The organism is Lysinibacillus sp. C5.1, from assembly GCF_016350185.1.
Lineage (GTDB): Bacteria > Bacillota > Bacilli > Bacillales_A > Planococcaceae > Lysinibacillus > Lysinibacillus sphaericus.
Genome location: NZ_CP066226.1, coordinates 3,985,919 through 4,043,589, shown reverse-complemented (window position 1 = coordinate 4,043,589; position 57,671 = coordinate 3,985,919). Strand labels below are relative to the sequence as shown.

Genomic DNA, 57,671 nt, shown 5'->3' with positions numbered 1-57,671 from the left:
TACAGAAGGGTTACGTGCGCTTGCTTTCGTCAATAATATCGATCAATTATTAATGAAAGAAACGAAGTTACAATATCGTTCAGCGCCAATTGTTACTTTACATTCTGACATGAAAAAAGAAGAGCGTAAAAAAGCATTAGATGCATTTCGTAAAGGAGAAGCGCGTATTTTAATCGCCACTGATATAGCTGCACGTGGTTTAGATATTGCCGGTTTAACACATGTTATTCATGTCGATGTACCACGTACAATTGAACAGTATTTGCATCGTTCAGGCCGTACTGGTCGAGCAGGAGCAGATGGTGAAGTCCTTACGTTGTTATCATACAACGATGAAAAAACATATAAAAAGTGGACGCGTGAAGTTCCTGGCAAACCTGTGCAAAAAATATGGCACGATGGCAAGCTAGTAGAAGGTAATTCAAAAACAATTGGACAAAAGCGAGGGAAATAATATGACATTTGAAGAAAAATTACAAGCATATGCCGAACTTGCGGTGAAGGTTGGTGTTAATATTCAACCTGGGCAATACTTATTAGTTAATACTTCGGTGGAAGCACTAGACTTTGCGCGTTTAGTAGTGAAAGAGGCATACAAGGCTGGAGCTGGTCGTGTTCATGTGAATTTTTCAGATGATGAAATGGATCGCGCTTATTTCGAGCATGCGTCTGATGAAGAATTTAATCGTTTCCCCGAATGGGTTGTTAAAATGCGTGATGAGTTAATCGAACGCAAAGGGGCATTATTATGGATTGATGCTGCAGATCCAGACAAATTAACGGGTATTTCAGCTGAGCGATTAGCCACACACCAAAAAGTATCAGGTGCTGCATTGAAAAACTATCGCAATGCCGTGATGAAGGATTTAATCGCTTGGTCGATTGTAGCTGTACCTTCAGCCAAATGGGCAGGAAAAGTATTCCCGAGTTTAGACGTGGAAAAACAAGTACCAGCGCTATGGGAAGCAATCTTTAAAACGGTGCATATTGGTGAAGGCAATGCGGTTGAAAACTGGCGTACACATGTTGCAAACTTAGAATCACGAGCTGCATTATTAAATAATAAAAAATATGCAAAACTACATTATACTGCACCAGGCACAGATTTAACGATTGCTTTAGCACCACAGCATAAGTGGTTAACGGGTGGGAGCAGAACACCTGAAGGTACTGTATTTATCGCTAATATGCCGACGGAAGAAGTGTATACCTTACCAATGAAACAAGGTGTCGAGGGGTATGTAAGCAATACCAAGCCATTAGTATACCAAGGCAATATTATTGATGGCTTTAAGCTTACCTTTGAAGAAGGAAAAATTATTGATGCACAAGCGCAAGTTGGGCATGATTTATTGCAAGAGTTAATCGCTGTCGATGAAGGATCTTGTTATTTAGGAGAAGTTGCACTTGTCCCACATGAATCCCCAATTTCAGCTTCAGAGATCTTATATTTTAATACATTATTTGATGAAAATGCATCCAACCATTTAGCGATTGGTGAAGCGTATCCAACTTGTTTAGAAGGTGGAAGAGATTTAGAAAATGGTCAACTTGAAGCATTAGGTGCCAATATTTCAGTAACACATGAGGACTTTATGATTGGTAGCGGCGACATGGATATTGACGGTATTTTACCAGATGGCACTGTGGAGCCAATTTTCCGTAAAGGTAGCTGGGCTTTTTAATAGATTAACGACATTTATTGTGAGGTGAGCAGATGAAACGACTAGTAAGCCTAGTAAGTATAACTGTACTTTCGTTAACACTTGGTGTTTCATCTGTCTTTGCACGTGGTGAAAATTATGTAGCACTTGGAGATTCCTTAGCGGCTGGTCAAACACCGTATCAGGAAATTGATGCAGGTTATAGCGATTTGGTTGCGATGCGATTAGGAATGATTGGGCAATTGAATCACTATACAAAGCAGCTCGCTTTTCCTGGTTTCACAACGGCAGATGTTTTAGAGCGTGTTAAGTCTGAAGAAGCAAGCGCGCTACTAGCCAATGCAACGCTAATTACTATTTCCGCAGGTGCCAATGATTTACTACGTCTTGTGCAGGTTAACCCATCAGCTGGTACGTTAACATTTTCACAGCTTCAAGTAGATTTTGCGTTAAATAGTGCGCGAAAAAATATGGCGGATTTATTAGCTGAGTTGAAATTACGTGCACCCAATGCAAAAGTCTATGTCATGGGCTATTATTTTGCCTATCCCACTGTACATGCAACACAAAAAGAGGGAACGAATGCACAACTCTTAAAGTTAAATACGATTTTAGAACAACAAGCTGAGCAGGCAGGGATGACTTATGTTAATGTCTACGATGCTTTTGGCTTGCAAGCTACTCACTACTTGCCAAATATAGCAGATGTCCACCCTAATTTTGAAGGATATCGTCAAATGGCAAATGCCTTTTTAAAATCGTATAGAGGTAGTGATGGCTTAGCTATTTCTACTACAGAGTTGCCTAAGCCGAACCCCATGACATTTCAGGAAATAATGGAGAAACAAGCAGAGTCCAACGAAAAACCTGTAGTGGAACAACAAGAGAAAGTCGCAACCGTCAGAAGCATCCAAGGTTTTATTGGCTATGCTACTTTTATAGAAAAGGTCAAAGCCAATCAATCCATACAGCCACAACGAATTTAAGTGGAAAAACACCAAGAACAAAAGTATGCTAAGTACATAAATTGCCACCTATTAGGAGCAATTTAAACAACTTAGCATACTTTTTTAGTGCCACTGTTTGAGTGCCAGTCACCCAAACAATTCTGAATTTAACGGGTGTCTGGCACCGAAACAATTCTGAATTTAACGAGTGCCAGTCACCCAAAAAGGAATATAGTTGCATGCATGATAAAATAAAAGAAAAGCAAAACAAAACAGGAGGTGCATAGACAATGAAAATATTCCATACAGCCGATTGGCATTTAGGAAAACTTGTACAAGGTATCTATATGACCGAGGATCAGCGTTATATTTTACAGCAATTTTTGCAAGCGATTGAAGAAGAACAACCTGATGCAATTATTGTAGCAGGCGATTTATATGATCGTTCAATGCCACCTGTAGAGGCCGTTAACTTATTAAACGATGTTTTCGCAGAAATTGTACTTGAAAAGAAAATTCCGGTGTTAGCAGTTGCCGGAAATCATGACAGTGCAGGACGATTAAATTTTGGTAGTCGTCTTATGAGAGATAGTGGGTTACATATCGTAGGGCAATTCACAAAAGAACATTCACCAATCGTACTAACAGATGAATTCGGTGAGGTGCATTTCCACCTAGTGCCATATGCAGAACCAGCCTCCGTACGCACGATTTTAGAAGATGATACGATTCAGTCACATCAAGATGCAATGCAAAAAATCATCGCCCATATTAAGCAAACGATGGATACAACAAAGCGGCATATTTTTATTGGACATGCTTTTGTGACGAAATATGGCTTTGAAGAAGATAATACAAGTGATTCGGAACGACCGCTATCCATCGGTGGGTCAGATTGCGTGGACGCTGCCTTATTTGAACATTTCAACTATACGGCACTCGGCCATTTGCATAAAGCTCACTTTGTACTGAATAACACAATCCGTTATGCAGGTTCACCGTTGAAATATTCGTTGTCGGAACATTTGCATGAGAAAGGCTTTTTAATTGTAGAGCTAGATGCTAATGGACATGTAGAGGTTAACAAACGTAAGCTTGTGCCAAGACGTGATCTACGAGTGGTGGAAGGCTTTATGGATGATTTATTACAACTACCACCATGTGATGATTATGTCTTTGTACGATTAACAGACACGACACCTGTAGCCTCACCGATGGAGCGAATCCGTACTGTTTTTCCACATGCAATGCATATTGAACGTAAAGCATCACGAATACAAGTAGCCCAAGAAATACAAGCTGTTGAAACGGAAAAAGTAGAGGATATTGATTTGTTTCGTGGATTTTATGCAGATGTTTTGGGCGATCAACCTGATCCAGAAACCGAGCGTTTGTTTTTAGAGATGCTACAAGAATTATTAGATGAGGAACGGGAGGCAGTGCGATGAAACCACTCAAGTTAACGATTACTGCTTTCGGTCCATATAAACATACAGAAGTGATTGATTTCCAACAGCTTGGAGAGTACCGTTTATTTGCTATTTCAGGCAAAACAGGCGCTGGGAAAACGACGATTTTTGATGCGATTTGTTATGCGTTGTATGGTGCAGGAAGTGGTGAAGATCGTCAGGATACAGCTATGCTTCGGAGTGGCTTTGCTGCGGATGATGTTTACACCGCAGTAGAATTGGTATTTGAAATGCGCGGTAAAGTGTATCACATTTTACGCCAACCAGGTCATATTAAAGCAAAAAATAAAAGTGTCACTGGAAGAAAAGTTGAATTAGCAGAAATAAAGGATGGTAAATTTGACTTTAGTATAGTGGAGAAGCAGCAAACAAATGAAGTAGATAAAAAACTGCTTGAAATTATAGGGCTAACAAAAGATCAGTTTAGTCAAATTGTGATGTTGCCCCAGGGGGAATTTCGCAAATTATTAACTTCTGATTCCTCCAATAAAGAAGTTATTTTACGTAAAATTTTTAAAACAGATCGTTTTAATGCAATGACCAAAAAACTAGATATCAAAAGAAAAGAAGCCGAAAAGGATGTCGAGCGTGCCCAGCAATTGAAAGAACATTTACTTGGACAAATTGCAGGTGCATTACCACAACGGTCATCAACACTATTTACTTGTATAAGCAATAATACGGATAATATGCATCAACTAAAAAATGCCCTTGAAGAAGAGCAATTCTTTTATAATGCTAGTATCCAAACGGAACAGCTCCGCTATGAAGAAGCCTATGCGCATCATCAAAAGGAACAAGAATATTACAGTATGGCGAAAGCGCTGAACGAGCAGTTCGAACAACAGGAGCAACGACAAGCCCGTTTGCAAATGCTGTTACAACAACAACATTTATATACAGCGAAGGAACAGGAAATACAATTAGCTGAACAAGCGGAGCGTCTTCTTACTTTTGAACAACAGTGTGTAGAATTACGGACAGAGCAAAATCATAAGGAACAACTTTATCAGCAAGCGACAATAAATCATCAAAACGCTTTAGCACAACTAGCAATAGCCCAGCAATTATTTTCAGAGGAAGAAGCGAAAGAACCAGCGCGTCAGCAAATATTGCAACAAGAAATGCAGCTATTAGCGCTGTTACCAAAGTTTGAGGCATTTGAGCATAATCAGCAACAACTAGAAATAACGCAACAACTTGTTGATAATGCTAAACGTGCAGTAGCAGATAATCTAAACATTTTAGAAAAAGAGCAAACCCAACTTCAAGAGTTAACAACAACCATTGAGCAATATGAAAAACAAATGGAGCCCTATGCGGGTTATTTAGAACAACTTCCTAAGCTTAAAGAACAAGTCACATTATTAGCTCAATTGGAAAAATATGAGCAAGCGAGTGAGCTAGCTGAGCAAGCGTTTCAAAGGGCGCAACAGCTCTATCAAGAAAGTAATAAAGCGCAACAGACTAAGGAACAACAATGGATTACCAGTCAGGCAAGTATTTTAGCAGCCAAGTTAAAAGATGGCGATGCTTGTCCAGTTTGTGGCAGTACAACACACCAATTAACACATAGTGAGCCACTAGCAGTCGTGGATGAAGTGGAGCTGGAAACAATCCGCGCGACAGCTCATGCAAATGAGAGAAATTATTACGAAAAAGAAGCAACAGTCAAAACAACAAAGCAATTGCTTCAAGAGGTGGCTGAACAGGTAGAAGCTAGCCATATATCACTAGCTGATCGAGTAGATCTTACAACTTCATTACAATTCATTGAGCAACAAGTTACTGTTTTAAAAATCGTTAACGATCAACTATCTATCGCACGGACTAAGCTAAAAGAGCAACTGGCAAGAAATGAACAATTACAACACAAACAAGTCCAGTTAGAGCACTATTTTGCCGAGCAGTCGAAAGAATTAATTAAACAGCAAGCAATTGTAGAAGAACAACAAAAGTACATTCCTGAACATGTAAAGTCATTGCAACAATTAAAGCAAACAATGGAAGATATAAAATCGCAAAAGAATGCATTACAAGCAGCATGGAACGCGAGCCAGCATAATCTACAAGCAACAAAAGAAGCGTCACATAAAGCAGCTATAGCAGAAGAACTGGCAAAAAAAGCCTATGAGGAATTGCAAAACAAACTGAATGAAAAACGAGAACAATTTGTCACAAGCATGAACAATGTAGGTTTTACAACATATGAAGCATATGCGGCGGCAAAGCGAAGTGTTGTACAAATCGAGGAATTACGTAAAGCGTGCCGGGATTACGCTTTACAACAGCACTCTTTACAGCAACAAATCTTAGATGGAGCACAACATCTTGAAGGAAAAGAGAAGCAAAATTTAACGATATTAGAAGACAAGCTTGAGATGCTGCGAGCTACATCTGAAGAAGCATTTAAAATATTGCAACAGACGAAAAATTATGCAACAGCATGTGCTGACTTTATTGTTAAAGTTGATGAAACGGCGAGGGAAATACGGATACTCGAAAAAGAAGCAGGCCGTGTAAAAGAACTTTACACCGTGTTGAATGGTCAAAATCCTAAAAAACTGTCATTTGAGCGTTATATTCAAATCAATTATTTAGATAAGATTACAGCAGCAGCCAATCTTCGTTTATTCCATTTATCAAATGGACAGTTTGAATTGCGGCGCTCTGATCGCTTGGAGAAGCATGCCAAGCAAAGTGGGTTAGGGTTAGATGTGTATGATGCTTATACGGACCAATTAAGAGATGTAAAAACATTATCTGGTGGGGAGAAGTTTAATGCATCATTAAGTCTTGCATTAGGTATGGCAGATGTTATTCAAAGCTTCCAAGGAAATATTCAGATTGAAACGATGTTTATCGACGAGGGCTTTGGTTCTTTAGATGAGGAAGCGTTAAATAAAGCAATTGATACGTTAATTGATTTACAAGATTCAGGAAGAATGATTGGTGTTATTTCACATGTAGCCGAGTTAAAAGCCGCAATGCCAGCCGTTTTACATGTTGAAAAAACGTTAAGTGGGCATAGTACAACACACTTTGAAGTAAAGTAGTGCCAGTCACCCAAACAATTCTAAATAAAACCCACTTGCACTGTGTGGTGTAAGTGGGTTTTGTGTGCCAGTCACTCAAACAATTAAAAGAAGTCAGTGCACCTATTTTCTGCGTGTTGATACGTAAGGTGTTGTCCCTTTTTTTGCAGCAACTACTTTTTTGACAATAGGAATGACAATAGGTGCAAATTTTATAGCGGTTTTCACTACTTTTGATACTTTCATGAATACGACATCTCCTTAGTACTAAATTTTAACGTATAACTCGTACAGCTTGCACAATATTCCAAATAACAATACCTAATGATACGAGTAAATAAATTGCAAATGAAGCAAACCAAATGATAATGAATGTATTCCCATTTGAAGAAGGATCAAACGTGTTCAATGACATTGATGAAAATATAGAGATAGCAAAGAAAATGATACCCAAGACTAATGGAATCAAGTGAGAAATAAGTGCTCGAATGGAATGTCTTTTGACTTCACTATCTTTTGAAACAAAGTAAACGACTAATGGAACGACAAATGGTGCAATAAAAACACTGAGATAACTAAACGCAGATAAAACTTTTTGATTCTCCATAATTGTTCCTCCCTTTTTAATATTTACGCATAGAAAGCGTAAAAGTTTCAAAAAAATAATTGAGGAAAAGGTTGTAATACCAAAGGTGTTTGCGTACAATGAGGGTGTTCAATAAAAATGAGATGTAACGACCACAAGGGGAGCTGATGATGTCAGCTGAGACTGGGCACGTAATGCCTTTACTCTTTGAACCTGTAAGTTAACACTTGCGTAGGGATGTGGATAGAAACCGACACTTTTACGATGTGAGGCTCTGTCCTGGCATCGTTTTTTATGCCGGATTGAGGTGCACATCCAAATAATTGTTTTCTATTCCTGCTCTTGTATCCTACATCGGAACAAAGGAGAGAATAATAGTATGGACAAAAAAAGATTACTCATGCTGGTGGAGATTGCAATTTTTGCAGCGGTAGGGCTTGTGCTCGATCAAGTTTCTTTTAAAGTATGGGCACAAGGTGGCTCGGTAAGCTTAGTCATGATACCAATTATTTTAATGGCATTTCGTTGGGGGCTTTTGTCAGGGCTCACAACAGGTCTATTAATTGGTGTGTTACAAACAATGTTTGGTGCTTATATTGTGCATTGGCTTCAAGGATTACTAGATTATGGGGCAGCCTTTACTGTAGTAGGTTTAGCGGCAATCGTTCGTGAACCTGTATTAAAAGCCGCAACAGCACTCAACAAAAAGAAAATGGCTCTGTACATAGTGATGGGAACAGTGTTAGCTGGTTTTTTACGCTATCTTGCACACACGATTGCAGGTGCAGTATTCTTTGCGGAGTATGCGGGCGATCAAAATGCATGGATTTATTCAATTATTTATAATGGAACATATATGCTACCAGCAACTATTTTAACAGCGATTGTCGGTGTTCTATTATTTACAGCAGCGCCACAATTAATGCAACGAAAATTATAAATGAATGGAAATAGTATGCTAAGAATCACTTAGTATACTATTTTTTTTATATCGAGAACAATCAGTTTAAATGAACTGTAGAGAAAGGCTGTTTTAATGTCTAAAGACTTTTAAAATCGTCTGTTTTTTCTATGAGTAGCACTTATGAAATTCTATTGGCATAGAATAATTAAAGCTTTTGGCGTTATGCACATAAAAAGTTATGTTATATTAAAGAGTAGATATTAGATGAAAGGGACGTTAAAAATGATTGTAAAAACCCAAGAAGAAATTGAAGCCTTTAAAAAAATTGGTCGCATTTGTGCGGAAATTCGTGAGGCGATGAAAGCAGCTACAAAGCCTGGTGTGACAACACTTGAATTAGATGAAATTGCAGGACGCATGTTTGCTGAAGCAGGAGCTATTTCAGGTCCTAAGGGAGAGTATGATTTCCCAGGTTACACTTGTATTAGTGTCAATGAAGAAGTTGCCCATGGTATTCCAGGACAACGTATTATTAAAGAGGGAGATATTGTTAATATTGATGTATCTGGCTCTTTAAATGGTTACTTTGCAGATACAGGTATTTCTTTTGTAGTAGGGGAAGGTTATGAGGATAAAGAAAAACTTTGCCGCGTAGCAAAAAGCGCTTTTGATCGTGCAATGACAAAAGTAAAAGCTGGTTCGAAATTAAACCAAATTGGGAAAGCGGTAGAGCGTGAGGCTTATGCCAATGACTTAACAGTTATTATGAACTTAACGGGTCATGGATTAGGTCGTTCATTGCATGATGAACCAAACCACATTTTAAACTATTACGATGCGTGGGATTCAACAATTATGAAAGAAGGCATGGTGTTAGCTGTAGAGCCATTTATTTCAGCAAAAGCAGAGCATATCGTTGAAGCTGGTGATGGCTGGACATTTATCACGCCTGATAAATCTTTAGTTGCCCAAATTGAGCATTCGATTATTGTAACAAAAGACAAACCAATCATTTTAACTTCATTAGATGAGCAATAAGACGAAATAAAAAACCTGCTTACCGATTTATTTTTGGTAAGCAGGTTTTTTTTTGACGAATAGAATACCAACAACAAGTACCCCACATAAAAATAAGGCTGCTGTCGTCACAAGCAACTCGTCAAGATGATTATGAAATGCAATGCCAACGAATGCCCAAATGAAAACGCTAGGATAGACAATATCAAAATGATGATAACGTATATGTAAGGCAATCACGACACCAATTGTCAGTAAAATAACTGCCCAAAGTGGATTGCTAAGACCAAAGCCATTCCATTCATAAGAAGTTAACGTAAAACTCGTATTTGTCATCAATAAAAATGTAGACCAAGCAAAGTAAAGTGAAATCGGTAGGCGGCCAGATAATGCATTATTGGAATGTGAGTACGTATTGTAAAGGAAAAATAAGTATAGTACTAACATTACTGTACAGATGAAAAATACTATGAATAATTCATAATGCCAAAATAAAATAGAAATCGCTTGTAAAATACATACATTGCTAAAGAGAACAGTCTGTTTTATAGTTGTCTTTTTAAAATTCATAACTAACCAATAAGCGAGCAAAATGTAAATGACTATCCATATCATATAACTAATATTAATAGGTGCAAACATTACGGGAAAACGATTTGAGATTTCTAACGAAGATTGACCATTTATTTTTATAAAATAGGATGAAAAGGTTAGGATGAGTGAGACAATATACGTTATTGTCATTAAAATAAACTTAGGCAAGGTTTCCTCTCCCTTCGTGTTAAATTGTATAGGGAAAAGACAAATAAGTATAGGACTGTCACAGAATATCTATTTTATTATAGCGGAAAATCCTTACAATGTATCAAGTGAATTTGTTGAAATTATCTACAATTTACCATTTGGATATGCATCCAAATACTTCTTTAGTACAATAGAAATATCCAATTTGAAGGAGTGGAATTTTAATGGCCCAAAATCTAAAAAATCTTGACCTATCGATTGAACTAGATAAAAAAATGTATAAAAAGAAATTAAAAGTACTCCAATATGAAATGTTAAATGCACAGCAATTTTTACTAAATAATAAAATCGGACTTATTCTAGTATTTGAAGGAATGGATGCTGCTGGTAAGGGAGGCGCCATTAAACGTCTTATTGAACGGGTAGACCCTAGGGGTTACGTTGTTCATCCAATTTCAGCACCACAGCCTCACGAATTACGCTATAACTACTTGCAACGTTTTTGGAGAAAATTACCTCAGCATGGTCAGATTGCCATTTTCGACCGCTCTTGGTATGGACGAGTGCTAGTAGAGCGTATCGAAGGATTTGCAAATAAGGAAGAATGGTCTCGCGCGTATGAGGAGATTAACAACTTTGAGAAGATTTTAACGGCTGGAGACTACATTGTTATAAAATTCTGGTTACATGTGTCAGATGAGGAGCAATTGAAGCGCTTTAATGAGCGTGCGCAAGATCCATATAAATCATGGAAGTTAACAGATGAGGACTGGAGAAATCGCGAAAAAACACCAGAATATATCGCAGCAGCGAATGATATGTTTGAAAAAACAGACAAGAAAAATGCGCCATGGGTTTTGGTAGCAGGAAACGATAAAAAACATGCACGTGTACAAGTGCTACAAGAAACGCTTGCACATATTGAACGCGAGGCGCAAAAGCGAGGTTTACATTTAACAAATGTTTTAGACAAGTCCCAATTAGAGGATGCAGAATCATCTAGTATGGAACTGTTAGAAATCCAATCAAAAGAACAAGTGAAAAATAAATAAATAATATGATTGATGCTGTGATAACAAGACAGGAGCTGTTTTGGTTGTAGCAGCATCTTTTTTTACATACAATGAACATGTACTGACAATTATCGGAAGGCTAGTGGAGAGAAATGGTGCTAAAAATTTGGAATTTATTAAGGAAAAAGGGTGGAAATGTGGTCTCGATTCAGGGGGAGAAATGCTACGTTCGCACATTCCAAGAAAAAGATGCACAAAGTTTAACGGGTCTTGTAAGTCGAAACAAATATTTTTGGTCTACATATGAACCGTTACAGCGACCTGAATACTATACAGTTGATGCACAGTATAAAAAAATTCAAGAAAGTTTATATTTAATGAGCTCAAAGAGAGAATTTACTTTCGGCATATATGAGCAAGGTACAAATAATTTAATAGGTCACATCGCGTTGTATGCTATCAAACGTTTACCGTATTCAAGTGCCTTTGTTGGTTATGCGATGGATGAAATCTATATAGGAAAAGGAATTGTAACAGAAGCAGTAGAATTGGTTGTACAATTTGCCTTTGAACAAATAGGGCTACATCGTGTGGAGGCGTATGTATCGACTGAAAATAACGCTTCGATTCGGGTGTTGGAGAAATCAGGATTTCAACGAGAAGGCTTATTAAGAAAATTATTGTATATCAATGGACAATGGGTAGATCATTATATGTATGCTCGCCTAGAGCCATCATCATGAATACACAACGAGTTATAATAAAGTGCAAAAAGTGTTAGATGACTGCTATCAATCTAACACTTTTTTGCTGCGCCATTGTTGTCCGCTTCGGCTGTGCTTTCCGCTCAGCACAGTAACCCACAACCCTCTGCTTGCGCGCAGAATGCCCGCGTCTTACGCTGTGTGCGTTCTGAGCAGGAGTCACCGCCTATGCTACCAACAATTAATGCTCACTTCTAATTAAAGAATGAATAGCTAAGGTTTCGTTAATTGTACTAACACCTTTGCTACATTTTCATTTTTTAGAACCTAAACTAGCAAAATCATTTAACAGCTTCAAAGGTGATGGTTTGATTTCGGTCTGTAGGATATTGCTTATAACAATAATCCGATGAAATAACGATATCTTTAAAGCCAATTTGCATTAAAAGCCTTTTAAATTCTTGAATTCCATACCATTTTAAGGTAAAAATTTCAAATTCGCTTTCGATACATTTGCCTTCTTTCCATTTATCATAACGATGGTGGGTAGTTGTCGTTTGTTCAATATAATTGATTGCAGATTGTGTTATTTGCAATGTAATCAATTCATCTTGCTTATTTGTAAACGTTCGATATTGAGAGCTACCTTCATGAAAATCTGGTTGCAAAAATATATCGACTATCAATCTTCCATTTGGTTCTAAATGATGATAAAAATTAGATAGACTAGTCATAGCTTTTTCATCATCAGTAATTAATAAAAATGTTCCAGTAGGGATAATGATTGCTTCATAAAGTTGATCTGATTGGAATGTCTCCATATTTGCTTGATAAATAGTTGCTTCTTTCTGTGCCTTTTTTAGATTGCCTCGACAGTAGTCTAACATTTCCTCGGATAAATCAAAGCCTTCAATAGCAAAACCTTGTTCAAGTAAAGGAATTAAAATACGTCCTGTTCCAACAGCTGGTTCTAATATTTTTCCTTTGACATGCTGAAGTCTGTCGCTATAATATTCGACATCACCGAATGATGTGCCGATTGGTTTATCTAGGTTATAAACTTCTGCTGAAATCGAATGATAAGTATACATATTGTCCTCCAATTGTTGTTTACTTTTTATAGTATTATTACATAAATTTACCTAATTATTGTGTGAAACGCAAGATATGTTCAATAAAAGGAATGTCTACTACATTATTTACAGCGATATAATTTGCGAAAGCATTAAAAAATGTGTCTATCATTCGATTATTCGATACGATAGACACATTTTTAATTATATAGAAAGCTTTTCTGCCAAAAACGATGCCTTTGGCGTTAAGGTTTTATTTACTACCGTCGTCAATTAAATCAAGGCGACCAGTATTTGGATCAATAACTAAACCGTGAACAGGCACACTATCAACCATTAACGGGTGATTACGAATTGTATCGACACTTTTCTTCACGCTAGTCGCGACATCACCGAAACCGCGTAAGAAATCTTTTAAATCAATACCAGAGTACTCCATCATCTTAATGGTTTCTTCTTTAATACCTCGGTCTACCATTTGGTTAAGCATTGCATCTGGATCAACTGCGCTCATACCACAGTCATAATGCCCAACTACATACACCTCATCAGCTTGCAGTCCATAAACCGCAACGAGTAAACTACGCATTACTGCACCGAATGGGTGACTTACTAAAGCACCAGCACTTTTTACAATTTTTACATCGCCGTTTCTTAAGTTCATCGCTTTAGGTAATAGCTCTACAAGGCGAGTGTCCATACAAGATAAGACAACGATGCGCTTATCTGGGTACTTCGTTGTAATAAAAGGCTCATATTTTTTTTCTTGAACGAAATCTTCATTAAACTGTAAAATATCTTTTAACATTGTCATGAAAGTCTGCTCCCTTCCCTAATGAAATATTTTAGAGCAAAAATGTAAATATGCAAATAATAATGACAATATTCGCGCAATTTTTATGAAAAAAAAAGAAGTTTGGTAAATTATTTAGCGAATCTACTATGACATATTTATAAACGAAAAAAAAACAGCTACATAAAGTAGCTGTTTTTATATGATTAATATTTTTCTTTTGGTTGTGGATCTACAGTTACAGAAGATTTGCTATCTAAACCAACTTGTAGATAGTGGATAAAGAATCCCATAGAAATTAATAGTACGGCTGAAAAGCCAAGTACAGTTGTAATGAACATTATAAAAGCTCCTCTCTACTTAAATAATCTACTATATGAACTACTCTAATTATACAATAGGTTGCTAGGAAAATGTAAGGATAATTTATGACATCCATAAGATACCTAGCCTAGAATAATAGTAATAGGACTGACTATTTACTTAAAAGGCCCAGTTGCCATTGCGGAAAATTGGTTCGATTTGACCATCAGCAGCAATGCCGTCAATATCCATATTAGCACAGCCAATCATAAAGTCAACATGCGTTAAACTTTGATTTAGACCGTGAGACAGCAATTCTTTTGCTGACATTTCTTTACCACCTTCAATACAAAAGGAATAGGCATTGCCTATAGCTAAATGATTAGAGGCATTTTCATCGAATAATGTATTGTAAAATAATAATCCGGATTGTGAGATAGGCGATTGGTGGGGAACAAGTGCTATTTCCCCAAGATACTGTGCACCTTCGTCTGTTGCAACAAGGGATGCTAATATATCTTGTCCTTGCTGTGCTTGTATATCGACAATACGACCATCTTTAAATGTTAATGTAAACTGATCGATAATATTTCCACTATAGCTTAAAGGTTTTGTACTTGAGACAAAGCCATTGACACCTGTTTTGAGTGGGGCTGTAAAAACTTCTTCTGTTGGCATATTTGCCATAAATGCATTGCCATATATATTGACACTACTGCCACCTGTCCAAATATGCTTCTTTGGTAACTCAATCGTTAAATCTGTTCCGGGAGCTTGATAGCGCAAGAACTTGAATTGTTTCTTATTTAGATAGTCGGCTTTGTTATGTAACTGTTCGTTGTGAGTTTTCCAAGCATTAACCGGTTCATCTTGATCTGTGCGTGTAGCAGCAAAGATTGCTTCCCATAATGCTTCTACTTGCTGTTCTTCTGGTAGTTGAGGGAATACTTTGGCTGCCCATTGTTTAGAAGGAGCAGCAATAACTGTCCAGCTAAATTTATCTGCTCGCATCATAGTATAGTAGTTAGCGAGTGCTTGACCTGAGGCTTTTTGGAAAGTCATAATTTTTTCATGATCGATATCCTTTAAAAGGTCTGGGCTTTGTGAAACGATGCTTAAAAAGGCAGCACCTTGTTCTGCAAGCCATTCACGCTCTTGAATTTTCCATGGAGGATAAAAATCAAATGAGTCTTTTGGAGCTTTTTCATAACGTGTGCGCACAAGTCGATCATCTGATAAATCAACAAAAACCTGTTTTGCACCATTTTCATAAGCAATTTTAGTAATTATTTCAGCTAATTTTAAGTTATCGGTCGAACAACTCACATAAAGGAATTGATTTTTCTGGATATTTACTCCTATTTTCACGGCTAATTCGGCATATCTTAGTAATTTTGTGTCAAATGATAATAACAAATTCTTAACTCCTTTCGATAAAAGACAATTTCGTGTATTATTCTTAATTCAATATAATCAAATATGGTCGAAATGTGAATAAAAAGCATTTATTTCATCGAAAAATTAGTGAAATACATTTATACTATATAATATGTTTATTTAAAATATGGAAAATAGGACGAAAATAAGTAAGTATAGAAGATTTGGAGGTTCTAATATGGATTTATCGTCAGTAGTAGGGATAATTTTAGCGCTAGTTGCACTATTAACAGGGATGGTGTTAAAGGGAGTAAGTTTAAGTGCCTTTTACAATCCAGCGGCGATTTTAATTATCATCTTCGGTACAATATCTGCTGTAACAATTGCCTTTCCTATGAAGGAACTAAAGCGGGTACCAAAGCTATTTAAAATTCTTTTTAAAGAAACAAAACTAGCAGATGATATTGAAATTATTAAGATGTTTTCACAATGGGCCGATTTAGCACGTCGTGAAGGATTGTTAGCCTTAGAAAGTAAGGCTTCAGAAATTGAAGATCCATTTTTAAAAAATGGTCTTACATTAGCAATTGATGGTCAAAACGCAGATTATATCCGTGATGTATTAACGGAAGAAGTAGAAGCGATGGAAGAACGACATATAAGTGGTTCGGCTATTTTTACACAAGCAGGTACATATGCCCCGACATTAGGGGTACTCGGTGCGGTAGTAGGGTTAATCGCAGCATTAGGAAATATGAATGATATTGATAAGTTAGGTCATGCTATATCAGGTGCATTTATGGCAACATTATTAGGTATTTTTACAGGTTACGTGTTATGGCATCCATTTGCCAACAAGTTAAAACGTAAATCAGCAGTTGAAGTAAAGCAAAAACGTATAATGATTGAAGGCATTCTTTCTGTATTAGAAGGGGAAGCGCCACGTGTTATTGAACAAAAATTATCTTCTTATTTAACGATGGAAGAGCGTCGTCAAATTACGGGTGAAAGCGGGGCGGGCGGCCTTGGCAAAGAAAGCTAAGAAAAAAAAGCATGAAGATCATGTTGATGAGTCTTGGTTAGTACCATATGCTGATATTTTAACGTTATTACTGGCGTTATTTATCGTACTTTTTGCATCTAGTTCAGTTGACCAAGAAAAATTAGAGCGTATGTCGGCAGTGTTTAATCAAATATTTGATGGTGGGTCGAGCTTTTTAGAACAACCATCTCCAATGCAAACACCAGATGCAAAGAATGATGAAACACCACAACAGCCACAGCAAAACTCAGCGTATTTAAAGGATCAACAGGATTTAGCTGAAATTAAAGATAGTGTCGATAATTTTATTGCAGTCAATGAGATGGAAGGTCAATTCGCAACGGAAATGACAGATGAAGGTTTACTTGTTACTATTCGCGATAGCATTTTGTTTGATCCAGGACGAGCTACTATTAAACCTGAGTATAATAAAATTGCTAGTGAACTTGCAGGCGTATTAGTGTCTGACCCAGCACGTAGTATTGTCATTACTGGTCATACAGATAACGTACCGCAAACAGGTCCTGAGTTTGCTTCGAACTGGGAATTATCGGTAATGCGAGCAGTGAACTTTTTAAAAATTTTAGTGGATAGTAATTCAAAACTTGATCCGGTTTATTTTAGTGCAAAAGGGTATGGGGAATATAAAGCCATTGCACCGAATAATACGGCTGAAGGGCGCGCGAAAAATCGTCGTGTGGAAGTATTAATTCAACCACTTGTTGCTGAAGATGGCTCTGCTGCGAAAAATACGCAGTAGTCAAAAGAAAAAGCTATTAGCAAATGACTTAAAGGTCCTTGCTAATAGCTTTTTTAATGTAGAGAGGTAAGGTTATAGGGCATTGCTATTATTTGCGTAAAGAGCCCAATTCAGCAACGATAGCCTGCATTTCACTAGGGCTAAATGTGTCACGTTTCATAACCATTTCGTATAGATAGACTAAATCTTCATAATTTGCTTCATCAAAATTCTCTGATTTCATGGCATCTACATTGACCATGCGAAGCTTATCTTTCATTTGATCGACCATATAAATAACGTTTTCTTTTGACGATATAGATAAATCCATTCAATTAACCTACCTTTCATAATCCTAGCCAATATCATTTCATTGAATAAAAAAAATGTCAACACTGTAATTGGGCGTTGCTTTAAAAATAGACTGTAATTGGGTAGAATAAGGGCAGTAAGCTGTTTAATTATAAGAAAATAGGGAATAAACATTACACAAGCAGGGGGTATATAAAATATGGGACAAAGTAAATTATTAGCATCCATCGTCGTAGGTGCTGCTGTAGGTGCTGCATTAAGCATGTTTGATCGTACTACACGAGAGAAAACGGTCGCTACTACTAAAAAAATGAAGGAAGCAGTATCCTATTACGCATCGCATCGTAATGAACTACAAGATTTAATTGAGGAAAAGGTAATCGCAGCTAAAGTACTTTGTGATAGCGTATCAGAAAATGTCAATACAATAGCTGAGAAAGTCGATGAATTTAAAGAATTACCTTCCACTATTCAAGGCATGATTAGCGATACAAAAACAGCCTTTACCTCACCAGAAAAAGAATAGGCTGTAGTTCAAGGAGGGAATTAAATGGAAAAGAAAAAGGCATCCATACGTTCTTCATTTGCGGAAGTAAAAGCATTTTTTTCGCCAAATGAAGATATGGTAGATGTAATGACATCGAAAGGCTTTATCCAAGATTTAATGCTTCGCATACAACGCGTTGAAATATCGGCGCTTGGGGCGCAACTTGCTTATTTCTTTTTGCTATCTTTCTTCCCCCTACTCATTTTCCTTGTAACGCTATTGCCGTATTTAAATTTAGAAACAACGCAAGTGTATTCGTTTTTAGTTAATTTAATGCCTGATGAAGTATACAGGTTGATTGAAAGTACATTAAATGAAGTGCTAACGAACCGTAATAGCAGCCTATTATCAATTGGGGTACTTGGAACGATTTGGTCTGCGTCAAAAGGAATTAATGCGTTATTAAGAGCTTTAAATAAAGCGTACGATACCGAAAATAGGGTGAGCTTTATAGATCGAGGGCTCTCTCTTGTATTTACTTTAGCTTTAGTAATTGTAATAGCAGTGGCACTTTTATTACCTGTTTTTGGACAGCAAATTGGTCATTTTTTATTTTCAATCGTTAGTATTGAAGATGAGTTTGAATCCCTTTGGCGCAATATTCGCTGGTCGATGCCACCGTTGCTTATTTTTGTAGTGTTGATGGCAATTTACTGGTTAGTACCGAATACGACACCTCGATTGAAATTAATGGGTGTTTGGCCAGGCGCAATGTTTTCGACGCTCGCATGGTTGCTTGTGACATATGGTTTTTCTTTCTATATTAGTAATTTTGGAAACTATTCTGCTACATATGGTAGTATTGGTGGCGTTATTATATTAATGTTGTGGCTGTATTTTACAGGGATGATTTTAATTTTTGGTGGTGTCTTAAATGCCACGATGCAAAAGAGAGCATTGCTTAAAGCGGAAGGTGCTATTAAATAACTGTAAAAGTAGCTCAAAAGAGAAAAAGTGTTAGATTGACTGCAATCAATCTAACACTTTTTGCTATGCGTGGATATAGCTACAGTGGATGCTTCCGTGGGCACACCGTTGATTTCCGTTCCAGGCGCTCCCTTTCCGCAGGCACGGCTTCAACTAATTTTTGCAGCTGTCGCCGCAAAAATGGATTTTCAGCTCGTGCTGTTCCTGCTGGAGTGTCGCGCCTTCCACTCCAATCAACTAATCACGCATCGCAGAAAATTGTGTGAGTGACTGGCACTAGGGAGTCTTCTTAAAGTGCAAAAATCCACTTTGCTTTCCGCGGGCACGACGTAAGCCGCAACTCTCGCTAACGCGCGGAATGCCAGCGTCTTACGTTCTGTGCGTTCCCGCAGGGGTCTACGTGGATTTTTACTTAGTAAAATTGTGTGAGTGACTGGCACCCACATAGGCTAGCAGATACAAACTTTGCAATTGTAGTGAAGGGTTGCTCGACTCCTGCGGGACAAGCGTGAGACTTAAGACCCCGCACGTAGCGCAGTGGAGGAGGAGGCTTAAGCCACGCCCGCGGAAAGCGAGCAACCCGTAACGAAAATCAATGGCAATAGTTCATTTTTATGAATTGGATGACACTTTAAAAGGTGGTCTCGGTTTGAGACCACCTTTTTTATACATTTTTATTAAGCATTCGTAAGCCGTTTAAAATAACGAGAATTGTACTGCCTTCATGACCGATAACACCTAGTGGTAAATCGACAACTTGTAAAAAGTTAGAGGCAATCAATAAAACAATGATACCGATAGAGAAGAAGATATTTTGTTTCACGATTCGTTGCATTTTGCGAGAAAGACGAACCGCATAGGCAATTTTAGATAAATCATTTTTCATTAATACGACATCTGCTGTTTCTAAGGCAACATCTGTCCCTTCTCCCATTGCAATACCAGTAGTGGCTGTTGCTAATGCTGGTGCGTCATTGATACCGTCACCAACCATCCCTACGTATTTATGTTGATTGAGGAGGCGTTTCATTTCCGTCACTTTTGTTTCAGGAAGACATTCTGCCACATATTCAGTAACGCCTGCCTCTTTTGCGATCACTTTAGCCGTTTTCTCATTATCGCCAGTCAGCATAATGACATCAATTCCTAATTCTTTTAACAATGCGACAGCTTTTTTTGCTTCATCACGAACAGTATCTTTTAACGCAGCAAGTGCGACAACACCTTCTTTGTCACGTATGAAGATTACTGTTTTACCTTCAGCAGAAAGCTTTGATAATGCGTTATTTGCGAAGGTGTTAGCTTCTTCACTTCCAACAAAATCTGGTTTTCCTATTAGATACTCTGTTCCATTGACAAAGCCTTTCATGCCCCAACCAGGGATATCTTCAATCGTTGCTTGTGCAAACTGAGATATGTGTTGTGCTTTAGCATAGGTAGTAATCGCTTGTGCTAATGGATGGTTTGACTGTGCTTCAATACCTGCAAGAATAGCTAATGTTTCTTCTTGATTTAAGCCATCACGTACGATGAAGTCTGTAACGACTGGTTTACCTTGTGTTAAAGTTCCTGTTTTATCGACCGCTAATGCACGTAACGCACTTAAATGTTCGAGGTGTAAGCCACCTTTAAATAGTATCCCGTTTTTCGCGCCATTCGAAATAGCTGCTAATGTGGCAGGCATAATGGATGCAACTAGTGCACATGGAGATGCCACTACTAAAAGTACCATTGCTCGATAAAACGTAGTCGTCCAGTCCCAACCGATTAAAAAGTGAGGAAGGAACATCATAAGTGCAACAGATAGTAACACTAATTTTACATAAGTACCTTCAAATTTTTCGATAAATTGCTGTGAAGGTGATTTTTCACTTTGAGCATTTTGCACAAGCATAATAATTTTTTGGAATAATGTTTCGGAATTCGGTTTTGTCATTTCCATAGTAATCGCGCCATTTAAATTAACTGTCCCTGCAAATACTTCGTCACCTTCAAATTTGGCAATCGGTAATGGCTCACCACTAATAGCAGATTCATCGATAGAAGACTGTCCTTTAAAGATAATACCGTCCGCTGGGACACGTTCACCAGGTTTAATCAGTAAATGGTCTCCAATTTTTAGTGTTGAGACAGCGACTTTCATCGGTTCAAAACCGCCACGTACTAACCAAGCTTCCTCAGGTTGTAAATTCATGAGAGCAGAAATTTCACGATGACTTTTGTTCATTGCATATGTTTCTAAAGCGCCACTGACAGCAAAGATAAAAATAAGGATGGCTCCCTCTGTCCAATAGCCAATCGCTGCTGAGCCGATCGCAGCTAAAATCATTAGTAACTCTACATTTAATTTTTTTTCTTTTATTGTTTCTTCGATGCCTTCTTTTGCTTTTGCAAATCCTCCAACACAAAAAGCAACAATATATAAAAGAACTGAAGCCGTTGTTTGATCATTTGTATCTAAACGCCATGCAAGCAAAATAAATAAACCAGCCATGATAGCAGCAATTAGTTCTGCATGCACTTTGATATTCTCAATTAAACCAACATTTTCTCGATTAGAGTACTCCATCTAAATCCCCCCTGATAATGAAAATCAATATCAAAAACCTTATAAATTAAAGAAAAACAAGCGTTTCTGTAGTTGATAACCACTTTCATTCAAGTCCTTCTTAATTTAGAATTATTATAACAAAGCTGTTTGGAAAAAGAAAGGAATAAATTTAAAATAGAATAAAAAGTCCTTTGAAATATTTGGTTTAGAGGAGTTGCAAATCAATATACTGATAAAATAGTGAGCTTGTTCAAGAAAAAAGAGGGGTTTATATAGCGAAGAAAAAGACACAGTATATTCACTAGGAATATTCTGTGCCTTTATATTTTGTGTTCGTTAAAGGTAAATCTTTTCGTTAAAAATATGCTATTGGCTTAGAAAACTCTTTCTGCATGTAGGGCAAGTTTTTCTAGAGAAGATTTATCTACATCAGCGTGAAGCGAGTTACCGTGAGAGTCCATTGTTACTACAGCTGTGAACCCTTCAACGTTTAAATGCCACATAGCTTCTGGAATACCGAATTCCATTAAGTCTACACCATCTACACCTTTAATGCAGTCTGCGTAGTATTGAGCAGCACCACCGATTGCATTTAAGTAAACCCCACCGTGTTCACCTAAAGCAGCAAGTGTTTTTGGACCCATACCGCCTTTACCAATTACAGCACGGATACCAAATTTTTTCATGATATCGCCTTGATATGGCTCCTCACGGATAGAAGTAGTTGGACCAGCAGCTTTCACTGTCCAGTTACCTTCTTCATCTTTAGCCATTACAGGGCCACAGTGATAAATAACTTGTCCGTTCAGATCAACTGGTGCATCATGACTCATTAAGTGATGGTGAATTGCATCGCGACCAGTGTACATACGACCAGTAATAGATACAACGTCACCTACTTTAAGTGAACGAATTTGTTCTTCTGTAATAGGTGCAGTTAGTTCTACAACATTTGTAGAAGTCTCTTCTGTTGTTGCAGCAACTTCATCTTTAAATGTAATTTTTTCGCCTTCTTGATAGTGCCAGTTAATGATTTCGCCAGTTTCTGGATTAATATCAACTGCCATACGACGGTAAGCCCAGCAGTTATAGGCTACTGATACGTAGAATGATGCAGGAATACGGTGCATAACGCCAATTTTACAACCAAGTAAAGTTGCTTCACCGCCGAAGCCCATTGTTCCAATACCGAAAGTGTTAGCAGTTTTTACAACATATTCTTCTAATTTTGCAAGATCAGGATTTGCATTCGTATCTTCCACATGACGGAATAATTGCTCTTTTGCTAAATCATAACCAGAAGAGCGGTCGCCACCGATACCTACGCCGATGAAGCCTGCAGAACAGCCTTGACCTTGAGCTTGATATACAGAGTGTAGAATACATTTACGGATACCGTCTAAGTCACGACCAGCACGACCAAGACCTTCTAACTCACATGGTAAGCTGTATTGGATGTTTTTATTTTCACAGCCGCCACCTTTAAGAATTAATTTAATCGTAATATAGTCTTTTTCCCATTGCTCGAATTTCATAACTGGTAGTCCATCACCAAGGTTGTTGCCACTGTTTGCGCCAGTTAAAGAATCAACAGCATTTGGACGTAATTTTGCATCGGCTGTTGTATCGTTAATTGCTTTTTTGATTGCTTCTTTAATCTCTAATTGGTTTACACCTACAGGAGTGTAGATTTTAAATGTTGGTAGACCAGTATCTTGGCAGATTGGTGATACATTGTCTTCTGCCATAATAATATTATTAGAGATTGTTTCCAAACTCATTGCTGCACGAGTGCCTGCATTTTCAGCTTCTTTCGCTTTTTTAATGGCACGACGTACGTCTTTTGGTAAGTTTGTTGACGTTTCTGTAATTAAATCATATAGACTTTTCTCCAAAGTTTGAAGATTCATTTTGGTATTGCCCCCCATAGAAAATTTAATTATTTCCACGAACCATTATACTCTTTTCCACTAATGAAAAAAAGAGTGCATGTAATTGTAGTAGGAATTAGCGAATAACTATAGAATTCTAATGTTTCGTAATTTGCCATTAAATGTTTAAAGAGAGTAATTGCTTATCGGGAACATTTGTTCTATAATGGAATTAACTTTAATTCAAGGAGGATATTTCATGTCAGAAACAAATTCGTTGAAGTTACCAAAGGAAGTTGAACCATATCGAAATATAATAGAAGGAACAATGAGTCCTGTTGTTGTAATGGAAGCGCATGAAAAGGAAACGACTTTATTTGCAAGTAAATTAGCAGGGAATCCATATTTTCCACTGACTATGGAATATCCTAAAAATGAGGAACAACAACCATTAAAGCTTTTAGCACAAATTAATTTTGCGGATGTTCCTAAGCACGTGCCTCATTTACCAGAGCAGGGGATATTGCAGTTCTATATTGATGGTTATGATGATGTCTTAGGGATGGATTTCGATAATGGGAAAAATCAAGCGGGTTTTCGCGTTATTTTCCACGATACAATCATCGATGATGAATCGCAACTTGTGCAAGACTTCTCATTTATCGAAAATGAGGATGAAGAAATGTATTTTCCTGTAGAGAAAGAACTGGCATTAAGCTTTAAAGCAAAATTTGAACCTTTATCAATGGGTGATTTTCGAAGCGAGGAAAAGTACACAAGTCTCTTAGCGGTTATTGAAGAAAACGAAGAATTAGCAGATGTATTGTATGATGTATTATCTGGAGCTGGGCATAAAATAGGGGGATACCCTTTCTTTACACAGGATGATCCTAGAGCTTATGGCGATTATAACGATTCAACAACGTTGTTATTGCAAATAGATAGTGAAGGAGATCATATACTGTGGGGAGATTGCGGTGTTGGCAATTTCTTTATTACAGAAGAAGAGCTTAAAAATAAAGATTTTAGTCAGGTTGTTTATAATTGGGATTGTCATTAAAAAGCAAGCGGGCAAATTATTTGCTCGCTTGCTTTTGCGTGTCATTATTGTTCACGAGCGTTGAATTGCTCCATTTTCTCTTCTAAATCATCCATCATTTGAATTAGACGATCAATATCCTGTAATTCAGTCGTTTCTGGGTCGATGGCATCTAATACTTCTAAAAACATTTCAAGACGTTCTTTTAAGTAAGTTACTTGTTGCTCTTTATCAGTGATTGGCTTTGACATACATACACCTCATTTCGTCCCTTACATCGTAGCTGATTTAGGACTAAATTTCAATGCTTAGGTAAACACCTAGGACTTAGAGATTATTTTGAAAAATTAATAGACAGAATATTTACAATATTGATGTTGTATGTTAAAGTTGTTTTAAGAAATAGTAAAGGAGCTGATGGTACTAAACGGTGAACTCTAACTCGAAAAGGAGGGAGTTTAAACAAGTAATCGGCAAATAAAAAGCCGAAAATCGTGTTTATACAATTGAATGGAGATAAGTGTTAGTTAAGCCTTAGCGTAAAATCACATGTGGTGAGCGCTAAGGCTTTTTGGTATGCTGTTATGTGGAAGATGACTTGATGTTGGAGGAAAAAATGACTTACTTCTCAGATTACAGCAAAAAAAGGTTTGCAATCCTAGTGTTAATTGTATCTATATCAGGATTTTCACAAGGAATGCTACTGCCACTTATTTCTATTATTTTTGAACGTGACGGTGTATCCTCTGCATTAAATGGTTTAAATGCGACAGGTCTATACATAGGAACTTTATTAATCTCACCGTTTATCGAACAACCTTTACGAAGATGGGGCTACAAACCAATTATTTTAATAGGTGGTGCACTTGTATTTGTCTCACTCCTTGTATTTCCTTTATGGAAAAGTGTTACATTTTGGTTCGTGTTGCGTTTGCTGATAGGTGTAGGCGATCATGCGCTACATTATGCAACTCAAACATGGATTACAAGCACAGCCGATCATAAAAGTTTAGGTAAAGGTATGGCTATTTATGGTTTGTCTTTTAGTACGGGCTTTGCGGTAGGGCCATTGATGGTAAAGCTTATACAGATTGCTGAACCATTGCCTTTTATTGTGTCGTCGATTATGTGCTTATTTGCATGGTCATTTGTATTTTTATTACGCAACGAGAAGCCAGAGCGTCTAACTGGTGATATGAATGCAAGAGGATGGAAGCGCTATAAGGTGGCTATTGTATTTGGGTGGATTGCATTTTTAGGCCCTTTTGTTTACGGTTTTTTAGAATCGTCGTTAAATGCTTTATTTCCAGTATACGCCTTGCGTAAAGGCTTTGATGTTGATATCATTCCCATTATTTTATCAGTCTTTACTTTTGGAGGTATTTTAACGCAAGTTCCTCTTGGCGCACTGGGCGATAAAATTGGACGGCGAAACATCTTGATGACTGGAGCATTTGGGGGAGCTATCCTTTTTAGTGTGGCTAGTTTTTTAGAGCATTCACCATTAGCGGTAGCAATCGTATTTTTCTTCGCAGGTACATTGGTCGGTTCGATGTTTTCTCTTGGAATTACTTACATGGCGGATTTAACGCCGAAAGAACTGTTACCGACTGGCAACTTACTTTGTGGAATTGCCTTAAGTATCGGTAGTTTAACAGGACCGTTTTTAGGCGGGGTTTATTTAGAGTTTGTAAAAAATTATAGCTTCCTTTTACTTGTGTCGTTGCTCTTACTAACTGTGGCAATCGTTTTACTTGTATTCGGGAAACATAAAAATAAGCGACCAGTGACGGTTTAATGTCATGGTCGCTTTTATATGCAAAAATAAAAGAGCGGGGCTCATCTCCCGCTCATAAAACAAAAAACGCCCAGCAAATCCGTGCTGTAATGGCGTTTTTCGGTGTGACACGGATGTTTAAGTCCATGCCACGTAGGTTTGGCACCTAACAATATATTATACAGATAAGCTATTATAAAAGCAATGAGATAGTTGATAGATATATAAGGAATTAAATGGAATTCCCGCATAATGGGGGAGAATCCATTTGATCAATAGTGATACCCGCGAAATGGTGTGGAGTACCCGCGAAGTGGAGCGAAATATCCGCGAAATTAGAGTGAATACCCGCGGAGTGAAGTGAAATACCCGCGAAAGCAGAGTGAATACCCGCGGATGCAGGAAGTGATTTTGCGGAAGCGAGTGTGGAATAGGGGGAGAATTGATAATAGTAACAAGAATTAACTAGTAATTGGTGGTATTATGGTTAAAAGATTTAATTAAGAATAAGGAGGAGATTCCCCTGAAAATTATGCGTAACTCAGACCTTTTAAATGACAGTGAGATAATGGATTTATTAGATGATTCTCAAAGGACGATTAAATCTTTTAACAAAGAAGAACTTACAGAAACAGCTAGGGCTATATTAAGAGAATCGTTAGAAAAATCCATAGAAATATATAAACAAAATAAAGATTTTGGAAGTGTTGAAACCTTTAGCATTATATTGTGTAATTTTGAGAGCTTAAAATTTTATTTAGAGTTTGATCATGAAAATGCTATTGCATATTCTTTTGAATGTAATAAAGAGACTGAGCATTATGCTTTAAAAGATAGTGGTTTTTTTACCTTGTTAAAATAAAAAGAAACTCTAAAAGTAAAAATAATGCTAACAATTTTGATATTTTACATAGTAGAGAGTAAAAAATACGACAATCTAGGAAAACTGCATGATAAGTTTCTTTCCAGCGTTGATTTCTGAAGAGGATTAGGAACCTAGAGGAGAGATTATCTATACAAGAGGCAGTCTACACCTACCTTCTGAAGTTGTAGTTTTAAGGAGTGAAATCATTTTTTGTATACGGGAAAGGAGAGTTGATTCTTTGGGGGAGACTTGAATTCTGCACAAGAAGCTCTTTTTCTTATTTAAAATAAAAGAGCATCTCAAAAAACTTTGAGACGCTCTAACTGTTTATTTTCTTAACGCAAGCTTTGCAATACACGCAACTTGCATGTTTTTACAACATAGATTTAAGCTATGATAAAAACGTCCAATCTATAGTAATATTAACGCTGGAAACTCCTCGTTATTCCAAACGAATGTGGCTAACTGAGAGACTGTTTTCTATCTCATCATAATTTTTTAATTCGAAGATGCTGCTAAAGTGACTGGAGAATATGCATCACCTTACTAGGTTCTATGCGTTTTTTATAGTCTGCTTCGGCGCTAGCAAAACGGATAATGCCTGCTTTATCAATTACATAAGTAGCTGGTACTGGAAGTTCCCAAGAATGATCACCATTAAATGTTTCGAGTGAAATATCAAGCGATCTGTAGATAGGATATACATATTCAGGTAATTTAAATTTAAGATTATATTGTTCTGCTGTTTTATTGTGCAAGTCGCTTAAAACATGAAAATTTAATTCGTTCTTTTCTTGTACAGATGCAGAATAGTTTGGAGTTTGAGGGCTAACTGCAATCAATTGGCCCCCAATTGCCTTAATGTCATCATTCATTCGCTGGTATGCTTTCAACTCAAGGTTACAGAATGGACACCATGTACCGCGGTAAAATATCAGAACAACAGGCCCTTTCAAAAGTTCTTCAGACAAAGTTATCTTTTGACCTGTAGAATCCACTAAAGTGAAGTCAGGCGCTTTGACTCCAGCTCTTAAACCCCTACCGGAATCAGATGTACGTAAATCCTGAATCGATTTTTCGAATGCATCCAGCACTTCCTTTGGGAGCACCTTTTCCATATGTGTAGCTGCTATTTCTAAATCTCTTTGCAATTTTTGAAATGGCGTGTTTTCCATTATGTCATCTCCGTATCGTATTATATTTTGTATGTAGTTATACGATACATCTTTTTCTAGAAGGAAGATGTAATGTTGTTTACAACTCATTTTGAAAATCTCTTTGCTACTTGATACGCTCCAGCATTTTTCAGTCTAAGAAATGTTTCTCTCCAAAAGCTTTCCGATGGATATAGATTGTTTTAAATCCTGTCTTAATGACTTCTTCTTTAACAAGTTCTTGTAAAACCACAGTTACAGCTTCTCTAGTTGCACCAACTAAATTGGCGATTTCTTGATGCGAAAGAGGAAAATCTATTTTGTAATACTCATTATCACCCGTAAGTCCAAACTGATCAGATAGTTTAATAAGCGCATATAAAACTTTGTCATGTAGTTTCCCAAGAGCTAGATTTTGCGTTAACTGACTCATACCGATAACTCGATTACTAAGTACTTTTAACAATGTCATCATAAATTGAGGCCGCTGAATTAAAAAATTTTCAAATCTTTCCTTATTCATCAAACATATATGGCTTTCCTCTATCGTTTCAATAAAATTCTCTCGGGTACCAAATGATATGATATCCATTTCTCCAAATACATTACCTTCGTTGAGTATATCCGAAGTAAATTGCTTACCTTGAGCATTTACCTTATACAGGCGCAACTTCCCCTTTTTAACAAAGTAAAGCCCCTCCGAAAAAGTTTCTGGTGTTTGAATAAAAGTGTTTTTCGGAAAAGTCGTTATTAATGTTAATTGTTCCATTTCTATTAAATCTTCCATCGAGAGCGAATTAAGCAGATTAAATTGCGATAAGTATTGAATGTTATCCATTTTTCCTCCTTATAATTGCATGGGCTCTACAAGACTATAACACATGAAATCAATCGACAATCGTGACAGTACCTCAGCTTAAGCAGAACTGTAAAAAAACGCAGTCTACAAAATGTAGACTACGCTTAATCAAGATCAACAAAATTTTAAAAGTATATCATTTTCGATGTTCCGCTTTAAGAACCAAGGAGCAAACGCACTCCACTTGGGCAGTTTGTGCGAACATGTCAACGGGCTGAATATATTCCACATCATAAAGTTTTGATAATTCCTGTAAATCTTTAGCCAGTGTAGAGGGGTTACAAGAAGTATAGACAAAACGTTTTGGCTTTAGTTTTAGAACAGTGCGAATAAATTCTGGAGCAAGGCCTGTGCGCGGCGGATCGACAGTAATCACATCCGGCGTAAAGCCTTCTTTGCGCCATTTCGCTAAAACACTTTCGGCAGTGCCCACCGCGTATTTCGTATGTTTAAAACCATGCTTGCGTGCATTAGTTCGAGCATCTTGAATGCTTTCTGGAATAACATCCATACCACGAACTTCTTTTGCTTGATCAGCTAGCCATAAACCAATTGTTCCTACACCACAGTAAGCATCAACAACCGTTTCTTTACCTGTTAATGCCGCTGCTTTTTTAATTTCATTGTATAAATGTACGGTTTGCGTTGGATTCAATTGAAAGAACGCGCGAGCCGAAAGGTCAAATGCTAATTCCCCAAGTTCCTCATGAATTGTTTCCTTGCCGTCTAGTACAATCGTTTCATCACCGAAAATTAGTGAAGTTTTTTCACGATTAATATTTTGTGCAATTGATACAATACTTGGGTCGATTTTTTTAATGCGTGTTATAAGCTCAGCAAGGTGGGGGATTTCTTTGCGTGTCGTTACAAGCACGACTTGCGTTTCACCTGTACGAATCCCCGTACGTACAACAATCGTACGCACTAAACCATCGAGCGTACGACCATCGTAAATTGTAATATTTAATTTTTGTAAAATTTTACGTGTTGCTACTGTAATTTTCGATGTGATTGGATGTTGTACAAGACAATCATTAATATTCAGTAGCTTGTTGCTGCCTTCAGTAAAAAGACCTGCATAAACACGTTTGCCTTCTTTGCGTACTTGGAACTGGCTTTTATTGCGATAATGCCATGGGTTATCCATACCCAGTGTATGGCGAACTTCTACAGATGCAGCTAACGGCTTAGCATAGCGTTCTAAAGCTTGCATCACAATATCGCGTTTTTCAAGAAGTTGTTTTTCATATGTCATATGTTGAAGTTGACAACCGCCGCATTCATTGTAAACAGGGCAAGGTGCTTCCTGACGATACGGCGATGCTTTACGAATCGCCAGTATGTCAGCCTCTGCGAAATTTCGTTGTGTTTTTGTGACTTGGGCAGTAATTTCTTCTCCTGGTATAGCGCCTTTTACGAAGACAACGTTGCGTTTATAAAAGCCCACGCCTTCCCCATTAATACCAAGTCTCTTTATCGTTAATGGGAATTTTTGTCCCACTTCCATCGTTGTTTGTTGCGTCAAGCGATCCACGTCCTTTAACTTTGTACAGCACGTAGTTACTGATAACATGCTGATATCATCTCCCCATTATAACTAAGGAGTGGACGATTGCATAGTGACAGGGAAATCTTCATACTCCAATACTAAATCATCGAGCGATAAAAATGTATAGCCTTGCTTTTTCGCTTCGGCAATAAATAAAGGAAGTGCTTCTGCATTATCTTGCGCTACGGTATGCATTAAAATGACTGCACCAGGGTGAAGTTGTTCCATCAATGCATTATACGCATAATCTGCTCCACGACGTTCATCCTTTAGCCAATCTTTAAAAGCGACAGACCAGAAAATATGACGGTAGCCTTCAGCATTGCCGACTTCCAACAACTTCGCATTAAAAATGCCTTCTGGTGGGCGGGCATATGTTGTACGGTCAATACCGGTTAATTCACGTAATTTCCCATCAAATTTACGCCATTCTGCACGCATACCATCTCTCGTTAACCTAGCCATATTGGGATGACCATAGGAATGGTTGCCGATAGTATGACCATCTTGTACCATACGTTTAACAAGGTCACTAGCACTTTCTAAATAATGACCGGTTAAGAAGAAAGTTGCTGGCGCTTTTTCTTTTTCTAACGTATCCAATATACTTTCAGTAAAGCCATTTTCGTATCCATTATCGAATGTTAAGTAAACAACTTTTTTATCGGGTTTTCCTTTATAAATTGCTCCATATTGGTCGAGTAGCTTGTCAAGTTGTGCTCCTGCTTGTGCTGGTTCGCCATTCTGTGCTTTTTTAATGCCCCAATGATATTCATCTGAGCCTGAAGCAAAGTATGGATTAAAGCTAATTGCTGCGGCAATAATAAATGTAGCAATTACCGCACCTACAATATGTTGTTTCCACATAAAAAACGCATCCTTTCCTTTTCGTTTAGGATGCGTTACTTTTTAAAATTTATCCTACTTCAAGTCGCACTTTGCACACGGATTTTATAATAAATTTTCAAGTGCTTCTTGTAAATGTGGGAATTGAAATTCGAAGTTGTGCGCTTGTAAAACTGTTGGTAATACATGCTGGCCTTCTAAGACAAGCATACTTTGTTCGCCAAGAGCTAAACGCATGGCAAAACTCGGGACTGGCAACCAATGACGGCGATTCATTACCTGTGCGATAGTTTGTCCGAATTCCTTCATGCGTGTAGCATAAGGAGCTGTGACATTAAATGGTCCGCTGATGGACGCATTTGTAATTGCAAAATAAAGGGCACGTGCCACATCCTCGATATGGACCCATGATAGCCATTGCTCACCCGAACCAATCGTTCCGCCTATATGCAATTTATAAGGCAATAGCATGGAAGGCAACGCGCCATTGTCACGACCTAAAATAACGCCAAAGCGTGCGAGTGCTACACGAACGCCTAGTTTTTCAGCTCGCAAAGCATGGCGTTCCCAATCATGAACGGTCCATCCTAAAAAATCAGTTGCATAATCCTTAAAATTTTCACTATAGGTTGTCGCTATGGAAGGTGGATAAATGCCAACTGCACTGGCATTTACAAGTACTTCAGGCGTTTTATCTAGTTCCTCTATAATCCGAACGATTTCTAATGTAGCATCCATCCGACTCGTATAAATCGCCTTCTTTTGTTTTTTTGTCCAACGGCCGTCATTTAGTGATACACCAGCCAAATTAACGAATGCATCAATATTGTCTAATTCTTTTTCTGGTCGTGCGCCATCTTGTAGCCATTGGACATAATGAATGCCATTTTCGTATTTAGAATTGCTGCGTGACAAGACAAATAGTTCATGGCCTTGCTCTTGTAACAATTTGGTTAGCGCTTTCCCGACAAAACCAGTACCGCCCGCAATAACGATTTTCATAAGAACCCCTCCTTTTTCCAAATAGATGTAACTCAACTATACACAAAGATAGAAAAAAAGAAAAAGATGTTATAATGTTTAGGCAAAGGAGTGGTTTCATATGCGTGTTATTACAAAAATTGCACGTCAAAAAAACAATCCAGAACGTTATAATATATATTTGAACGAGGAATACGCTTTCCCAGTAGATGAGGCAATTCTCATACAATTTGGTTTGACAAAAGGGAAGGTACTCGAAGATTTTGATATTCAGGAAATTGCCTATGAAGATGAAATTCGTAAGGCGTTTAATAAAGGGCTGAATTATTTATCCTATCAAATGCGAAGTGAGCATGAGGTGAAGAAAAAGTTAAGCTCACTAGAGTTCGGCGAAGCAGTCATATTAGAAGCTATCCAAAAGTTAAAATCATATGGCTTTTTAAATGATGAATCTTATTCAAAAGCATTGCTAAACACCAAAAAAGCTACCATGAAAAAAGGCCCGCGAGCTATTCGACAAGATCTTATGAAAAAGGGAATCGATAAAAGTTTGCAAGATGAAGTACTGGAAACATTTAGCCATGAGGAACAAGTAAAGCTTGCCACACAGCTTGCTGAAAAAGTAATTCGTTCTGAAAAAAAGAAAACACCATCGCAAATAAAGGCCAAAATTCAAGATTTTTTAATGCGAAAAGGGTATTCATTTACTATTGTAGATGAAGTACTCGGACAGATAGAAATCGAACAAGCAGAAGATGAATGGCAGGCATTGCTTGATGCACAAGGCGAAAAAGTTTGGAAAAAGTATGCCGCGAAGTATACTGGTTATGAATTAAAAATGAAAACGAAGCAGGCGCTTTATCAAAAGGGATTTCCTGTAGAAATTATAGATCGTTTTATTGAAGAGAAGGAGAATGAAGAATGAATGACAAAAACTATGCTGCAATGACAGAGCATGAATTACGTGAAGAAGTAGCTAAGCTTAAAGAAAAGGCTCGCAAAGCGGAACAACTAGGCATACTCAATGAATTTGCAGTTTACGAACGTAAAGCTTTAATGGCAGCAGCTTATTTAGTCGATTTAGATACGATTGTTCCAGGGGAAATGTACCGCATTGATGGCTCTGATAACAACTTTTTCCAAGTGGATTATTTAAAAGGACGATTTGCTTGGGGGCATCGTCTTGGCGGCGATAAGTATCAGGAAGCATTACCTGTTTCTATATTATCACCAATAAAGGTGGGCAAGTAAATGCAAGAAAAAATTGACAAACTAACAACAGAATTACTGGCAAAAAACCCTGAAATGTCTGTAGGTCGTGCGCGAGTTTGGGTGGAGCTTCTTTGGAGTGATTTTGAATCCTCGTCTGCCAAAGCGGGCTACAATTACCGAGGAGCTGACTATACTGAAACGTTAGTGCGCCAATTAATCGTTAGCTATGGTGATAAGCTTCATCTATTTGCAGGGCGCAATCCTAAATACGCTCATTTACTGGATACAAGTGACGATATCGTACAATAAATCGAAAACGGAATAGGTTAAAAAAGAAAAATAAAGCCGGTGTTCCTTAGTAGGATACCCCGGCTTTATTAGCTTTGTGTAGACTCTTTAATTGCTAGCGCCAATTTGTAATTTCTTCTGAAGTTTATCTTCGGTGAAAATCCAACCAGTGTAAGAGGTAATGATTTCATCGGCATCGTTTAAATGAGCGACTGCAACGAAAGGATAGCGATTGTCACTACGGTAACGAAGATCAATTAACCTTACTTCTGTTAAGCCGTTTTCAAGCTCTGAAATTTCCCATCGATATAATGGTGAGAATGACACAAAGGCATCGAGATTCGGGTCTTTCATAGCAGCTTCAACAGTCGGTGTTTTCGGTAATGGTTTGATTTCAAATTTATCGTAAATATTAACTGTTCGCCCATACGCACGGCCAACATAGTAATGCGTTTTAGATTTTGCAGCGATGCGCCAGTGAAAAAATCGCATTGTAGGAGCTACAATAACATAATCTTCATCCTGTATGGTATTATGAACGGCTCTTTTAACCGCTTTTTGCACAGCAAATCGTAAAATATAATAGACGATAATAATGCCATACATGACGCTAAATGTCCAAACTGGATTTGCCCCAAATGCCCATAGTAATATACCAAGGCAATGGAGAGTGAATATTATCGGATCGAATGTATTAATAACACCAAGTGCAACCCATTTTCTAGAGAATGGACGAATGGCCTGTGTTCCATATGCATTAAAAATATCAACGAAAACGTGAATGGCTACTGCAAGAAATGTCCAAAGCCATAAATGCAACACATTCGCGTCTTGAATAATTAGTGATAGCACGATTGTAATTAAAATTGGCCAGATGACTACAGCTGGAATTGAATGGGTGATACCGCGATGATGTCGAATATAAATCGCATTATTGCGAAGCTTTAAGACCGTATCAACATCAGGTGCTTGTGAGCCGATAATGGTACCAGCCATAACGGCGGTAAAGGTCATTGAATGATTTGCAACTACTGGGTCAGCTAAAGCGAGACCTCCGAGTGCTATGCCCATAACGAAATGTGTACCTGAATCCAAAATTATCCACTCCTAGCATGCGTGAAAAAGGCGTACAATGCATACATGTATATTTCAATATTGGTATCGTATTGCTTTATACAGTTTACCTTTCTATCGCTAAGTATTCATTCACATAATACGGTAAATGATACCGTATTAAAAATACGTTTTTGTCATATTATGCGAATTAGCTTTTCTTAATTGTATACCCTTTTTATCATAAATTAAATCGTAAAAACACGGGAGGTCACTGTGAATTATCCATATGTAACAGAATTTCGACAATCTTTAGTCGAATGGTTCGAAAAAGAAAAACGAGATTTACCATGGAGGCATACAAAGGACCCTTATAAAATTTGGGTGTCTGAGGTCATGCTACAGCAAACACGAGTTGACACAGTAATTCCTTATTATAATCGCTTTATGGAAAGCTTTCCAACGCTAGAATTATTAGCAGAGGCACCACAGGAATATTTATTAAAGCATTGGGAAGGCCTCGGTTATTACTCACGAGCACGGAATTTACAAGCAGGTGTGCGTGAGGTATTAGAAAGTTACGGGGGAATTGTACCTGATAACCGGCATGAAATTTCAAAACTAAAAGGAATTGGTCCTTATACTGCAGGAGCTATATTAAGTATTGCCTATAATAAGCCCGAGCATGCAGTTGATGGTAATGTTATGCGTGTTTTAAGTCGTGTCCTTAATATCCATGATGATATTGCACTTCCAAAAACGAAGAAGATTTTTGAAGCGGCTGTTGAAGAACTAATTGATTCTGAAAATGCATCTTCTTTTAATCAAGGCTTAATGGAACTTGGGGCGCTTATTTGTTCCCCAACTTCACCAAAGTGTTTATTATGTCCCGTCCGAGAATACTGTACAGCTTTTAACGAGGGTGAACCCGAAAATCTGCCTATTAAATCTAAAAAAGTAAAGATGAAGCATATTTCATATGATGTCTTTGTTTGTGAGGATGAAGATGGACGGATATTGATGGAACAGCGTCCAGAAGAAGGATTACTCGCGAATATGTGGCAGTTTCCAATGGTGGAACAAGAAGATGATTCTTTGATAAAATGTGCTCACCATCATGAATTAAATGTCCAAGCACACCAGCCAATTTTAACATTTAAGCATATCTTCTCTCATTTAACTTGGCATGTGAATGCTTATTATATGAAGTGTAAAACAGCTGAGAAGGGTGAATGGCTGACACGTGAGCAAATAGAATTATTACCGATGCCTGTACCTATGCTGAAGATATGGCAAGCGATTAAATAGTGGAAATGAAAATTTAAAAAATTAAGAGCATAAAAGTAATCACCTCTGTACACAATAATTAGCGTGGAGGTGAATGACTGATGAAGAAAAATCAAAACAACAACCAACAAGCAAATAAAAACATGCAACGCCAAAGTGAAGAGTTTGGTTATGAAACAGACTTCAACGAAGTGCAAAAGCAAAATGCTAAAGCTGAGCAGAATAAAGCTCAAGCTTCAGGCAAATACGCTAAGAATAACCAAAACGCGAGCGAGTAATCTCTCACTTTGTAACTGCATAATTGCATTTACCTTCTAAGGGGCTGTCTAACAATCGAAAAGATGAAAAGGACAGCCCTTTTCTATATCTTGTGACACGTATTACATAGAAAGATAAAAAATTCCTGAGGTTTTTGTTATGATGGAAATTGCTATTAATTTACGAAAATTTGTACATAAATAACATGACACAGTGAAATTTGTAGTTTTCAACTACACCTTTCGCGTACAGATTGCTATAATATACTAGAGACTGCTAGATTTAGGTAGCATAGACGAAAAGGTGGGCTTCAAAAATGGCAATACCGGTAGAAGGAGAAACGATACAAATACATAGTTATAAGCACAACGGCCGCATCCACCGTGTTTGGCAAGAAACAATGGTTTTAAAAGGAACGAAAAACATTATAATCGGTGCGAATGAACGAACACTTGTGACAGAATCCGATGGTCGTACGTGGCTAACGAGAGAGCCTTCTATTTGTTATTTCCATGCGGAGCACTGGTTCAACATCATCTGCATGCTGCGTGAGGACGGTGTGTATTATTATTGTAATCTAAGCTCACCATTTGTTTTCGATAATAATGCCATTAAATATATTGACTACGATTTAGATATTAAGGTTTTTCCGGATATGTCGTATACCCTTTTAGATGAAGATGAATATGAACAACATCGACAGGAAATGTCTTACCCAGATGTAATCGATAAAATTTTAAAGCGCAATGTCGAAAAATTAATTAGCTGGATACAACAAAAAAGAGGGCCTTTTGCACCTGATTTTATCGATGCATGGACGAATCGCTATAAGTTTCAGCTCGATATGCAAGCAGATGATTGTCAGTAACACCTATTAGTTTAACTAATGGGTGTTTTTTTTCATGTAAAGGGTATTTTATAAAGAGAGGCTTCAATGAAAGTGAAAAATAGTTAGCACAAAAGTTTTACTAACTGTACTTCATGCTAAATATTGCTATAATACGTAAGGGCATTCAATATTGAATGTCTGTTTCTTTTTGAATGTATAGAAAGCCATTTAAGCAGAAATGGCTTTCAAATAAGGAAGTGAAGATAATTGGGTAGCGTAAAGCGTTATATGCGTTTTGTAAAACCATACACATGGGAAATACTTTTAACCGTATTCATTGGTATTGTGAAATTTGCGATTCCGTTATTTATTCCATTGCTTATAAAAATAGTACTTGATGATATTATTGGTGCTGATGATTTAACGGATACAGAAAAAACAAAGGAATTGTTTTATTGGCTAGGTGGAACAATTATTGTATTTTTCGTGATACGACCACCAATAGAATACTACCGTCAATACTTTGCACAGCATGTGAGTAATAAGGTACTTTTTGATATCCGAAAAGAAATTTATGCCCATCTACAGCGACTAAGCCTGAAGTATTACGCAAATACAAGAGCTGGCGAGGTCATTTCACGTGTTATTAACGATGTGGAACAAACGAAAAACTTTGTTATGACTGGTTTAATGAATGTTTGGCTTGATTTTGCAACAATTGTCATTGCGGTCGGTATTATGCTAGCAATGGATGTCAAACTAACGCTTGTTGCACTAATTGCATTCCCATTCTATGCAATTAGTGTAAAGTTCTTCTTTGGTAAACTACGAACTTTAACACGTAACCGTTCACAGGCACTTGCAGGTGTGCAAAGTTATTTACATGAGCGAGTGGCTGGGATGAGTATTATTAAAAGCTTTACGCTAGAAAAGCATGAACAACAACTATTCGATGAAGCCAATGGCGAGTTTTTTGAAAAAGCGCTAGAACATACGAGATGGAATGCCAAGTCCTTTGCAGTAGTCAATACAATTACGGACGTGGCACCATTGCTTGTTATTGCTTATGCCGGCTATCAAGTGATTAATGGCTCATTATCGCTTGGAACAATGGTTGCTTTTATCGCTTATATTGAGCGACTCTATGGACCGCTTCGTCGTTTAGTAAGTTCATCCACAACGTTAACACAATCTATCGCTTCGATGGATCGTATGTTTGAACTAATGGATGAGCCTTATGAGGTAAAAAACAAGGAAAATGCCCTTCCATTACCGCGAGCTACAGGTGAAGTACGATTTGAAAATGTAGCCTTTCAATATGAAGTGGATGGTTCGCCAATTTTAAAAAATATGAACTTTACCATAAAACCAGGGGAGACGGTTGCATTTGTAGGAATGAGTGGTGGTGGGAAATCTACTATTATTAGTTTAATCCCCCGTTTTTATGATGCGACAGCTGGAGCGGTTTTTGTAGATGGACATAATGTTAAAGATGTCACAATCCATTCATTGCGCTCACAAATTGGTATTGTGCTTCAAGATAATATTCTCTTTAGTGATTCAGTTAAGGAAAATATTTTGATGGGGAAACCAGGTGCGTCTGATGAGGAAGTAATGGCGGCTGCAAAAGCAGCTAATGCACATGACTTTATTATGAACTTACCAAATGGTTATAACACAAAGGTAGGAGAGCGAGGCGTAAAATTATCAGGTGGTCAAAAGCAACGAGTGGCCATTGCCCGTGTATTTTTAAAAAACCCACCGATTTTAATTTTAGATGAAGCGACATCAGCGCTAGATTTGGAAAGTGAAGCACTTATTCAAGAATCATTAGATGCCCTTGTGCATGATCGCACAACGATTATTATAGCGCACCGACTTTCAACCATTACACATGCTGATAATATTTTTGTTATTGAGCATGGACAATTAATAGAAGAAGGTAATCATGAACAACTAATGAAGAAGCAAGGCACTTACTATAATTTATTCCAAGTACAACATTTAGATTAAGTATCACACAATATACGAATGCCGATGATTTGCACCGTAGGGGGTTTTAAGTCCCAAATTATTTGCGTGCCTGGCACAAAAAAAGCCTTCCATTGTTAATAAAATGGAAGGCTTTTTTTGTGGAAATTTATCGATTTAACAGAAGTTTTTGGAGGAGGGGAAGAAAAATGTAGAAAATATATGTAATTTGCAGAATAATAATGATTGAAAGAGAGAAATATTTTAGTTAGAATTATCTGAAAATAGAGAATTTAGTGATAGTTAGTATATAATATTCAATAAAATTGTATTTTTTGAAAATATTGGTGAGGTGGGGCGGTTGAACATGCGAAAAAAGCTGTTAGAAGTAAAAGGGTTACAAACAACGTTTTTCACAGATGATGGACAGATTCCTGCCGTTGATGATATTGATTTTTCAGTCCATGAAGGAGAAATTTTAGGGATTGTAGGGGAATCGGGTAGTGGGAAAAGTGTCACATCTTTGTCCATTATGGGATTGATCCCTTCACCACCAGGAAAAATTACTGGTGGACAAGTACTGTTTGAAGGCAAAAATTTAGCGAAATTAACGGATAAGCAAATGCAAAGAGTACGTGGTAAGGATGTGGCGATGATTTTTCAAGAGCCTATGACTTCCTTAAATCCTTTATTTACAATTGGCGAGCAATTAAAAGAAGCAATTTTAATCCATAATCCCAAGTGGTCGAAAAAGAAGGCTTTTGCGCGGGCGGTAGAAATTATGAAACTAGTAGGATTACCACGTGTAGAGGAACTACTGAAAGATTATCCTCATCAACTATCTGGAGGGATGCGCCAACGAGTGATGATTGCCATGGCATTGGTCTGTGACCCGAAGGTGCTGATTGCCGATGAGCCGACGACTGCCCTCGATGTGACGATTCAGGCACAAATTTTGCAACTGATGAAAGATTTGAACAAGCGTATGAATACGGCTGTCTTATTAATTACGCACGATTTAGGGGTCGTAGCAGAAACTTGCGAACGCGTTATTGTTATGTACGCAGGGCAAATTGTTGAAGAAGCACCTATTCAAGATATTTTTAAAAATCCTAAGCATCCTTATACACAAGGACTTATTAAATCTGTACCAGATATGCGTTACAAAAAAGATAGCCTTTACTCAATACCTGGCAGTGTACCTAGGCCAGGCACGATAAAAGATGGCTGTCGTTTTGCAGCACGCTGTGAATTTGCAATGGAACGTTGCCTACAACAAACACCACCTTTATATGAAGAGACAGAGCAACATAGAGCAAGGTGCTTTTTACTGGAAGAACAGGAGGTGATTCAATATGTCGAAAGTGCTATTGAAAGTTGAAGGGTTAAAAAAATACTTTCCAATTCGCAAAGGATTCTTGAATACGCAAGTTGGCGATGTAAAAGCTGTGGACAATGTATCCTTTGAAGTATTCGAAGGGGAAACATTAGGTATTGTGGGCGAATCAGGATGTGGTAAGTCAACGACAGGTCGCCTTTTAATGCGCTTGCTCGAACCGACCGCAGGGAACATTGAATTCGGTGGCAAAATGCTTTCTTCCTTATCGAATAGTGAAATGCGGAAAGCACGAAGGGATATCCAAATGATTTTCCAAGACCCCTATGCTTCACTTAATCCACGCCATTCGATTGGCAAGATTTTAGAGGAGCCACTCATTGTGCATGGAATGGGCAATTCAAAAGAACGCAAGCAGAAAGTAATTGAGCTGCTTAAAATTGTTGGCTTAAATGAATATCATGTAAAACGCTATCCTCATCAATTTAGTGGAGGACAGAGACAACGCATTGGCATTGCGCGAGCGCTGATGACCAACCCGCGTTTAATTATTGCGGACGAACCTGTTTCTGCGTTAGATGTATCAATTCAGGCTCAAGTTTTAAACCTAATGCAATCTTTGCAAAAGGAACTAAAGCTTACCTATATTTTTATCTCACATGACTTAGGTGTTGTACGCCATATTAGTAATCGTGTTGGGGTTATGTATTTAGGCAAATTAGTAGAGTTGACCGCAAGTGAAAATTTATATGCAGAGCCGCTCCACCCATATACGCAGGCATTATTATCTTCTGTTCCTGTGCCTGATCCAACTTTTGAACGTGAGCAGCTTATTATATCTGGAGATATTCCGAGTGCATCCAATCCGCCGAGTGGTTGTGCATTCCATACAAGGTGTCCGTTTAAGAAGGCACAATGCTCAAGCGTTGTACCGAACATGCAAGAAGTGAAGCCGGGTCATTATGTTGCTTGTCATCTTTATGATGCGATTCAACATTGAATGATATAAAAAAGTTTTAGGGGGAAAATAGATGAAGAAAAAGAAGCTTTGGTCTTTGGGCGTAATGCTAATCCTTGTTCTCTCGACAATCTTAGCTGCGTGTAGTTCTGGCTCTGATGGCAAGGGTACAGGTTCGAAGGATACGTCAACTGGCGGAGATTCAGCTAGCAGCGGTGAAAAAACATTAGTATATGGTCGAGGTGGCGACTCCACAGCTCTTGACCCTGCAACAGTAACAGAAGGTGAATCTTTTAAAGTAACAGTGAATATCTATGAAACACTTATTAATTTTGGAGAACAAGATGTTACTTTAAAGCCTGGTTTAGCAAAATCATGGAAAGCTTCAGAAGATGGCTTAACTTACACATTCCAGCTTGAAGAAGGTGTAAAGTTCCACGACGGTTCAGATTTTAATGCAGAAGCGGTTGCAAAAAACTTTGAGCGCTGGAAAGCTGGTGCAGATAAGTTCCCATACTTTATGTCTCAATTTACGATGGGCGGGGAGCAAATCATTGAATCCATTACACCAGAAGGCGATTATACAGTTGTCTTTAAGTTGAAACAACCACAAGCACCATTCTTGAAAAATTTAGCGATGTCGCCATTTGCCATTGCTTCTCCAAAAGCATTTGAAGCGAATGACGATGCACTAATTGATAAACCAGTTGGAACAGGTCCATTCAAATTTGTAAATTGGACACGTAATGATTCTATTACAATTGAGAAAAATACTGATTATCGTATTGCAGGGTTACCAAAATTAGATAAAGTAATTTTCCGTTCTATCCCTGATAATTCAGCACGCTTAAATGCACTAAATAATGGTGAAGTAGATGTAGTAGATGGCTTAAGCCCATCAGATAAAGGATCGATTGAAACAAATGGCGATCTACAATTAATCGAACGTCCATCTATGAACGTAGGCTACCTTGGATTAACAGTAACACGTCCACCTTTCGATAACGTTAAAGTTCGTCAAGCTGTGAACTATGCCATTGATAAGCAAGCGTTAGTAGATGCGTTCTACGAAGGTTTAGCTGAGCCTGCTAAAAATCCAATGCCACCAGTTATTGCTGGCTACAATGATGATATTACAGGCTATGCTTATGACCCTGAAAAAGCAAAAGCATTGCTAAAAGAAGCAGGCTATGACGGTAAAGAAATTGAGCTATGGGCAATGCCAGTACCACGTCCGTATATGCCAGATGGTCAAAAAATTGCAGAAGCGATTCAAAAGAATTTAGCTGATGTCGGAATTCCATCTAAAATCGTCTCATTCGAATGGGCTACGTATTTAGAAAAAGCTCAAAATGGTGAAGCGGATGCGTTCTTACTTGGTTGGACAGGTGATAACGGCGATGCTGATAACTTTATTTACACATTATTAGACGCTGATAATATCGGTTCAAACAACTACACATTCTACGACAACCCTGAGTTACACAAATTATTAGTTGCTGCACAAACAGAAGTGAATGAAGACAAACGTAATGAGCTTTACAAACAAGCGCAAGTAATTATTTCTGAGGATGCACCTTGGGTTCCACTAGCACACTCTATTCCTATCTTAGCTGCAAGTACAAAAGTGACAAATTACTTTGCACATCCAACAGGTTCTGATCGTTTAGAAGCAGTAGATATGAATTAAACAATAAAGAAATAAAAATTGTCGCTACTCATAGTGACGTAACAAGATTTTTACAGCTTTGGACTTTGTCTAGAGTTGTAAAAACGGGTTGTGACTATGTTTGTCGCAACCCGTTTTTCTGTCTGACAGACAAACCATCTAAACGTCTATCGTTTGTTGAAAGCTGTCCCTTTCTACAGTATGTGTATAGACTTCATGCTTTTCGCAGCAAAAGTATAATTAGAAAATTACAGAGAGGTGAAGAAAATGCTTCACTATATGGGAAGACGTTTATTTCAATTAATCCCAGTTTTGCTTGGAATGACTTTTATCGTCTTTATGCTCATTCGTCTAATTCCTGGTAATCCTGCACAAGTTATTTTAGGTCAGCAGGCGACGAAAGAGGCGGTTGAGGCATTAAACGCAAGTTTAGGATTAGATAAACCATGGTATACGCAATATTTTGGCTATTTGGGGGGGATTTTTCAGGGCGATTTAGGCGTGTCTTTGCGTACAAAGTTACCTGTGTCACAAGAGATTTTTCCTTATTTAGCGGCAACAGCAGAATTAGCGATATTTGCAATGATTATAGCAGTCATTATTGGTGTCAATGCAGGTATTATTTCAGCTTGGTTCCAAAATTCATGGTTTGATTATACCGCTATGGTTGTTGCGTTAATTGGTGTATCTGTTCCGGTGTTTTGGTTAGGTTTAATGGAACAATGGGCATTTAGCATTCAGCTTGGTTGGTTGCCTACATCTGGACGTAATGATGTACGAGACCCGATAACCGCAATTACGCATTTTTATTTGCTGGATACACTGATGCAAGGCAGATTTGATCAATTTACAGAAGTGTTAAAGCGGTTAATCTTACCAGGGGTGGCGCTTGCTACGATTCCTATGGCGATTATTGCAAGGATTACCCGTTCGTCTATGCTTGAGGTCATGCGCTCTGATTATGTTCGAACAGCGAGAGCAAAAGGACAAAAAATGTTTATCGTCGTTTACAAACATGCATTGAAAAATGCCGTTATTCCAGTGTTAACAGTTATTGGTTTACAAACAGGGTTGCTACTAGGTGGTGCCATTTTAACAGAAACCATTTTCAGTTGGCCTGGCATTGGTCGTTATATTTATGATGCAATCGGATTCCGAGACTATCCAGTTATACAATCGGGTATTTTAGTTGTTGCTTTTATTTTCATTATGATTAATTTAATTGTCGATCTACTTTACACTGTGATAGATCCACGCATTAAATACAAATAGGAGGGAGATGCGATAATGACTGGTGCGATAGATATAAAAAAAGAAGCAATGGCAAGTCAAGAGCGAGCGGCAGGGCCTTGGAGAGAGGGCTGGCGCAGCTTTAAAAAAAGCAAAATCTCCCTTGTTGGTGCTGGTATTGTCATATTTTTTATTGTCCTTGCTGTTTTTGGCCCTTCCATTGCGCCACAAGGAATCAATGAACAGGACTTATCGAAACGATTATTGGCGCCTTCCAGTGCACATTGGTTTGGAACAGATGACTTTGGACGAGATATATTCTCTAGAATTATTCATGGTGCCCGTATTTCGTTAAGAATTGGTTTTTTTGCTGTAATTCTTTCAGTTATTGTAGGGAGCTTACTTGGAATTCTTGCAGGGTATTATGGCAAGTGGGTTGATACGATTATTTCTCGCATTTTTGATATTATGTTGGCGTTTCCTAGTATTTTATTAGCAATTGCTGTAGTGGCTGTACTTGGGCCATCATTACAAAATGCATTAATTGCCATTGCGATTATTAATGTACCAAACTTTGGGCGCTTAATTCGGTCAAAAGTGTTGAGTGTAAAAGAAGAAGAATATATCGTAGCTGCCAAAGCGATAGGGATGCGTGATTCACGTATTTTATTCTCACATATTTTACCCAATTCGATGACACCGATTATTGTGCAGGGGACACTTGCCATTGCGACGGCGATTATTGAAGCGGCTGCTCTAGGTTTCCTCGGATTAGGGGCACAGGCACCAGCACCTGAATGGGGAAAAATGCTAGCTGACGCGCGTATCTACTTACTAAAAGCACCATGGACGATGATTTTCCCAGGGTTAGCTATCATGCTTACGGTATTAGGGTTTAATTTAATGGGAGATGGTCTACGGGATGCGCTCGATCCGAAAATGAAAAGTTAATATGGTAAAGAGCCTTCTACTGAAAAGCTAGAAGGTTTTTATTTGGTAAAAAAGGGAGAATATAAAAATCTACTTTCATGTGGAGCCATTATTTGAATTTTATGTAATATTATTTTAGACTTAATGTATGTTGATACATACTTTTTGACGTAATAGCTATAAATTGAAAAATTTAAAGCAGTGTATTGGACAGTTGATTAAGGAAATGGATCGGACAATTACAATATGTAGCGAAAAGTTATTCGACTTCCGCAAGAAAGCAGTAACTGAACGTTTCTATTATTGGAGTTGCTAAAACATGTTAATCAACATATTTAAAATACTATTCACGGTTTTTTAGCAAGTATGCAAATTAAGGAGGGCTTTAACATGGGGATTAATTTACAAAAGGGACAGCGTGTAGATTTAACAAAAGGCAATGCTGGTTTAAATAAAATTAAAGTAGGCTTAGGATGGGATCCAGTAGGCCAAACAAAAAGTGGTGGCTTATTGGGTGGCTTATTTTCTAGTGGTAGATCAGGAGGCAGAGATGTTGACTGTGATTCATCAGTTTTAATGTTGCAAGATGATCGTATACTGGCAGGAGATGACGTCGTTTACTTCGGGAAATTATCAAGTAAATGCGGATCAGTTAAGCATTCTGGCGATAATTTAACAGGTGACGGTGCAGGTGATGATGAGGTCATTACAGTGGAGTTAGGAGCTGTGCCTGCACAATACAATAAATTAGTATTTGTTGTAAACATCTATGATGCGGCTGGTCGTAATCAACATTTCGGTATGATTCAAAATGCGTATATTCGCGTGTACGATGACAAGACAGGCAATGAATTAATTCGCTATAATTTAAGTGATGATTATTCGAATTTAACAACACTAGTTTGTGGTGAAATTTATCGTCACGGCAACGAGTGGAAATTTGCCGCTATTGGTAACGGTACAAACGATGTAAAACTTGGTGATGTAGTTCGAAGATATCAATAATTATAAATTATAAATTTGAGGAGGAATACAAATGGGTATTTCATTACAAAAAGGTCAAAAAGTTGATTTAACAAAAACAAATCCAGGATTATCAAATGTTATTGTAGGTTTAGGCTGGGATACGAATAAATACGATGGTGGACATGATTTTGATTTAGACTCTTCTATTTTTTTACTTGCTGATACAGGGAAAGTAGCAGACCAAAATGATTTTGTCTTCTACAACAATACTATCGGTGGTAATGGTTCTGTTGAACACTCTGGCGATAACTTAACAGGGATTGGTGAAGGGGATGACGAAATCGTTAAAGTTTCGTTAAATGAAGTACCTGCCCATGTGCAACGTCTAGCATTCACCGTTACAATCCATGATGCAGAAGCACGTAGCCAAAACTTTGGTATGGTATCGAACGCATTTATCCGCATTATTAATGCTGCGACGAATGAAGAAATTGTGCGCTATGATTTAGGTGAAGACTTTAGTATTGAAACAGCTGTTGTTGTCGGAGAACTATACCGTCACAATGGTGAATGGAAATTCAACGCAGTAGGTGCTGGATACCAAGGTGGTTTAGCGGCACTTTGTAATGATTATGGTTTAAACGTAAACTAACTTTTAACTTTATATGAGAAAGGGAGTTTCTTCTAATGGGTATTCAGTTAAGTAAAGGACAACGCATTGATTTAATGAAGCAAGACCCAGGCTTAAATAATGTAGGTATTGGTTTAGGTTGGGATGTTAAACAATTCGATGGAGGAAATGACTTTGACTTAGATGCATCTGTGTTTTTGTTAGATGCATCAGGAAAATGCCGTAATGAACAAGACTTTATTTTCTATAATAATTTAACAAGTCCAGACAAATCTGTTCAGCATATGGGTGATAACCGTACTGGTGTAGGTGATGGTGACGATGAAAAAATTCTTGTTAATTTAAAACAAGTGTCTCCTCAAATCGAAAAAATTGTTGTAACCGTGACAATTTATGATGCGGAAGGTCGCCGTCAAAACTTTGGACAAGTACTAAACGCTTATGTTCGATTAACGAACGAAGAATCCGGTTCAGAAGTACTTCGTTATGATTTAGGTGAAGATTTCAGCATAGAGACAGCGGTCGTATTTTGTGAGCTTTACCGACATAATGGCGAGTGGAAATTTGCTGCTGTTGGCTCTGGCTATCAAGGTGGTTTAGCTGCATTAATCAATGCTTATGGACTGCAATAATTAAAGTGCCGTTTATAACTAGATGGTTACGATTATGAATTGAATAGGGAAAGCGACGTAATGGAAGGCACTGTATTAGTCTGTATAAAACAGGTTGATGCAGTGTCTTTTTTACAAAATCATTCTTGAATGGGGAGAGAATTGGATGCAATATTTTGCAACAGAAGCGGAGACGATTTTTTATCAACAACCACGCAAATTTACGAAATTAGATTCACCTGATATTTTGTCCTATGCATTAGGTGCAACATTATATATGCCTGCGTCTATGCCTAACATTATTGACATGATACAATCGCAAAAATATCAAGAGTTAAAGTCACTTGTTATCGATTTAGAAGATGCAGTTGGGGATGCAGAGCTAACAAGTTGTGAAGAAAAAATTATAGAAGATATCAGTACACTTTATACATTATATCTTCACAAGGATATATTACTTGAAGATTTACCGCTTCTATTTATTCGTGTGCGTAGTGTTGAACAATTTAAGCTTTTAACCTCTAGATTAGGAAAGCGTCAAGAAGTGATTACAGGCTACGTGTTTCCTAAATTTACAGCAGTACAAGGGAGAACTTATTTTGAAATACTAGAGCAAACAATCGCACAGCATCAACTAACGTTATATGGGATGCCGATTTTAGAAAGTCATGACATTTTATATAAGGAGTCTCGCATAACAGCATTATTTGCGATTAAAGACGTACTCCGTCAATACAGAAAACGTGTACTAAATGTCCGTATTGGTGCGACCGATTTTTGTGGGATTTACGGAATTCGACGCAGAGTAGACGCAACCATTTACGATATTGCTGTAATTCGAGATTGCATTGCAGATATCGTCAATGTACTTGGGCGTGAAGAAGATGACTTTGTTATTTCGGGGCCAGTTTGGGAGTATTTCAGCAATGAGCGTGTATTAAAGCCAACGCTTAGAGCCACTCCGTTCAGTGAACAAGGAGCGTTGTTTGCCCGTAAGGCACTACTCGATGATTATTTAGATGGCCTAATGAAGGAAGTACTATTAGATCAACAAAATGGTATTTTGGGTAAAACGATTATTCATCCTAGCCATATTCGAATTGTTCATGCCTTGTATGTTGTTTCGTATGAGGAGTATTTAGATGCCATCAGTATTGTTGAAAATAATAATGGGCAAAAGGGTGTTTTAAAAAGCCATTATGCCAATAAAATGAATGAAATGAAACCACATATGAGATGGGCGCAGCAAATTTTACGCCAAGCATATATTTATGGTGTATACAATGAATCTGCAAATTTTGCCTCTCTTTTATTGAATACAACAGTAGGAGGAAAGACGGATGACGAAGCTCGACAACAAGTTGAACATTATTCAGGATTATAAAATCGCAATTGATATTACTGACAATCCTTATGATTTTGCCATAACAGATTTATTTAAAATGGCGACTCGCATTAATAAAAAGAGACAGTTTTTATTTGTTAGTACAGTTCTTGGTAAGCATTTAGCAGTCCAGCCACAAGTACCGATACTGACAGGGGCTTTACTAGCTATGATGTATTATGAGCGATTGACAGGAAAAGAGCCTTTGTTAGTACAGTCTGTTGTACAGGCTATGCAAAATAGAGATAATGTGCAAGAGATTTTGCAGCAAGTGGAGGAACAAGGATTGGAACTAGTAGAAGACGTGCTATTTATTGGCTTTGCTGAAACAGCAACAGCGTTAGGGCATGCAGTATTTAATGTTTTTAAGTCTAATGCTACGTATATTCATACGACACGTGAACTAGTGCCAGAGCTTGAACCATTTGTGACATTTGAAGAAGAACATTCACATGCCACAAGTCATCGAGTATATTGCGAACAACCAGAAAAATTGCTACAAGCAAAACAGATTGTGCTTATTGATGATGAAATAACGACGGGCAATACAGTAGTAAATATTATCGAAACCTTGCAACGAAAATTCCCTCATGTCCAACGCTACTCGGTATTATCAATTTTAGATTGGCGTTCATCTAAACAACGAGCAATGTTTGCTCAGCTAGAAGCGCAATGGGGGATAACAATAGATTTTGTAGCTATTATGTCTGGGCACTTTACTTGTGGGGGTACACCGCTTTTAACGAGCAACCAAGTAGCAGCAACATTACCGCAAACAGCTGACATAGCTTTGCTTTCAGTGGACGAGGTAGTCGAACAAAAACAGTACCATTCGATCGCTGAAAATGGCGTTATCAATAGAGCGCCATACATGTTAGCGACAGGTCGATTCACGATAACAGCCGAGCAGCATGTTGCGCAAAAGAAAACTTTGCAAGCCATCGCGGCTCAATTACGAGCACTTCGTACAGGTGGTCCAGCACTTGTCATTGGAACAGGTGAATTTATGTATGTGCCAATGCAAATAGCGACTTGTTTAGGACAGGAAGTATATTTTCAATCAACAACACGTAGTCCCATTTATTGTGCAGATGACCCTTCCTACACAATTACTGATAAAATAGCTTTCGAAAGTCCAGAAAATAATGGTGTCGAAAATTACTTATACAACTTACATAGTCATCCGTATTCGGAACTTTTTTTAGTCATAGAACGTATAGCCAATCAAGAGGTCGTTGCAAAGATAGTGCAAGCATTGAAGGCAGAGAGTAACGCAAATATTTACGTTATTTGTATGCACGACTGGAGGACTATATAATGCATGAAATAAAACAGCCAGATAAAATGGGAAGCTATTCTTCAGAAGATGTTGTGTTTTTGCTACGAGATATTAGTAACATAAGCTTAGAAATAGATAATGAACAGCGGGAACGACTTATTCAATCGGGGACACATTATTCAGAAATGTTGCCTGTAGAATATCTTCCTTCCGAAGCGTACATGACATTGTTTTATCAAACATTGGAAGACTATGCAGAACGCATTGCACTAGCTGTTGGTGTGGTGGCACAGCAAATTGTAGCACGTCAAGGTTTAGAGCATTTAGTGCTTGTTAGTCTAGCGAGAGCAGGAACGCCAATAGGTATTTTAATTAAACGATATATAAAAATGCATTATAACGTCAGCGTTCCGCATTATACGATATCGATTCTTCGTGGTCGTGGTATTGATGAGACTGCTATTCGATATATATTTACTCAGCACCCACATGCGCGCATTCAATTTATTGATGGTTGGACAGGGAAAGGGGCCATAACAAGGGAATTACAACAAGCGTGCGCAAGCTATAATGAACAAAATATTCAACAACTGGATGCTACATTAGCGGTGCTTGCTGATCCAGGACATTGTGCAGCCATTTATGGCACGCGAGCAGATTTCTTAATACCTTCCGCATGTTTAAATTCAACGGTTTCAGGTTTAGTGAGCCGTACGGTATGGAATGAGCAGTTTATGGATGGCACTGATTTTCATGGGGCGAAATATTATAAAGAACTACAAGATGCCGACGTATCCAATTTCTATATAGACCGTATCAGTGCCCATTTTACACAAGTACAGAAGGATGTAGCGCAACAACTTTGTGAGCGAAAATCATCTGCTATTACATGGCAAGGAATGGAGTCGGTTGTGGCTATTCAACAACAGTATGGCATTACCAATCATCATCTTGTAAAACCAGGCGTGGGCGAAACAACGCGCGTCTTACTTCGAAGAGTTCCATGGAAAATTTTAGTTAACCCAACATATGTACAGGAATTGGCGCACATTTTACTATTAGCCAAAGAAAAAAATGTTCAAATTGAAGAATATCCACAAATGTCCTATGCATGCTGTGGTTTAATAAAAGAAGTGTAGAGGAGAGAAGACATGCTACTATTTACATCAGATTTAGATCGTACGCTTATTTACTCCCAGCGCATGATGGAGAAATTCCCATCGAAAACAGCACCGATTATAGCCGAACGAAAAGAGGGAGTGGGACTTAGTATGATGACGGAAGTTACGATGTCATTATTGCAGCAAGTCCACCAACAAACTTTATTCGTACCAGTTACAACGCGAGCAGTGCATCAATATGAACGTATCCATGTTATAAAAGAATTGCGTCCTACTTTTGCAATTACGAGCAATGGCGGTACAATAATAGAACAAGGACATCCTAATAAGGAATGGTCGAAAATATTACGTAAACGAATAGAAGATTCCTCTATTCCAAAGGCGGATTTGCTACGTAAATTTAATAGCTACCAATCAGATGAATGGCTTCAACAATCGTTTTATGTTGATGAGCTATTTTATGTCCATTATGTCGATGTCAATATTATACAGGATGTCGAAGTGCAAGCAATGATTCAAGAGTTTGCAGTCCATGGTTGGCACGTCTTGCTGCAAGGAAGAAAATTATATTTTTTGCCAAAAGTGCTTACAAAAGAAGCTGCAATCTCGTATTTGAAGGAGCATTGTACATATAATATGCACGTGGCGGCAGGCGATTCCATAATGGATTACGGCATGCTCGCTATTGCTGATAAAGGCTATACACCAAACCACGGCGATTTAAAAGACAAACAACCACAAATACTAAAGAACACAATGTATTCGCCTTATAACGGTGAAGCTTTTACGAAATATTTACTCGAAGATGTTTTACAATTGGCCAATAAGCAACCAATTGTGTAAGTATGATGTAAGGAGGTGACGCTTGTATGCAAACAGTCACAATTGAATCTGTTTTAGAAAGAGATTCTTATGATTGGCTACAAGCCTTCCAAGATTCAGCGAACGTGCGAACAGTTTACGAGGTGACACCACAACAAATCCGTTTTAGTCGTATCGCTGTTCGTATATTGGGCGTACCGATTGAAGAAGATGATTATTTTAATTCCTTATATACAATGTCCCAAAATCCCAATGTTCATATATTAAGTGAAGAATTAAATAAACATATTGAGCAAAAGGATTTTCAAGCATTGCAAACGATTTTAGAGCAACATCAGCAATCCCCTAAAGGCTTGTCTATAAATCGATTGATTGCCATGATGTATGGTCATCAACTCATTCCTAAGCACGATGATGCTTCAATGAATCGTCATTTACAGCTAGTGACGATGCGTGTAGTGGAACGCTTCCGAGAGCAGCAATCACTCGGTTTACTGGCCAATGATTTCCGACGCTTTTTAATAGATATGGTCAAGTGGCTAAAAAATCATTGGATTCAGTGGACAAAAACGATGAAGCCGACAGATGATTTTCCTAAGGTTGTTTGGTATGGTGAGACAACAATGAGTCAGCGCTATTTTCTTCTATTACTAATGGAGCTGGGCTGTGATGTGTTAATCTTCCATCCAGCAGCGATTGATGAGTTTGCAACAGTAGATCCTACTGATGCATTTTCTGTTTCGTACGCCTACGTAAGTCAAACAGCGTTACAACCATTTCCTGATAAATTACGAGAGCGTCAAGCAACGGTTGGCTATAGTTCTAGCCAACATTACGAGCATTTAATGCATGACCATCAATCGGGTGTTTATCGACCTTGGCAATTTAAAGATCATATGCCACAATCATTAACATTACGCATGACCTATGATGATATTTTTATTTATGCTAACGAAAAGGCAATGGTTCGTCCGAAATTTGAGGCTCTCCGAGATAAAGTAATTATTCCCGTTATTTTTGCCAAAATTAGCGGTGTTTCTAGTAGACGTGAAGAGTACTGGGCCAATATGCATCAGTTGCTAGCTAGCCCGCAAACTGTTTTTGTACAGGAATTTCCGTATGCTAAAACGAGCAGAGCGAATTTCCATTTTCACTATAAACATTGTTTAGTAAATGGTGAGCTATCTACAGAGCGCATCTTGCAAAGTGATTGGTGGCAATACGGGGAGTTAACACTGGAGTTACAACAAGCCATTGCTCATACGATTAAAACTTCTTGTGAACAGCCATTGCTTAAACGACAACCTAATGAGTCGCCCTATGATTTGCAATTATTTTTATTTAAGCAAATGACGATGATTCCAAAGGAAATATTGCGCCTGTTACAAAGCTTTGACTATGCACAGGAAGTACCAAAGTTGGTGCTCTATCAAGCACCTCAGCAACCGACATTGACCCGCGAAGATATTGCATTATTTGCATTTTTAAATCGCTTTGGTGTGGATATTATTTTCTACAATCCAACAGGAAAGCTTGATTTAGAAAAGCATTTGCTAGAGGATACGTTTGATGGGCATCGTTTAGAGCATATGGTGTTTGACTTACAATTTGAAGAGCCAAAGCAGCAAAAGTCAAAACCGGATAAAATGATTAAAAAATTGTTTAACCGTTTCTTCTGACTGCTTGGAAAGGAGGAACTTGATGTCAAATAGCGCAATAACTATAGAACGATTGACAGCTGAAACCGCAGATCTTACAAAACATCAGCTGTGTCAAAGTCCTGAAGTTCAGCATATTGCCAATCATATTAATGTGAAAAATAAAATAGAACTAACAGAGCTTGGTAAAGAGCCTGCCATTAAGCTTTCGCGATTCTCTGATCAAATATTAAAAACAATTGCCCAGTCAAAAGTAAATGAATCGAATGACTTATTAAAGCAGCTTGAAGCCTTGATGGATCAATTCGATAAAAAAGAAGTGATGGAGCAACAAAGTTTCTTTAGCAAACTGTTTAAACGAGCACCAAGGAATAAAGAAGATTTGTATGCAAAATATAATCGTCTTGGTAGAGATATCGAAAAAATCCATTATCAATTTGTTCTAATGGAAGATGCATTGGCGAATGATAATCGGATGCTTGCTCGTTTATATAACGAAAATTTGACATACTATCTGGAGCTTGAAAAATATATTATAGCAGCAGAAATGAAGCTAGATGAAATCAAGACAACATTAATGCCGATGTATACCAAGCAAAGTGAAACAGGGAATCAAATCGCTAAAATGGAGCTTACAACGTTACAAGCGATTGCTGAAACACTTGCCCAAAAAATTGATGAGCTTGAGAAATCGCGTATGGTAGCTATTTTAGGGGCAACACAAATGGATATGCTACGCAATGGCAATAGCGCATTAATGGAGCAAATAAACGGAGCTTTTGTCACGACCATTCCTGTATTTAAGATGGGGATTATGAATGCAGTAAATGAAAAACGCCAACAGCTACAAGATAAATCGGCAGCCGCTTTTGAAAAACGTATGAAACAATATGGTGAAACAAACAGCAATGCTGTTGCGCAGAGTATAATGCATGCCCAACAAAATGAGCCGACGCTGACGCTCGAAGAAATGTGGGAGACAATCATTACTGGTATTGCAAGTTACCGTCAACTACGCGCCGAACAAACAACAAAGCGCCAACAAATAGAGCAGCAACTAATGGCTTTAACTACTAAAGCCTCACAATAATTGTGTGAGTGACTGGCACTTAGCAAAAAGCCGCAACCTCCGCTGTCACGCGGATTGTTGCGGCTTTTATTTGCGTTGTTCGGGGAAATTGTGTGAGTGACTGGCACTTAAATTAAATAAATTCTTCTTCGATTTCTAAGTTGATTTCTTCACCATGATGGCTTTGGTATGACACAATGAGCGTATCCAAATGTTCTAAGTTTTCTTCGTAATCTAGAATACGCGATAAAATATAAAGGAGATGATAGCTAGAAAATTCCGTATCTCCTTCTGCGTGCGCATAGGTTATTTGATTGATGAAAATTTCCATTAACTGATTGCGCTGAATGTAGTCGATATGCTTACTCCATTCTGAATGCTCAGGTTTTAATTTTCCTGTATATTTCAGTAACAGTTGCTCATGGTAGGTAAGCAGGAAGTCCAGTCGTTCTTGAATCATTAAATGAAATTGAGTCGGCAGTTGTGCCAATTCATTTTCATGCTTATGCAGCCGTTGTAACAATTCTAAACTTTTTTTAGAAGTTGTAATCATTTGGCGATAGACAACTAATTTCCGTGCTTTAACAAATTTTTTATTTTTAAAGTAATTGCGTTCTTCCTTAAAAAAATCATAGAGTGTGTCCACACGCAGCATACGGTCTTTAAATTTGCTTAAAGCAGTTTTAGTAGACGTGTGTTCAGAGGCTTGACGAACAGCTAAACGCGTCCAACGGATAATGTCATCCTGTAAAAAGTAAATTTTGCGGAAAAGTTTTACTTCGTATTTAGGTGGCAAAAACACAAGGTTGACGACAAATGCTGCTAAAACCCCAACTAAAATGGTAAGAAAGCGGATAAGACCGAAAGTCAGAAAGTCATCGCCTTGAATTTCCATAATAGCTACAACAGATACAAGTGCTAAGGAAAGAGACTTTTCAAGCTTGAACTTTAACATTATGCCGATTGCTGTAATGACTGCAATGCCAACAGCCACAACGTGATGGCCGAAAAGTAAACCGAAAATAACTGCAATGGAAGCTCCTATAACGTTGGCTTGAACTTGCTCAACAATCGTTTGATAGGAGCGATAAATTGACGGTTGAATGGCAAAGATTGCTGCGATTCCAGCAAAAACTGGAGACGGTAATTGCAGGAGCTCAGCAACAAATAACGCAAAGACAATAGCTACACCAGTTTTAAATACACGGGCACCTAATTTCATAAAAAAATCGATGTCCTTTCTGTCTAAAATTTTTAACTTGCTTCAGCAGCAGTTCACCACTTCAATAACAGTGGACAATCATGTTTATACACTGGCTTCAGTAAATTTAAACATCTACTCAATCAAGTTAAAGACCCCGCGGATGTCACAGATTTTTACTTGAGCTTTTCGGGATAGACTCAAAAAACTGGACGTATTTACACCGAGGGAATGAATGCTTCTTTACATTATAGAAGGAAGTTTCTATAAAATACATAGATTTGTATAACAGGATAAAAAAAAGACGACGCTCAAATGAGTGTCGCCTTTTTTTGTTTCTATTAAAGCTGTGAAAATGCATAGTCGACAGCTTCGATTGTTTCACGAATATCTGCTTCTGTATGCTCTGTAGTTAAAAACCATGCTTCATATTTTGATGGAGCAAGGTTAATACCTTGGTTAAGCATTAATTTAAAGAATCGACCGAAAATTTCTCCGTCACTGCTTTCTGCTTGCTCATAGTTTTCAACTTTTACATCTGTAAAGTAAATTGTTAGTGCACCTTTTAGACGATTTAAAGTGATTGTGACACCGTGTTTTTTGGCTGCAGTTAAAATACCATCTTCTAAAATAGCACCAAGACGATCCATTTCATCGTAAATACCTGGAGTTGCTAATACTTCTAGGCATGCTATACCAGCTTGCATCGATGCTGGATTTCCTGCCATTGTCCCTGCTTGATATGCTGGTCCAAGTGGGGCAACGGTATCCATAATTTCTTTGCGACCACCGTATGCACCGATAGGTAAACCACCACCAATGACTTTTCCTAATGCAGTAAGGTCAGGTGTTAATCCAAGTAGTGTTTGTGCGCCACCGTAATGGAAACGGAATGCAGTAATTACCTCGTCATAAATCGTCAGTGCCCCTTTTTCTTTAGCTGTAGCGTGCACTAACTCCAAAAATCCAGTGTTTGGTTCAACAATACCGAAGTTGCCGACAATGGGCTCTATTAAAATAGCAGCGATTTCATCGCCCCATGCATCCATCGCTTCAGTAAAAGCTTGTGGATTATTAAATGGTACAGTAATCACTTCTTCAGCAGTTGCAGTCGTTACACCTGCTGAGTCTGGTGTGCCTAATGTAGCTGGGCCAGAACCTGCAGCTACTAATACTAAATCAAAGTGACCGTGGTAACAGCCAGCGAATTTCATAATTTT

General features: G+C 37.9%; 56 protein-coding genes and 1 riboswitch (2 of these 57 running past the window's edge). Of the genes, 37 read left to right on the top strand and 19 right to left on the bottom strand.

What is annotated here, in order from left to right; genetic code table 11:
- The 5 genes from I5435_RS19935 to I5435_RS19915 form a co-directional block, all read left to right on the top strand.
- Positions 1-454, top strand: partial view of a DEAD/DEAH box helicase gene (locus tag I5435_RS19935; protein WP_024364515.1) — the 3' portion only. It extends 695 nt beyond the left edge of the window; only the last 454 of its 1,149 coding nucleotides appear in the window; the start codon falls outside the window, past its left edge; it ends in the stop codon at positions 452-454.
- A gap of 1 nt (position 455) precedes the next feature.
- A complete protein-coding gene (locus I5435_RS19930; RefSeq protein WP_337982858.1) occupies positions 456-1,685 on the top strand; it encodes an aminopeptidase in 1,230 nt (409 codons plus the stop codon).
- Positions 1,686-1,717: 32 nt separating this feature from the next.
- The gene (locus tag I5435_RS19925) at positions 1,718-2,650 is read left to right on the top strand and encodes an SGNH/GDSL hydrolase family protein (RefSeq protein ID WP_337982857.1); all 933 of its coding nucleotides are present in this window, start codon (positions 1,718-1,720) and stop codon (positions 2,648-2,650) included.
- A gap of 251 nt (positions 2,651-2,901) precedes the next feature.
- Positions 2,902-4,059, top strand: coding sequence for an exonuclease SbcCD subunit D (locus I5435_RS19920; RefSeq protein WP_337982856.1), 1,158 nt, complete (start codon positions 2,902-2,904; stop codon positions 4,057-4,059).
- Positions 4,056-7,136: an AAA family ATPase gene (locus I5435_RS19915; protein ID WP_337982855.1), complete on the top strand. Its 3,081-nt coding sequence runs from the start codon at positions 4,056-4,058 to the stop codon at positions 7,134-7,136. Before I5435_RS19920 ends, I5435_RS19915 begins: the two co-directional genes overlap by 4 nt.
- Positions 7,137-7,238: 102 nt before the next feature.
- Here the strand turns inward: I5435_RS19915 and I5435_RS19910 are convergent, their stop codons facing one another.
- The gene (locus I5435_RS19910; protein WP_255313776.1) at positions 7,239-7,361 is read right to left on the bottom strand and encodes a hypothetical protein; all 123 of its coding nucleotides are present in this window, start codon (positions 7,359-7,361) and stop codon (positions 7,239-7,241) included.
- Positions 7,362-7,389: 28 nt separating this feature from the next.
- Positions 7,390-7,722 carry a magnetosome magnetite crystal formation protein family gene (locus I5435_RS19905; protein WP_029747430.1) on the bottom strand — a complete coding sequence of 111 codons (333 nt, stop codon included), beginning with the start codon at positions 7,720-7,722 and terminating at the stop codon, positions 7,390-7,392.
- A 126-nt stretch (positions 7,723-7,848) separates the two neighbouring features.
- A riboswitch (TPP riboswitch) is annotated at positions 7,849-7,956 on the top strand.
- A 124-nt stretch (positions 7,957-8,080) separates the two neighbouring features.
- Between I5435_RS19905 and thiT the strand changes: the two genes are divergently transcribed.
- The gene (gene thiT / locus I5435_RS19900) at positions 8,081-8,641 is read left to right on the top strand and encodes an energy-coupled thiamine transporter ThiT (protein ID WP_337982854.1); all 561 of its coding nucleotides are present in this window, start codon (positions 8,081-8,083) and stop codon (positions 8,639-8,641) included.
- A gap of 246 nt (positions 8,642-8,887) precedes the next feature.
- Entirely contained in the window at positions 8,888-9,643 is a 756-nt protein-coding gene (gene map, locus I5435_RS19895; RefSeq protein ID WP_024364522.1) for a type I methionyl aminopeptidase, read from the top strand.
- 27 nt (positions 9,644-9,670) lie between these two features.
- Here map and I5435_RS19890 read toward each other — a convergent pair whose 3' ends face one another.
- Positions 9,671-10,384 (bottom strand): hypothetical protein, encoded by a 714-nt coding sequence (locus I5435_RS19890; protein ID WP_024364523.1) that lies wholly within the window; start codon positions 10,382-10,384, stop codon positions 9,671-9,673.
- A 206-nt stretch (positions 10,385-10,590) separates the two neighbouring features.
- On the opposite strand from I5435_RS19890, the gene I5435_RS19885 reads away from it, so the two are divergent.
- Complete coding sequence (locus I5435_RS19885; RefSeq protein WP_108031117.1) at positions 10,591-11,418, top strand: polyphosphate kinase 2 family protein; 828 nt, start codon at positions 10,591-10,593, stop codon at positions 11,416-11,418.
- Positions 11,419-11,531: 113 nt separating this feature from the next.
- Complete coding sequence (locus I5435_RS19880; protein WP_051147783.1) at positions 11,532-12,122, top strand: GNAT family N-acetyltransferase; 591 nt, start codon at positions 11,532-11,534, stop codon at positions 12,120-12,122.
- Positions 12,123-12,424: 302 nt separating this feature from the next.
- Here the strand turns inward: I5435_RS19880 and I5435_RS19875 are convergent, their stop codons facing one another.
- The 4 genes from I5435_RS19875 to I5435_RS19860 form a co-directional block, all read right to left on the bottom strand.
- Positions 12,425-13,174 (bottom strand): class I SAM-dependent methyltransferase, encoded by a 750-nt coding sequence (locus tag I5435_RS19875; RefSeq protein WP_024364526.1) that lies wholly within the window; start codon positions 13,172-13,174, stop codon positions 12,425-12,427.
- A 235-nt stretch (positions 13,175-13,409) separates the two neighbouring features.
- Positions 13,410-13,970, bottom strand: a complete 561-nt coding sequence (locus I5435_RS19870; RefSeq protein WP_024364527.1) for a beta-class carbonic anhydrase — start codon at positions 13,968-13,970, stop codon at positions 13,410-13,412.
- Positions 13,971-14,155: 185 nt separating this feature from the next.
- A complete protein-coding gene (locus tag I5435_RS19865; RefSeq protein WP_255313775.1) occupies positions 14,156-14,290 on the bottom strand; it encodes a hypothetical protein in 135 nt (44 codons plus the stop codon).
- A gap of 142 nt (positions 14,291-14,432) precedes the next feature.
- Positions 14,433-15,668 carry an aminopeptidase gene (locus I5435_RS19860; RefSeq protein ID WP_337982853.1) on the bottom strand — a complete coding sequence of 412 codons (1,236 nt, stop codon included), beginning with the start codon at positions 15,666-15,668 and terminating at the stop codon, positions 14,433-14,435.
- Between the two features lie 199 nt (positions 15,669-15,867).
- Here I5435_RS19860 and motA point away from each other — a divergent pair, with 199 nt between their 5' ends.
- Complete coding sequence (gene motA, locus I5435_RS19855) at positions 15,868-16,671, top strand: flagellar motor stator protein MotA (protein ID WP_337982852.1); 804 nt, start codon at positions 15,868-15,870, stop codon at positions 16,669-16,671.
- The gene (gene motB, locus I5435_RS19850; protein WP_025220618.1) at positions 16,655-17,431 is read left to right on the top strand and encodes a flagellar motor protein MotB; all 777 of its coding nucleotides are present in this window, start codon (positions 16,655-16,657) and stop codon (positions 17,429-17,431) included. Before motA ends, motB begins: the two co-directional genes overlap by 17 nt.
- A gap of 88 nt (positions 17,432-17,519) precedes the next feature.
- On the opposite strand, the gene I5435_RS19845 is transcribed toward motB, so the two are convergent.
- Positions 17,520-17,741: a DUF1128 domain-containing protein gene (locus I5435_RS19845; protein ID WP_024364531.1), complete on the bottom strand. Its 222-nt coding sequence runs from the start codon at positions 17,739-17,741 to the stop codon at positions 17,520-17,522.
- A gap of 180 nt (positions 17,742-17,921) precedes the next feature.
- On the opposite strand from I5435_RS19845, the gene I5435_RS19840 reads away from it, so the two are divergent.
- A complete protein-coding gene (locus tag I5435_RS19840; protein ID WP_024364532.1) occupies positions 17,922-18,248 on the top strand; it encodes a YtxH domain-containing protein in 327 nt (108 codons plus the stop codon).
- A 24-nt stretch (positions 18,249-18,272) separates the two neighbouring features.
- Positions 18,273-19,196: a YihY/virulence factor BrkB family protein gene (locus tag I5435_RS19835; protein ID WP_024364533.1), complete on the top strand. Its 924-nt coding sequence runs from the start codon at positions 18,273-18,275 to the stop codon at positions 19,194-19,196.
- A 664-nt stretch (positions 19,197-19,860) separates the two neighbouring features.
- Here the strand turns inward: I5435_RS19835 and I5435_RS19830 are convergent.
- Together I5435_RS19830 and I5435_RS19825 are read right to left on the bottom strand one after the other, a co-directional pair.
- A complete protein-coding gene (locus tag I5435_RS19830; protein ID WP_337982851.1) occupies positions 19,861-21,765 on the bottom strand; it encodes a heavy metal translocating P-type ATPase in 1,905 nt (634 codons plus the stop codon).
- Positions 21,766-22,121: 356 nt separating this feature from the next.
- The gene (locus I5435_RS19825) at positions 22,122-23,657 is read right to left on the bottom strand and encodes a fumarate hydratase (protein ID WP_024364535.1); all 1,536 of its coding nucleotides are present in this window, start codon (positions 23,655-23,657) and stop codon (positions 22,122-22,124) included.
- 220 nt (positions 23,658-23,877) lie between these two features.
- Here I5435_RS19825 and I5435_RS19820 point away from each other — a divergent pair, with 220 nt between their 5' ends.
- Positions 23,878-24,678: a YwqG family protein gene (locus I5435_RS19820; protein WP_108031114.1), complete on the top strand. Its 801-nt coding sequence runs from the start codon at positions 23,878-23,880 to the stop codon at positions 24,676-24,678.
- Between the two features lie 44 nt (positions 24,679-24,722).
- On the opposite strand, the gene I5435_RS19815 is transcribed toward I5435_RS19820, so the two are convergent.
- A complete protein-coding gene (locus I5435_RS19815; protein ID WP_024364537.1) occupies positions 24,723-24,908 on the bottom strand; it encodes an SE1561 family protein in 186 nt (61 codons plus the stop codon).
- Positions 24,909-25,273: 365 nt separating this feature from the next.
- On the opposite strand from I5435_RS19815, the gene I5435_RS19810 reads away from it, so the two are divergent.
- Positions 25,274-26,455, top strand: a complete 1,182-nt coding sequence (locus I5435_RS19810; protein ID WP_108031144.1) for an MFS transporter — start codon at positions 25,274-25,276, stop codon at positions 26,453-26,455.
- A 451-nt stretch (positions 26,456-26,906) separates the two neighbouring features.
- On the top strand, positions 26,907-27,296 hold the full coding sequence (locus I5435_RS19805) for a hypothetical protein (protein ID WP_337982850.1): 390 nt from the start codon (positions 26,907-26,909) through the stop codon (positions 27,294-27,296).
- 518 nt (positions 27,297-27,814) lie between these two features.
- Here I5435_RS19805 and I5435_RS19800 read toward each other — a convergent pair.
- The 5 genes from I5435_RS19800 to I5435_RS19780 form a co-directional block, all read right to left on the bottom strand.
- On the bottom strand, positions 27,815-28,474 hold the full coding sequence (locus I5435_RS19800; RefSeq protein ID WP_024364541.1) for a peroxiredoxin-like family protein: 660 nt from the start codon (positions 28,472-28,474) through the stop codon (positions 27,815-27,817).
- A 130-nt stretch (positions 28,475-28,604) separates the two neighbouring features.
- Positions 28,605-29,291 carry a Crp/Fnr family transcriptional regulator gene (locus I5435_RS19795; RefSeq protein ID WP_024364542.1) on the bottom strand — a complete coding sequence of 229 codons (687 nt, stop codon included), beginning with the start codon at positions 29,289-29,291 and terminating at the stop codon, positions 28,605-28,607.
- A 157-nt stretch (positions 29,292-29,448) separates the two neighbouring features.
- Positions 29,449-30,837 (bottom strand): 23S rRNA (uracil(1939)-C(5))-methyltransferase RlmD, encoded by a 1,389-nt coding sequence (gene rlmD / locus I5435_RS19790; protein ID WP_024364543.1) that lies wholly within the window; start codon positions 30,835-30,837, stop codon positions 29,449-29,451.
- Between the two features lie 72 nt (positions 30,838-30,909).
- The gene (locus I5435_RS19785; RefSeq protein ID WP_029747431.1) at positions 30,910-31,728 is read right to left on the bottom strand and encodes a polysaccharide deacetylase family protein; all 819 of its coding nucleotides are present in this window, start codon (positions 31,726-31,728) and stop codon (positions 30,910-30,912) included.
- Positions 31,729-31,812: 84 nt separating this feature from the next.
- The gene (locus I5435_RS19780) at positions 31,813-32,709 is read right to left on the bottom strand and encodes a TIGR01777 family oxidoreductase (protein WP_024364544.1); all 897 of its coding nucleotides are present in this window, start codon (positions 32,707-32,709) and stop codon (positions 31,813-31,815) included.
- Positions 32,710-32,809: 100 nt separating this feature from the next.
- On the opposite strand from I5435_RS19780, the gene recX reads away from it, so the two are divergent.
- The 3 genes from recX to I5435_RS19765 are packed head-to-tail and all read left to right on the top strand — an operon-like array spanning position 32,810 to position 34,209.
- The gene (recX, locus tag I5435_RS19775; protein WP_337982849.1) at positions 32,810-33,613 is read left to right on the top strand and encodes a recombination regulator RecX; all 804 of its coding nucleotides are present in this window, start codon (positions 32,810-32,812) and stop codon (positions 33,611-33,613) included.
- Positions 33,610-33,939 (top strand): YfhH family protein, encoded by a 330-nt coding sequence (locus tag I5435_RS19770; RefSeq protein WP_024364546.1) that lies wholly within the window; start codon positions 33,610-33,612, stop codon positions 33,937-33,939. Before recX ends, I5435_RS19770 begins: the two co-directional genes overlap by 4 nt.
- Entirely contained in the window at positions 33,940-34,209 is a 270-nt protein-coding gene (locus I5435_RS19765; protein WP_024364547.1) for a YfhJ family protein, read from the top strand. It begins immediately after the preceding gene.
- A gap of 87 nt (positions 34,210-34,296) precedes the next feature.
- On the opposite strand, the gene I5435_RS19760 is transcribed toward I5435_RS19765, so the two are convergent.
- Positions 34,297-35,283 (bottom strand): metal-dependent hydrolase, encoded by a 987-nt coding sequence (locus tag I5435_RS19760; RefSeq protein ID WP_024364548.1) that lies wholly within the window; start codon positions 35,281-35,283, stop codon positions 34,297-34,299.
- Positions 35,284-35,517: 234 nt separating this feature from the next.
- Between I5435_RS19760 and mutY the strand changes: the two genes are divergently transcribed.
- The 18 genes from mutY (at position 35,518) to I5435_RS19670 (ending at position 55,271) form a co-directional block, all read left to right on the top strand.
- Complete coding sequence (gene mutY, locus I5435_RS19755; protein WP_337982848.1) at positions 35,518-36,549, top strand: A/G-specific adenine glycosylase; 1,032 nt, start codon at positions 35,518-35,520, stop codon at positions 36,547-36,549.
- Positions 36,550-36,629: 80 nt separating this feature from the next.
- Positions 36,630-36,806: a gamma-type small acid-soluble spore protein gene (locus I5435_RS19750; protein WP_080653394.1), complete on the top strand. Its 177-nt coding sequence runs from the start codon at positions 36,630-36,632 to the stop codon at positions 36,804-36,806.
- Between the two features lie 296 nt (positions 36,807-37,102).
- On the top strand, positions 37,103-37,654 hold the full coding sequence (gene ntdP / locus I5435_RS19745; RefSeq protein WP_024364550.1) for a nucleoside tri-diphosphate phosphatase: 552 nt from the start codon (positions 37,103-37,105) through the stop codon (positions 37,652-37,654).
- A gap of 249 nt (positions 37,655-37,903) precedes the next feature.
- The gene (locus I5435_RS19740; protein WP_443136949.1) at positions 37,904-39,628 is read left to right on the top strand and encodes an ABC transporter ATP-binding protein; all 1,725 of its coding nucleotides are present in this window, start codon (positions 37,904-37,906) and stop codon (positions 39,626-39,628) included.
- A 325-nt stretch (positions 39,629-39,953) separates the two neighbouring features.
- The gene (locus I5435_RS19735; protein ID WP_231785152.1) at positions 39,954-40,967 is read left to right on the top strand and encodes an ABC transporter ATP-binding protein; all 1,014 of its coding nucleotides are present in this window, start codon (positions 39,954-39,956) and stop codon (positions 40,965-40,967) included.
- The gene (locus I5435_RS19730; RefSeq protein ID WP_025220606.1) at positions 40,942-41,922 is read left to right on the top strand and encodes an ABC transporter ATP-binding protein; all 981 of its coding nucleotides are present in this window, start codon (positions 40,942-40,944) and stop codon (positions 41,920-41,922) included. Before I5435_RS19735 ends, I5435_RS19730 begins: the two co-directional genes overlap by 26 nt.
- A gap of 31 nt (positions 41,923-41,953) precedes the next feature.
- On the top strand, positions 41,954-43,570 hold the full coding sequence (locus I5435_RS19725) for an ABC transporter substrate-binding protein (RefSeq protein WP_337982846.1): 1,617 nt from the start codon (positions 41,954-41,956) through the stop codon (positions 43,568-43,570).
- Positions 43,571-43,816: 246 nt separating this feature from the next.
- Positions 43,817-44,821: an ABC transporter permease gene (locus tag I5435_RS19720; RefSeq protein ID WP_024364555.1), complete on the top strand. Its 1,005-nt coding sequence runs from the start codon at positions 43,817-43,819 to the stop codon at positions 44,819-44,821.
- Between the two features lie 15 nt (positions 44,822-44,836).
- On the top strand, positions 44,837-45,730 hold the full coding sequence (gene nikC / locus I5435_RS19715; RefSeq protein WP_029747432.1) for a nickel transporter permease: 894 nt from the start codon (positions 44,837-44,839) through the stop codon (positions 45,728-45,730).
- 369 nt (positions 45,731-46,099) lie between these two features.
- Entirely contained in the window at positions 46,100-46,714 is a 615-nt protein-coding gene (locus tag I5435_RS19710) for a TerD family protein (RefSeq protein ID WP_024364557.1), read from the top strand.
- A gap of 31 nt (positions 46,715-46,745) precedes the next feature.
- Entirely contained in the window at positions 46,746-47,327 is a 582-nt protein-coding gene (locus I5435_RS19705) for a TerD family protein (RefSeq protein WP_025220602.1), read from the top strand.
- 35 nt (positions 47,328-47,362) lie between these two features.
- Positions 47,363-47,938 carry a TerD family protein gene (locus tag I5435_RS19700; protein WP_025220601.1) on the top strand — a complete coding sequence of 192 codons (576 nt, stop codon included), beginning with the start codon at positions 47,363-47,365 and terminating at the stop codon, positions 47,936-47,938.
- Positions 47,939-48,083: 145 nt separating this feature from the next.
- Complete coding sequence (locus I5435_RS19695) at positions 48,084-49,301, top strand: HpcH/HpaI aldolase/citrate lyase family protein (RefSeq protein ID WP_337982845.1); 1,218 nt, start codon at positions 48,084-48,086, stop codon at positions 49,299-49,301.
- Entirely contained in the window at positions 49,258-50,619 is a 1,362-nt protein-coding gene (locus tag I5435_RS19690) for a phosphoribosyltransferase family protein (RefSeq protein WP_337982844.1), read from the top strand. Before I5435_RS19695 ends, I5435_RS19690 begins: the two co-directional genes overlap by 44 nt.
- The gene (locus I5435_RS19685; protein WP_337982843.1) at positions 50,619-51,719 is read left to right on the top strand and encodes a cysteine protease StiP family protein; all 1,101 of its coding nucleotides are present in this window, start codon (positions 50,619-50,621) and stop codon (positions 51,717-51,719) included. The genes I5435_RS19690 and I5435_RS19685 overlap by 1 nt, the downstream gene beginning before the upstream one ends.
- Positions 51,720-51,731: 12 nt before the next feature.
- Positions 51,732-52,544 (top strand): HAD family hydrolase, encoded by an 813-nt coding sequence (locus tag I5435_RS19680; RefSeq protein ID WP_024364563.1) that lies wholly within the window; start codon positions 51,732-51,734, stop codon positions 52,542-52,544.
- A gap of 26 nt (positions 52,545-52,570) precedes the next feature.
- The gene (locus I5435_RS19675) at positions 52,571-54,202 is read left to right on the top strand and encodes a YceG family protein (RefSeq protein WP_337982842.1); all 1,632 of its coding nucleotides are present in this window, start codon (positions 52,571-52,573) and stop codon (positions 54,200-54,202) included.
- 22 nt (positions 54,203-54,224) lie between these two features.
- Positions 54,225-55,271, top strand: a complete 1,047-nt coding sequence (locus I5435_RS19670; RefSeq protein ID WP_337982841.1) for a toxic anion resistance protein — start codon at positions 54,225-54,227, stop codon at positions 55,269-55,271.
- A gap of 112 nt (positions 55,272-55,383) precedes the next feature.
- Here the strand turns inward: I5435_RS19670 and I5435_RS19665 are convergent, their stop codons facing one another.
- Both I5435_RS19665 and I5435_RS19660 read right to left on the bottom strand, forming a co-directional pair.
- Complete coding sequence (locus tag I5435_RS19665; RefSeq protein ID WP_025220594.1) at positions 55,384-56,472, bottom strand: FUSC family protein; 1,089 nt, start codon at positions 56,470-56,472, stop codon at positions 55,384-55,386.
- A 320-nt stretch (positions 56,473-56,792) separates the two neighbouring features.
- A protein-coding gene (locus I5435_RS19660) for a glutamate-1-semialdehyde 2,1-aminomutase (RefSeq protein ID WP_024364567.1) crosses the window boundary here: on the bottom strand, positions 56,793-57,671 show its 3' portion. 408 nt of this gene lie beyond the right edge of the window; only the last 879 of its 1,287 coding nucleotides appear in the window; its start codon lies beyond the right edge, outside the window — the gene reads right to left on this strand; its stop codon occupies positions 56,793-56,795.

Coding starts and splice junctions, on each gene's coding strand:
- I5435_RS19930 (WP_337982858.1), top strand. CDS start 456: ATGACATTTGAAGAAAAATTACAAGCATATGCCGAACTTGCGGTGAAG.
- I5435_RS19925 (WP_337982857.1), top strand. CDS start 1,718: ATGAAACGACTAGTAAGCCTAGTAAGTATAACTGTACTTTCGTTAACA.
- I5435_RS19920 (WP_337982856.1), top strand. CDS start 2,902: ATGAAAATATTCCATACAGCCGATTGGCATTTAGGAAAACTTGTACAA.
- I5435_RS19915 (WP_337982855.1), top strand. CDS start 4,056: ATGAAACCACTCAAGTTAACGATTACTGCTTTCGGTCCATATAAACAT.
- I5435_RS19910 (WP_255313776.1), bottom strand. CDS start 7,361: ATGAAAGTATCAAAAGTAGTGAAAACCGCTATAAAATTTGCACCTATT.
- I5435_RS19905 (WP_029747430.1), bottom strand. CDS start 7,722: ATGGAGAATCAAAAAGTTTTATCTGCGTTTAGTTATCTCAGTGTTTTT.
- thiT (WP_337982854.1), top strand. CDS start 8,081: ATGGACAAAAAAAGATTACTCATGCTGGTGGAGATTGCAATTTTTGCA.
- map (WP_024364522.1), top strand. CDS start 8,888: ATGATTGTAAAAACCCAAGAAGAAATTGAAGCCTTTAAAAAAATTGGT.
- I5435_RS19885 (WP_108031117.1), top strand. CDS start 10,591: ATGGCCCAAAATCTAAAAAATCTTGACCTATCGATTGAACTAGATAAA.
- I5435_RS19880 (WP_051147783.1), top strand. CDS start 11,532: ATGGTGCTAAAAATTTGGAATTTATTAAGGAAAAAGGGTGGAAATGTG.
- I5435_RS19875 (WP_024364526.1), bottom strand. CDS start 13,174: ATGTATACTTATCATTCGATTTCAGCAGAAGTTTATAACCTAGATAAA.
- I5435_RS19870 (WP_024364527.1), bottom strand. CDS start 13,970: ATGACAATGTTAAAAGATATTTTACAGTTTAATGAAGATTTCGTTCAA.
- I5435_RS19865 (WP_255313775.1), bottom strand. CDS start 14,290: ATGTTCATTACAACTGTACTTGGCTTTTCAGCCGTACTATTAATTTCT.
- motA (WP_337982852.1), top strand. CDS start 15,868: ATGGATTTATCGTCAGTAGTAGGGATAATTTTAGCGCTAGTTGCACTA.
- I5435_RS19845 (WP_024364531.1), bottom strand. CDS start 17,741: ATGGATTTATCTATATCGTCAAAAGAAAACGTTATTTATATGGTCGAT.
- I5435_RS19840 (WP_024364532.1), top strand. CDS start 17,922: ATGGGACAAAGTAAATTATTAGCATCCATCGTCGTAGGTGCTGCTGTA.
- I5435_RS19835 (WP_024364533.1), top strand. CDS start 18,273: ATGGAAAAGAAAAAGGCATCCATACGTTCTTCATTTGCGGAAGTAAAA.
- I5435_RS19830 (WP_337982851.1), bottom strand. CDS start 21,765: ATGGAGTACTCTAATCGAGAAAATGTTGGTTTAATTGAGAATATCAAA.
- I5435_RS19825 (WP_024364535.1), bottom strand. CDS start 23,657: ATGAATCTTCAAACTTTGGAGAAAAGTCTATATGATTTAATTACAGAA.
- I5435_RS19820 (WP_108031114.1), top strand. CDS start 23,878: ATGTCAGAAACAAATTCGTTGAAGTTACCAAAGGAAGTTGAACCATAT.
- I5435_RS19815 (WP_024364537.1), bottom strand. CDS start 24,908: ATGTCAAAGCCAATCACTGATAAAGAGCAACAAGTAACTTACTTAAAA.
- I5435_RS19810 (WP_108031144.1), top strand. CDS start 25,274: ATGACTTACTTCTCAGATTACAGCAAAAAAAGGTTTGCAATCCTAGTG.
- I5435_RS19800 (WP_024364541.1), bottom strand. CDS start 28,474: ATGGAAAACACGCCATTTCAAAAATTGCAAAGAGATTTAGAAATAGCA.
- I5435_RS19795 (WP_024364542.1), bottom strand. CDS start 29,291: ATGGATAACATTCAATACTTATCGCAATTTAATCTGCTTAATTCGCTC.
- I5435_RS19785 (WP_029747431.1), bottom strand. CDS start 31,728: ATGTGGAAACAACATATTGTAGGTGCGGTAATTGCTACATTTATTATT.
- I5435_RS19780 (WP_024364544.1), bottom strand. CDS start 32,709: ATGAAAATCGTTATTGCGGGCGGTACTGGTTTTGTCGGGAAAGCGCTA.
- recX (WP_337982849.1), top strand. CDS start 32,810: ATGCGTGTTATTACAAAAATTGCACGTCAAAAAAACAATCCAGAACGT.
- I5435_RS19770 (WP_024364546.1), top strand. CDS start 33,610: ATGAATGACAAAAACTATGCTGCAATGACAGAGCATGAATTACGTGAA.
- I5435_RS19765 (WP_024364547.1), top strand. CDS start 33,940: ATGCAAGAAAAAATTGACAAACTAACAACAGAATTACTGGCAAAAAAC.
- I5435_RS19750 (WP_080653394.1), top strand. CDS start 36,630: ATGAAGAAAAATCAAAACAACAACCAACAAGCAAATAAAAACATGCAA.
- ntdP (WP_024364550.1), top strand. CDS start 37,103: ATGGCAATACCGGTAGAAGGAGAAACGATACAAATACATAGTTATAAG.
- I5435_RS19740 (WP_443136949.1), top strand. CDS start 37,904: ATGCGTTTTGTAAAACCATACACATGGGAAATACTTTTAACCGTATTC.
- I5435_RS19735 (WP_231785152.1), top strand. CDS start 39,954: ATGCGAAAAAAGCTGTTAGAAGTAAAAGGGTTACAAACAACGTTTTTC.
- I5435_RS19730 (WP_025220606.1), top strand. CDS start 40,942: ATGTCGAAAGTGCTATTGAAAGTTGAAGGGTTAAAAAAATACTTTCCA.
- I5435_RS19725 (WP_337982846.1), top strand. CDS start 41,954: ATGAAGAAAAAGAAGCTTTGGTCTTTGGGCGTAATGCTAATCCTTGTT.
- I5435_RS19720 (WP_024364555.1), top strand. CDS start 43,817: ATGCTTCACTATATGGGAAGACGTTTATTTCAATTAATCCCAGTTTTG.
- nikC (WP_029747432.1), top strand. CDS start 44,837: ATGACTGGTGCGATAGATATAAAAAAAGAAGCAATGGCAAGTCAAGAG.
- I5435_RS19710 (WP_024364557.1), top strand. CDS start 46,100: ATGGGGATTAATTTACAAAAGGGACAGCGTGTAGATTTAACAAAAGGC.
- I5435_RS19705 (WP_025220602.1), top strand. CDS start 46,746: ATGGGTATTTCATTACAAAAAGGTCAAAAAGTTGATTTAACAAAAACA.
- I5435_RS19700 (WP_025220601.1), top strand. CDS start 47,363: ATGGGTATTCAGTTAAGTAAAGGACAACGCATTGATTTAATGAAGCAA.
- I5435_RS19695 (WP_337982845.1), top strand. CDS start 48,084: ATGCAATATTTTGCAACAGAAGCGGAGACGATTTTTTATCAACAACCA.
- I5435_RS19690 (WP_337982844.1), top strand. CDS start 49,258: ATGACGAAGCTCGACAACAAGTTGAACATTATTCAGGATTATAAAATC.
- I5435_RS19685 (WP_337982843.1), top strand. CDS start 50,619: ATGCATGAAATAAAACAGCCAGATAAAATGGGAAGCTATTCTTCAGAA.
- I5435_RS19680 (WP_024364563.1), top strand. CDS start 51,732: ATGCTACTATTTACATCAGATTTAGATCGTACGCTTATTTACTCCCAG.
- I5435_RS19675 (WP_337982842.1), top strand. CDS start 52,571: ATGCAAACAGTCACAATTGAATCTGTTTTAGAAAGAGATTCTTATGAT.
- I5435_RS19670 (WP_337982841.1), top strand. CDS start 54,225: ATGTCAAATAGCGCAATAACTATAGAACGATTGACAGCTGAAACCGCA.
- I5435_RS19665 (WP_025220594.1), bottom strand. CDS start 56,472: ATGAAATTAGGTGCCCGTGTATTTAAAACTGGTGTAGCTATTGTCTTT.